Raw genomic sequence first — 57671 nt, forward strand, 5'->3', positions numbered from 1 at the left:
ATAGTCAGGAATCCATCATTTATATGATGATGTTTTATCTTGGCTCTATCACAAGATATCGCCCACACCTCTTTGATAGCTTGTTTTCAAATAAAGAACAATGGTTGGTGAGTGAATTTTTGAAAACACAACCTAAGCAATATCTATATTTATTAACAGCTCAAATTTTAGGACAACAAGTGACAAAGGCATACGCGATGTTCTAATTTATAGTGATTTTAATTACAAGCTGTTCTTTTCTTCCTGGACAGCTTAATTTCAATAAGCAATCACTAAATAAATTGCAAACACCTCAGATTATTTTAGAACTCTGATCTAAGCCGCTGTAGCGATTGTGATTTCCGCTTTTGGCACAGAGCAAACAAGATACTCGCTCTAAAGGTCCGCGATAAGCGATAAGCGATAAGCGATAAGCGATAAGCGATAAGCGAACATTAGCAGTACTGGAGTATCGTTCTCAAGGTGTCCCATCAATAAAAAATTATGAATCGGCATGGGGATAATCTAGATATTTCCTTGCCAGTTTGAGCACGCTAGTAAGGCTCCCCCCATGTAGCCAATGTATCAGAGGTCGGGTCAATACCTTTCTGAACATATAAATCTGAACCAATATCTTCTAATAGCCTGTTCCGCAGCGAATAATCAATCCGGCCAAGTAGGGATATATTGTCAATATGATCTGAACCACACTTGCAGTTTTCTTCATGAATAACACGCTTCCAATAGCCGTTATCATCGATTCGATAGTGCATCCCAAAGAAGCGCCCAATACCCATAATGCGCAAACCCGGATGATCAATACCATATTCAAATACACATACAATATTTACAGGCATTTTTACTATTCCCACGCCCTTCCCATATTTTGTACCCATACCATGGTAAACAAGCCCATCAAGTTCAATTGATATCTCATTATATTTTTCTAGCAGCTTGTTGATTTCTGGAAGAGTAAAACAAGGATCACTTGCACCATGATATAGGGCTCCCCCACATAGAATCTGAACTATTTGTGAAGTGATAATTGTCTGACAGTCTGGAGGCGGGGGAAGGTCCCTAGTCCAAAAGGGTCTATACATTGCGCTACTTGAAGGCATGTGCTTTTGAAGGTGACAAGCATACTCAGGTAACTCCAATGATCTCTTGAATGCCTCAAGCCCTTCATTCGAAAGATGTCGCATCTTCACCCATGGCATTGATAAAAGTTCACGATACACAGGATCCTCAGATGGGTCTGGAAATAGCCAGCCAGCACTATACCCCTCCGCAAATTTACGCAGGACTTCTGCTGGAGCGCTGATATGACAAATAATACAGTCTCCGTCTAATCCTTCCCGAACTAAAGGCCCAACCATGTACGCATCCTGTCGTACATACCTCGGAGCGCCATGATCTGTCGCAATTTCGGATAGATGAACAGCCTGAAGTTCGTATTGCCTTAGTAACTTCTGGCTTATTAGGTAAAGGTGGCCAATGTCTTCGGATGGAACAAACCAAGCATTCAGAGTACGCAGCCAAACAGGATCTTCAAAGCAATCCTCTACCAAATTAACCACATATTTAGAATCAAACTTATTACATGCAAACCAAGCAGCGACACGCGGATCTCCACTAGCATCAAGGAAAAAGGAACGAAAGCCATAATGCTGAAGGATTGCTTGGTTGGTTGCACTATCGCCGGTATCATTCCAGCCGCGTACTAAGTGTTGTAAGGCTTTCTTTGCATAATATGTCCATATAATCATCAGGTCGGGTATGCATCCATGACGCTGAAATGACGTAGGCATTGAGGGTGACCCATCTGAAGAGAGGTAATGATGAGTCTGTCCTCTGTAGAGAACTCCTGGCCCATATTGTTTAATAGTTAACTTGAGTTCTTCGAGCGTCTCGCAGTGACAATGTTCCATCCCACCTCCCCGTTCGTATTAATCAAGGGACTTATAGCCCCATTAATTAGTCCACGTTCCAACTTTTTAATGGACAAATAAATGCTTTCGACCCAAATTCAGTGTGCCATTACATTCATTCATCCTTAAGTTGAACGGTATCTATTCGTCTACCATCATCTTTTGATAGGTACAACCTCGTCTGATAGAAGCCTCTTGGATTGTCAATTTTGGGCCCAACTCAATCTGTAGCGCGTGCATTCTCAGACCAAAGAAATCAAAATGCTGAAGATCTGTCTTTAACTCGTCAATTAATACGGATTTATAAGCATTTGCATCAAATCCCTGGAACATTACTCCAGCATTATCCAATGCGGTAAAAACTCTTGAAACTGCAGAATTGAATATCGGCAATAAGTCCAAATACACTTGCTTTGTGGGATATCGATCTTTTTTTGTTTTTTCCCACACTTTTTCGAAGGCAAGACTATTTTCCAAAGAGACGAATCTGGCTAATGCATTTGCTTTACCCATTGGGTTTAAGTAGCCCGATATATAACGTGGATCTAAGCGACTGTACACATCTTCTAACTTTATCAGATGCATCATCGGAGGGGGGTTACCGCCTGTCGTTCGATGCCTAGCAATTAAATATTCAGCCCCAATTAGGCGCTCTGGCTCCCCATCCAACCAAATAGTCTGGAGAAAACTATGGAACAGAGGATGATCACGGTGATGAAGAGCATTTCGAATAGAAATTAGGAGACTTGTATCAGGATGTTCATGAAAGTCAAACATTGCCTGTGATACATCATATAACGTATGAAAACCCTCAAGAATTTGCTCGAATGCTCGATCAAGGTTGTGGATAGCCTCTTCGTGGTCGATTGCTGCCAATTCTCGATATTTAGAGAAGGCTTCCCCATAGAGTCGCATGTTGTTAGCAAAACGCCCAAGAGCATTAGTAATAATTGATACATCGCCCATATAAGCCCTCAGCCTAGGAGTGTTTATTAACTATTATTGTGAGCCTTTGATTGGATTGAACAATTCTATAGTGGTGCACTGAACTTAGCTATCAAATCAGAGCTGGGGAATGCCCGCTTTTGGCACTAAGCTGACAGTCGCCTATATAAACCCTGCAGAAGGTGAAACACTGCAAACTTAGGCGTCAATTTTCTGGGAGTGACTAGACCGCGCCACCAGAGGTAACGCGGAAAAACGCAACATTATCCTGGCTGCACTGTTTATGGTTTTGGCAAACCGTTGCGACTGGCAGCTGTTTCTGAAAGTCACCGGACCCGGCAGCAACGGCAAAAGCATTATGGCGGAAATCGCCACCATGCTGGCCTGTGCGGACAACGCCGTGTCAGCCTCCATCGAAACGTTGGAATCATCCCGTGAGCACGCGGCGGTGATTGGCTACTCGCTTATAAGGCTGCCCGACCAAAAGAAATGGAGCGGCGACGGCGCTGGCCTGAAGGCCATTACCGTGGGCGATGCGGTGTCAGTCGATCCGAAATACCGGGATGCCTACTCAACGCATATCCCGGCGGTGATACTGGCAGTGAATAACAATCCGATGCGCTTCACTGACCGCAGCGGCGGAGTATCACGCCGCCGGGTAATCCTGCACTTTCCTGAGATTATCCCACCAAACGAACGCGATCCCCAGCTGAAGGAAAAAATCAGCGGCGAGCTGGCCGTTATCTTACGTCAGCTGATGCAACAGTTCAGCCAGCCACAGGACGCCAGAGTATTGCTTAGGTCACAGCAGAACTCAGATGAAGCCATGCGCATCAAGTGCGACGCCGATCCAATGGTGGATTTCTGCGGCTACCTGTTCACCACACCGGAACCGAATGGGCTCTATATGGGAAATGCCAGCATCAGGCCGCTCCAGCCTTAGCGCTACCTCTACCACGCTTATCTGGCCTACATGGAGGCCAACGGTTACAAGAACCCACTCAGCATGAAGATGTTCGGCCTGTCACTTGAGAGCATCATGAGGGAGTAAGGGCATCACTACCTGAAGCGGCGCACAAAATCAGGAATGCAAACCAACCTCGATCTCACAGAAGAAAGCAGCAGCGACTGGTTGCCGAAGTGCGATGATCCCACAGCAGCATGACTAACCAGAACCGGCGAAAGCCGGTTTTTTTACGACCATACTTCACCAGCGGTGAAACATAACTCTCAATATTCACAGACCATTCACCATCTAATGCATTGTTATTATTTGCAAAAGACACAAGGTGAACAGTGTGAAGGATAAATTTAAAAAACTTTTTTCACGTAATATTAAATGATGATTTTCGTAGAAGGGATTTAAATGGAAGCAACAAAAAAATTCATCTTAGATGGTTTAGCGGACTTTGGTTTAAGCGATCTACCAGGAAGGCCTTACGACAGTGCGTTCGAACTTTTAGCATCCCCTCCAGTTAGAAAGCGCGTGATAATGATGGGATTCAATGGCTCCCTCGCAAACGCTCACATCACCAACGCGCAATCCATTGAGAAAGATTTCGAGTCCCCCACCATCTCTAATGTTCAGAACGGAATCGAGGGTGCCTGGGGAATAACTCACCTCGCGAAGCGGTTGCAACAAATCCCTGTAGGGCTTGGTTATGATTGGCAGGATGTCGTTTACACTAATGCTATTATGATGTGCTCCCAAAATGCAGCATCCATACAAAAGGAAGCATTGAAGCAGAATCTATCCGTTGAGCAACTGGTGAAAAACTCAATGGGCTTCTTCGAGAATGTAACGCTACAGCTTTGCAACCCAGAGGTGATTATCGCTTATAGCAATGGGCTGACCTCACTGTCCGCCGCCAGTTTGTTGCTCAAATATTTTGGAGAGGCAGGTACGTTGAAGTATTCCCATCCTAAAGGGTATTACACCACATACGCCTTTTATGCTAAATTCCACACCCACCGGGTTCCGGTTGTGTGCGTGCGGCATATGTCGAGGTTTAAACCTCATGAAGAGTATATTAAATCAGCTATTTCGCTGATGAGATAAGATGGCCCAATTTCGAGTTTTGACCTGTTACTTTCCTGAATTGGTATACGTTTAGGTATACGACGGAAACTTGAATTGAATAAAACATTTTATTTTCATAAGGTTATTTTGCTTTTTCAGACTCCGCCAGCCCACCAAAATTCTCCATCGATGATTACCAGAGTCATTCGATGAAGTCCTAAGAGCCCGTATGGCGCAAGCCTTACGGGCTTTTTTGTATCTGGACTCTTTCAAGGCGACTCGCATGAAAATCCCAAACCGACTCCAGCCTCTCGTCGATGATGGCCTGGTAGATGAAGTACTACAGAGACTAAGAAGCGGCAAAGAAGCTGACGTTTATACCGTGTTAACGGGCGGCAAAATCCAATGTGCCAAAGTGTACAAGGACGCCACGCAACGAAGTTTTAAGCAGGCCGTGCATTATCAGGAAGGACGTAAAGTCCGTAACAGCCGCAATTCACGTGCGATGCAAAAAGGGTCGAAATTCGGGCGTAAGCAGCAAGAAGAGACCTGGCAAAGCGCCGAAGTTGATGCGTTATTCCGCCTGGCAAATGCCGGCGTACGCGTCCCGCAGCCCTACATTTGCATCGACGGCGTATTGTTGATGGAGCTGGTCACAGATGCAGAAGGCTTGGTTGCGCCACGCCTGAGCGATGTGTTCCTCTCCGAAGAGAACGCAATGAAAGATTTCGATACGATGATCCGCAATATCGTGCGCATGCTGTGCGCCGGTATTGTTCATGGCGATCTGTCGGAATTCAACGTGCTGCAGGATGCCAACGGACCGGTCATTATCGACTTGCCGCAAGCTGTCGATGCCGCCGCAAACAACCATGCGGAATCAATGTTTGAGCGCGATGTGAATAACATCACCGCCTATTACGGGCAATACGCTCCGCAGATTTTGCAAACGCGCTATGCGAAAGAGATCTGGCAGTTATATGAAGACGGAAAGCTGACGCCAGAAACGCCGCTTACCGGTCTCTTCGTAGAAGAGTTGCATGAAGTGGATATGAATTCTCTGATGGATGAGATCATCGCCGCCGAAGATGAGTTCTACGATCGTCAGCGCGCCGCTAAAGAACGCGATGAAGAGTAGATGCGGCTCCACAGCTCGGGCAGGCTGGCAATAAACGCTTCGGCTATCGCATGTTTATTGCCCCCCGGATTCCATAACGTTACCAGCGTAACATTCAATCCCTGATTGCCAACTTCGGTGGGCAATAGTTGCACATTGCGCCACTGCTGAGCCTGAAAATGCATCGGCAGGAATCCCCAACCCGCACCACTTTCCAGCAAATGTTGCAGGATGGCGCGATCGTTAACGAACAGGGATTTGCCAGAAATTTGCAGGCGTCGGCTAATCTGTTCATCGTGGTGTGGATGCATAACCAACTGCGGAATCAGTGACAGATTGAGCAGCGTCACCGGCCGCGGCTGATCGCGAAACAGCGTGCGGGCGGCGAAAAAATTAAGTTCGATGGTGCCCAGCGCCTGCCATTCCATCTCATTTCCCAGCGTACGATGTTGCGCCTGGCAGATAGCAACATGCGCCGTCCCATTTTTGAGCGCCGCTTCAGCCTCTTCACGCGTAGCGCTCCATGCGTTAAAACGGATGTTCTTCTCAGCCATGTATTCAATTACAGCGTGAAGAAAAGCGTGCGGAACGAAAGGATCGTAAACCAGCACCAGTTCCTGCTCGACGGCAACAGGCAATGCACGCGCGTAGGATTCAAATGCCTGCGCCTGACGCAGAAAAAGATGCGCCTGACGATGCAGCTGTTGGCCTTTCTCATTCAGCAGCAACCTGCGCCCTTCCCGTAAGAAAAGCGTGTAACCCAACGCATCTTCAAGATAATCCAGCAAGTCACGCACCGTGGTGCGATCCTTCCCCAGCAACAGGGCAGCTTTCGAGACGCTGCCGGTTTCAGCAATCGTGGCAAAGGCTTCAATTTGCGAAAAAGAGTAGCGCAACGCGGTCATAGCAGACTCCATAATTTAGAGGGTTTTTCCCCCATTGAGTGATTTTATCAGGGGATTAACCATTCATATACTGTTGCTTATTCACTCCTCACGCGCAGAGAAAAAAATGCATAAACGTCTTTTACAACCGATCCTGTTGGCTGCATCGTTAAGCGCGATCGCCCTTTCCTTCTCCTCGCACTCCTTAGCGACGGAAACACAGAATTGCGGTGGCGTAATGCTGCAATCTTGCCCGCAGCCTTTTGATAAAAAGCTGCCGAATCCGCATCAGATGCTGAGCTGGAGCCAGGCCGATCGCGTGGTGGGATTCCGCAATGATTACCGCAACTACGCGGGCGATGTATTTCATCATGGCGATTCAACGCCATTGAAAGCCGCCAGCAAGCCGCTGACCGATGCTTCTTACACCTTTAACGGCGAACGCTATTCATTGTCCGATTACCTGAAACGGGAAAATGTCAGCGGCATGCTGGTGCTAAAGAACGGGAAAATTGCCTATAAATATCTCGGCGAAGGCAACACCGACCAGACATTATGGACGTCTCGTTCAGTGGGCAAATCGGTCGTTTCCACGCTGGTAGGCATTGCTATCAAGCAAGGTAAAATCCATTCACTTGACGATCGGGTGACGGATTACGAACCAGAACTCAAAGGCACCGCCTGGGATGGCGTCACGCTGAAACAATTGATCCAGCACACTTCCGGTGTCGCCTGGAACGAGGATTACACCAATCCCAACTCTGACTTTGCACATCTGACGCAGTGTGAAGCGCGCCCTGGCACCTACGATTGCGTGCGCAATATCATCAAACAGCTGCATCGAGCACATCCGGCGGGAGAATTCTGGTCGTACTCATCTGGCGGTGCATGGTTGCTCGGCGATGTGCTGGAGAAAGCCACCGGCATGTCAATAGCCTCCTGGCTGGAGCAATCCATCTGGAAGCCTTACGGCATGGCCAGCGATGGCGTATGGCATGCCTACACCAAAGGCCAGCACGACGTGGGCGCGCATGGCTTTAATGCCACGCTGGAAGATTGGGGCCGCTTCGGTTTGTTCATCATGAATGATGGTCGTTTGCCAAATGGTCAGCAGATGTTGCCCGATAACTGGCTGAATGATGCATCCAACTGGACGCAGGCGCGCAACTCGGTATCCGCCGCTCATCCTGAAGGCACTTATGGCTATCAATGGTGGAACAACGCGGTTGCTGCCAATGCGCAACATGTCGCTCCAACCGCCGATAAATCGTTGAAAAATTCCCTATGGGCGCTAGGAATTTATGGTCAGGTGATTATGGTGAACCGTGCTGAAAATCTGGTGATCGTGCAATGGTCAACCTGGCCGGAAGCGGAACCTAAGATGAATGCTCAGCCACTTGAAGCGGCGTTAATGTATAGCGCGATTGCGCAGCAGCTGGCAGATTAATGCTGCGGGGGCCACCGTTAAGGTGGCTCTCATCTCTTCCTGCAACAACCTAAAATGCTATCTGGTGTCGATTTAACCAACGAAACTAGACCTTTTTCATTCCTGGTTTATTCTTAAATCTTTCCATCCCGGCCTATGCCAGGATGAATACCTGAGACGACATATTTCATGAAAGAGGGAATTATGAAAAAGACCATTATTGCACTGTCAGCCATTCTGATGGCTTCTTCGGCTTTTGCCGCGACCACACATGCAACTGATGAGACTGTCGCTAACGCGCAGGCCGGTGCTAACACCGCTAAAGAAAAACTGCATCAGGCGCAGAACGAAGGTAAAGAGCAGCAACTCAAAGCCAAGCATGCCGCTGAAGGTAAAAGCGACAGCATGACCAGCAAAGCCAGCGAAGGTACGCAGAAAGCCTGGAACAAAACCAAAGAAGGTTCTGAGAAAGGTTGGGATGCCACCAAAGAAGGCACGCAGAAAGGCTGGAATAAAACCAAAGAAGGTGCCAGCGATCTGAAGAAGAAAGTGACTGAATAAACTATTAAAGTAGTTAATTATGTAAAAGGCTGTGAATTCAGCCTTTTACTTTTAAAGACAACATCTAGCTATAATTTATCTAACGAAAAATTGCGATACCGCATTAATGCATAGACATATCGTAATATTGTATCTAATTTCCAAGTACGCCCTAATTCTTCTGCAAGCGTTGTACCCAACGTCTTTTTATCATCCTCACCAAATTTGTTTACATAAGAATTAAGGATCTTCATTGCTGGTGAATCCGAAACTAAGCGAGCCAGTACGCGTTCAACACTGCTGTGTTGTAACATTGAATCGACTTTAGGATTGATAATAACCTGATCATCTTTTCTAAAGCAGAAACTTAATGCAACAAGGTCTTGAATAGCATTCCTATATTTATTTTCCTTAATGTAGTTATAATCCATGTTTTTATTGTCATATAAATACTTTGCTACCTCAGATGTTTTCTCAGGAGTTGTTGCTGCTAGGAAAAGAGACCCGCGTCTATTTTTAACACCTCGTTTCTCTAAATCAACCACACCAAATGCAGGCGATGCCAGTTCGCCATCATATATAACAACTGACTGTCCTATTACAGAGACTAGGCCTGTATATTGCAACCATGCCAAAAAGCGAGAATTGTATCCCTTCGGATAACTTCCATCTTTATTAAGATATGTGTTTTTTATTACTTCCTCATATTGCTTTATATTAACCCTTTTTAAGTCAGCATCTTCAACATGCTCAAGAAGGTTTAGATATACACTATGACTGTTAAAATGCTCCCTTAAAAATTCAGGCAACGAATTGATGCTATCTCTAGATAAAATATCACCCTTAGCGTTTCTGTCGATCAATACAAAGTACTGCAAATCCATAATAACATTAGCGAGAGTTCCCCTTGTGTAATTCAGTCGTTTTTGCAAAGCATCCACGCTAATTTTTTTGAATAAGTTTATTACATTTAATATTGATGATATCATCTTTGGCGAGTTTGACGGCATATACGACCAAGGTATTACTGGTAACGCATTACCTTTTAAATAATCTCTAAAAACATCCCAGTAAACTGATAACTTTTCGCCTGTTTTTATTATCATCCTATCTGATATCAAATTTAAAACCGTATCACTACCAAAATCTTTAGTTGTTTCATACTGGCTAACTGGTGAATTCTTAGCTACAAATCTAAGACAAGCATTTTGTTTTTCAGGCCTATCCAAATCTTCATCAAATAAATTAGATATTTGAAGTTGACTCACTAACATCTGATCTTGAGATATACCACCCTTCAGTTTTTTGAAAACATGAATGCACAATTTTTTCAACAGCCAAGGATATCCCTGAGCTTGCTGTATCAATCTGGTCCGCAATGGTTTTTTTAACTTAAATCCAGTAGTTAGTTCAAAGCCACTTATTAATTTCGAAGAATCTTTTAGTTCGAATTGCTCAAGTCTCTTTTCAACCCTATAATCTTTCAAATTATTCCACATGGAATATGCTGGGTTTTCATCTCCTAATGTAATACCAGTTCTCCAGGAAAAACCGACCACAATATTGCTTTGCAAAGCTGACACATCTAAACCAAATCTTTCAAATGCTTTAAATAACCCAAAAAGTTCCTCTTTCATAAAAACTTCTTCAAATTGATCAAAGAAGATAGTCAAAACTTTTTCATTATCTTCTAAATACCTCATACACTCTTTGAAGCTTTCTGAGCTAGTAATATCAGCAATATTTTCAATAATAAATTCTTTATTATATTTTATGAAGCCTTCATTAATTGCCATATTGAATGCTTTAACAACAGCTTCAGCCACAAACCTTCCGCCTCTTGCTGATCTAACATCTACTGATGCTAGAAAAAACTTATTTCTCCATTTTATATTTTTAAATCTTGATGAAAGCATTGCAATTAATGATGATTTACCATTCCCCGACCTGCCGACTAGTGAAAGAACTCGGCTTTTAAACTCTCCAATCCTAACACCATCTAGATAATCCCATATTTCTTTCTGAACGGTATCTCGGCCAACAAAATCCTTGGGCCTACAAGGTTTATAATCCATCAAATCATCAGCAAGTATAATATCGCTTACAATTTCCTTCTCATACGACTCAGATAGAATAATATTATTCTTTTTCAGCTCAGGTTGAGACAAATAAAAATAATCAGTAATTTCAAGCCCTTCAAAAAAACCTTGCTCCCTCATTATCTCACTTAACTTTGAGATTGATGGATGAGTTTTCATTTCATCTACTGCAAAAGGGACTAGACGTATAGGACTGCCGTTTTCAGATTCCTGAAGCAGCCAAGTCATTTCCACTTCAGGATGAACAAGAAGGGAAGCACTTGTATATTTTGCAGGGATTTTTTCAGATGGAAAATCTTCTACTTTTCCAGTTGCTAAAATTGACTTGAGAATTTCTTTCTTATCGAAAAAAGAATAATCAATTCTCTCATCCATTCTAAAGTCTTCAAGAGTTGATTGTGCATCTTTACCTAAGTCTGAAATAGAAAAAAGCGCTATCTTTTTGACTTTTGCTCTGAATGACTGAGAAAAAGCCAAGTCCACTATTGATGAGTCGATTTTTTGCTGCATGAACTTACACTCTACATAAAGCTTCTCATTCGAAGGCGTATGCGTAGCTTGAATATCAATTTCCATTCCAGACTTTCTAACTTCCATTCCATCAATTCTGAAAGATTGCCGACGTAAAATATCTGCGCAAAAACTTTCAAAAAACTTTCCTTTCATTGTAGAGGAGTAATTCTTGGGGACACATACAATTAAATCTTTGTTCAGTGGTAAGGGTCTACTCATAAACACTCCTTTTAAATTAATTAAAACTTCCGTTTTTAATAAAAATAAACAATTACAAAGCTAATTAAAAAAACCTTCTAATGAAGGTAAAAAAAGCGAGAACGACATCAAGTCACATATTGATACACATTTAATTCCAATGTCAAGCTTAGGAAGGAAAAAATAGAACCACTCCCACACAAAGAAAAAAACACCAACATAAAACAATATGGCAATATAATAATCCTTAAAACCCTAAATTTTCAGAACCCAAACCCACCACGTGGAATTTCACTGACGCCTTAACGTAAACATTCCATCAGCAGTTCCCTTATAAAACCATTACCATCTAACTCCATTCTAAGTGCGTCAGATAAAAACGAAAAACCCCGCTTAAAAACCATCTCGTATAAACGAGATCAAATTACCGAACATAAAGAATCGACAACCAAATTTACCACAAATTTACTGTCCTTCTTTGAGATGAATTTAAGACACTTAATGACAAGAGAAATATACCACCTAAATAAGATGGCGATTTTTTATCAGATTAGAATAAAGCATTCTGATTACTCGAATTTACAACACACTTACGGAACGCAATCACAGCTATTTGATATAATTATGAAGAAAAATATCTTTATTTTACGTTTCCTCAACTTTGCATCTTCAGCGCTATCCCCTTAGACTTTACGCAATACTCCATTAACCACTAAAGCTCATGTCTGACACCTTTACCCGCCAGCCGCTGCCCTTACCCAACGGTCACAACAAAGTGCTGTTGCACTCCTGCTGCGCGCCCTGCTCGGGCGAAGTGATGGAAGCGATGCTGGCTTCCGGCATCGATTACACCATCTTCTTCTACAATCCCAACATTCATCCGCTGAAAGAGTACGAGCTGCGTAAAGAGGAGAACATCCGTTTTGCCGAGCAGTTTGGCGTGCCCTTTGTTGATGCCGATTACGACAAAGATAACTGGTTTGAGCGGGCACGCGGCATGGAGTGGGAACCGGAACGTGGCGTGCGCTGCACCATGTGTTTCGACATGCGCTTTGAACGCACCGCGCTGTATGCACATGAAAACGGCTTCCCGGTGATCACCAGTTCACTCGGTATTTCGCGCTGGAAGAATATGCAGCAGATCAACGACTGCGGCGTGCGTGCGGCGGCGCACTATCCCGATATGCTTTATTGGGAATTTAACTGGCGTAAAGGTGGCGGCTCTTCACGCATGATTGAGATCAGCAAGCGTGAACGTTTTTATCAGCAAGAGTATTGCGGCTGCATCTATTCACTGCGCGACAGCAATCGCCATCGCGTAGCCAGCGGCCGCGAGCGCATTGAGATCGGCGTGCAGTATTACCAGCCAGACGAAGAGTAAAGAAAAGGGCAGGAAATCCTGCCCTTTTTCGTTAACGAAACACCAGCGTTAACACCACGATGACGACCATCATCAGTATCAGGTGAAACACCACCTTATTGAGATTGCGGTTACGCATTTCGCCTCCATGTGTTTAAAACCACTGACCAAAACGCTTGATGTAGAGCATTTTCATGCCCTGCGCGACCACGCAATAACCGAGCAGCGTCGCCACCAGCCATGGGAAGTAAGACCACGGCAGCGGCACCAATCCCACCATCGCACCCAGCGGTGAGAACGGCAGCAGAATGCCGGCAATCATCACACACGCAGTGGTCAGCAGCACCGGCAGCGCTGCACGACTCTGGATAAACGGAATCTTTTGCGTGCGCAGCATGTGCACCACCAGCGTCTGCGACAGCAAGCCTTCAATAAACCAGCCGGACTGGAACAGTGACTGCATTTCTGGCGTATTCGCCGCGAACACGTACCACATCAGTGCGAAGGTGGTGATATCGAAAATCGACGACGTTGGCCCAATCCACAGCATAAAGCGTTTGATATTACGCGCGTCCCATTTACGCGGTTTGCGCAGGAACTCGCGGTCCATTTTGTCCCATGGCAGCGCCAACTGGGACAGATCGTACATCAGGTTCTGAATAAGCAGATGTATCGCCAGCATCGGCAAGAACGGAATAAAGGCGCTCGCCACCAACACCGAGAACACGTTGCCGAAGTTAGAGCTGGCGGTCATGTTCAGGTACTTAATGATGTTGCCGAAGGTTTCGCGTCCCTTCATTACGCCCTCTTCCAGCACCATCAAATCTTTTTCCAGCAGGATGATATCGGAGGACTCTTTGGCGATATCCGCCGCGCTATCAACGGAAATCCCGACATCGGCATCACGCAGTGCCGGCGCATCATTAATCCCGTCGCCGAGGAAGCCAACGGTGTGGCCTTGCTGCTGCAGCGCGCGCAGAATGCGTGATTTCTGCAACGGCGTGAGTTTAGCGAATACTGAACTCTGCGCGGCGGCTTCTGCCAGCTGCTCGTCGCTCATCAGGGCAATCTGGTCGCCGGTGATGATGGCGCCGCTATCGATGCCAACCTGCTGGCAAATGCGCGCGGTGACCACTGGATTATCGCCGGTCAGCACTTTGACGCTGACGCCATTGTCGCGCAGCGCGCTGATGGCTTTGGCGGCGCTCTCTTTCGGTGGATCGAGGAAAGTCAGCAGCCCTTCAACCGTTAATCCTTGCTCATCCGCCACGCTCAGCGGCTGTTGTAAACCCGGCTCCGCCAGCACGCGGCTCGCCACCAGCAGCACGCGGAAACCCTGCTCATTGTATTGATGTGCCAACGCCAGCAGTTCTGCCCGACGCGTTTCGTTCAGCGGCTGCACCAGTTTGCCTTCACGCTCGGCAGTCGCGATGCTCAGCATCTCTTCCACCGCGCCTTTGCAGATCAACATCTGTTGATTGAGACGACGATCGCGCACCACCACCGAAACGCGACGGCGAATGAAATCAAACGGCAGCTCATCCACTTTGATATAGGTATCGCCTACCGCCTCGCTGACGCGGTTTTTGCCGTACTGCAAAATGGCGCGATCCATCAGATTCAGCGTACCGCTTTGATAATGGCTGTTGAGCCAGCTCAGCATCAGCACGCGAGAATTCTCCACGCCGGCACAATCCAGATGATGCTCCAGAATAATGTTGTCCTGCGTCAGCGTGCCGGTTTTGTCGGTGCAGAGAATATCCATCGCGCCGAGGTTTTGAATCGCATTCAGACGCTTGACGATCACTTTACGCCGCGACATGGCGATGGCGCCTTTCGCCAGGTTAGAGCTGACAATCATCGGCAACATTTCAGGCGTTAAGCCTACCGCCACCGCCAGCGCAAACAGTGACGCGTCAAGCCAGTCACCTTTGGTCAAACCATTAATCAGCAAAACCACCGGCACCATCACCAGCATGAAGCGGATCAGCAGCCAGCTCACGCTGTTTACCCCGCGATCAAAGGCGGTTTGTGAGCGGTTACCAACAATCGATTTCGCCAGGCTGCCGAAGTAGGTTTCGCTGCCTGTCGCCACCACTACCGCTTTCGCGCTACCGCTGGACACGTTAGTGCCCATCAGGCAAACGCTGCCGAGTTCCAGTAGCGATGTGCCCTGCTCGCTGGCACCGCTGCTTTTACTGGTGACGTGGCCGGTGACGTCATATTTTTCAACCGGTAAGGATTCGCCGGTCAAAATCGCCTGGCTGATAAACAGATCGCGTGAATCCAGTAGACGCACATCGGCTGGCACCAAATCTCCCGCCGACAGATAGATGATGTCACCCGGCACCAGCGTGGCGATATCGACTTCCTGTTTGAGCGGCGCTTGCTGCGCTGACTCACGACGCAGCACCGTTGCGGTGGTGCGCACCATTGATTTCAGCGCCTGCGCCGCTTTATTAGTGCGGAACTCCTGCCAGAAGCGCAGCAAACCGCTGAGCGTTACCATCGTCACAATGATGATGACACCGGTCAGGTCGGTCTCCTCGCCGTTGCGCAGCGGCAGCCAGAAATCAGTGAAAAAGCTCACCAACGCCAGCGCCATCAGGACATAGATAAACGGATTGTTGAACGCCTGTAGCAACTGCAATAACGCCGGTGGCGCTTTGTCGTGCTCAACCTGATTGCGGCCATACACGCCTAAACGTGCCTCGGCTTCACGTTCACTCAGGCCAAGCGCATCGCTGCGTAGACGCACCAGCGTTTCATCGGCAGTGAAACCGGCTTCATCTTCAATTAGGTAACGAGGTGTTTTTTGACGCGGCTGGCGCGTGGTATTCCAGGCCTTTTTTTCCTGGTTGAGTTTCATGTCAGTCATAGTGACATTCCTCTTTATTACGGCAATAAAAATCCCTGCGTGCGTGGCACACAAATTAAATTAACGGCAATGCGTTTTTTAAATTAAAAATAACCTGTCGGGAATTTCCATATCACCTCCCGGAAATTAAAGACGAAAAGAGTCGCTCGAAAAATAACGAGTAATAAATAAAGACGAAGGTAAACACCACGCAATCTGTCTAATGCGCAGCGCAAATCAGCACGCTGGGGTTCAGCGCGCGTATCGAGGCGGAGGGAAAAGTGTGTTAAAAATCATGTGCATGATGATATCCCCACGGGCTTTGGCCCGTTACAGTGTCGTTTTAAGGGAACAATCATCAGAAAAGGGAGGATTGCTGCCCGCCAGGGTGGCAAGCAGCGACAAAAAAGTTCGCGCGTCAGCTTGCCTTGTGATGCCAACTAAAAGGGTGACTGTCCAACTGAACTCTCCTGCTTTGAAATTGCGGCCATTATATTCCCGGAAGGAACGAAGTAAAGTTAATTATTGGTTAATCACAGATCATTTATATTTCGTTGCAGTTGAGTTGATATAAGAATTATTGGTCGCCATGAATGGCGACCCTACGAAGGCCACACAGCTTTCAACCCTTATAACTGAACCACCCGACTTAGATCATTAATGCATATGCATAGCCTTAAATTGACTATTCTTCACTGCTGCGCTCTCGTAAACTCGCGTTACTTTTTTTAGGCAAGGAAACAACATGAAAAAAATTATTCCATCACTGCTGGCGTTATCGCTGGTAGCCGCCTTCTCTGTTCAGGCAGCGACGCCGAAAGATACGCTGGTTATTGCCCAGTCCACCGACGATGCCGATAGCTTCGATCCCGCGCAGGGCTTTGAGCTCACAACAGTGCAAGCATTCACTAACATTTATCAGCGCCTGGTTCAGTCCGATCCGACCAATCCCACCGATTTAAAACCAACGCTGGCGACCTCCTGGCAAGCGGGCAGCGATAATCGCAGCCTGACGTTTGAACTGCGCAAAGGCGCTCAGTTCGCCAGCGGCAATCCGTTGCGTCCGGAAGATGTGATCTTCTCGCTGGGTCGCGTGGTGAAACTCAACCTCGATCCCTCCTTTATTCTTACCCAACTTGGCTGGAATAAAGATAACGTCGATACCTTCCTGAAGAAGGTTGATGACAACCACGTACAGATCAGCTGGAGCGCCAACGTCAGCCCGGCCTATGTACTCAGCCTACTCTCTGCGCCAGTCTCTTCGATTGTTGATGAGAAAACCGCGCAGGCCAACGCGAAGAACGGTGACTTCGGCCACGCGTGGCTCGGCACCCACTCTGCCGGTAGCGGCCCGTATCAGATTCGTAAAGTGGTGCTGCATGAAGCGATTCTGCTGAGCGCCAACCCAACATCACCGGCGGGCGCACCGAAGCTGAAAAATATCCTGATCAAAAACGTCCCGGAACCGGCTGCGCGTCGTCTGCTGCTGGAACAGGGCGATGTGGATATCGCGCGTAACCTCGGCGCGGATCAAATCGCCTCGCTGAAAGGTAAAGCGGGTGTGAAGACCGAAGCGATTCCGATGGCATCGCTCTATTACATCCAGTTCAACATTGGTGAAAATCCGGTGCTGAAGAACCCGGCGCTGTGGGAAGCGGCTCGTTACCTGTTCGACTATAAAGGTATCGCTAACGACCTGCTGAAAGGCCAGTTCGACGTGCATCAGACCTTCCTGCCGAAAGGTTTCCTCGGCGCAATCAACGACACGCCTTATACCTACGATCCTGAGAAAGCCAAAGCGATTCTGAAGAAAGCCGGTCTGACTAACGTCAGCTTTAAGCTCTCCACCAGCAATCAGCCGCCTTACCTCGATATCGCGCAGGCGCTGCAGGGCAGCTTTGCTAAAGGCGGCGTGAAGGTTGAAGTGCAGCCTGGCCTGAGCTCTGAAGTCTCTACCCGCGTGAAAGCGCACAAATACGAAGCCACCCTGAATGCCTGGGGCGCAGACTATTTCGATCCTAATACCAACGCTGCGTCCTTCGCTTACAACCCGGAAGATGGTAGCAAAACCGTGGCTTACCGTTCTGACTGGCATATCCCAGAGCTGAACAAGCAAACGCTGGCCGCCACCGCCGAGAGCGATAACAACAAGCGTGTCGAACTTTATCAGGCGATGCAGCGTGAAGTGCTGAAGAACTCGCCGTACGTGATTGGCTTGCAGGCGAAAAACCTGATTGCGCTGCGCGACAATCTGCAAGGCTATGTGCAGGGCATCAACCCGGACATGGTCTATTACTCGCAGGTTTCTAAGTAATGGCAGTGTCAGCTTCACAGGCCGGGTTCGCCCGGCCAATCTGGCAACGTTTTAGCCACATTGTCACCAGCCTGCTTTCGCTGCTGGTGACGTTGGTCGGTTTGTTAGCGTTCACTTTTATGCTGTCGCACCTGTCGCCTGTCGATCCGGTGCAACAGATCGCCGGCGATCACGCCAGCGAAGCCACCTACGCGCAGGTGCGCCACGATCTCGGCCTCGATCAGCCGGTGCTGGTGCAGTTCTGGCGCTATATCAGCCATCTGGCGCGCGGCGATCTCGGCTTATCGCACCTAACCAATCAACCGGTCAGCGCCGACCTGATGCGTACCTTCCCCGCCACCATTGAGCTGGCGACCTGCGCGATGATTTTTGCTGCAGTGTTCGGCATTGCCCTAGCGCTGCTGGCGGCGTGGAAACCGGGCAGCATCATCGATAACGTGGCGCGCTTTGTGTCGCTGCTTGGCTACTCGGTGCCGGTGTTCTGGCTCGGCCTGCTGGGTTTGCTGCTGTTTTACGCCGTGCTGCACTGGTCCGCCGGACCGGGCCAGCTCGATGACATCTGGATCTACACGCTGGAGCCGAAAACCGGCTTTGTGCTGATTGATAGCTGGATGTCCGGCGATCCCGAGATGTTCCGCAATGCGATTGCCCATTTGTGGCTGCCGGTAGTGATTCTCGGCCTGCTGGCGATGGCGGGCATTACGCGCCTGCTGCGCGCGGCGCTGCTGGAAGAGAGCAGCAAAGAGTACGTGGTACTGGCGCGCGCTAAAGGTGCCAGCCGTGGCCGCATTTTGCTGCGTCATATTTTCCCCAACGTGCTGGGCACGCTGATTACCGTTATCGCCCTCTCCTACGCCACGCTGCTGGAAGGTTCGGTATTGACCGAAACGGTATTTGCCTGGCCGGGCGTTGGTCGCTACATGACCAACGCGCTGTTTTCCTCTGATGTACCGGCGATTCTCGGCTCGACCTTGCTGATTGGCAGCTGCTTTATTCTGCTCAACGCACTGGCCGATGCCCTGACCTGGTTAACCGATCCGAGAACCCGATGACTCAACAACTCTCTGAACTGGAAACGCTGCGTCCGCGCCGCCGCCGCGCGCGCGTGACCTCGCTCACCATCGGCCTGACGCTGGTGCTGATTGTGGTGGCGATGGCGCTGTTCGCGCCGTTGCTGGCGCCCTTTGATCCCAATGCGCAGATCATTTCACAGCGTTTGCAGGCGCCGTCGCCGCTGCACTGGTTCGGCACCGATGGCTTTGGCCGCGATCTACTGTCACGCGTGATTTACGGCGCGCGCCCAACGCTGCTGCTGGTGTCGCTGATTCTGGTGCTGACCATTCCGGTTGGCCTGCTGGTCGGCATCACCGCCGGTTACGTGGGCGGCTGGACCGAGCGCGTGTTGATGCGCATTACCGATATTTTCCTGTCGCTGCCGAATCTGGTGATCGCGCTGGCGCTGGTCGCCATGCTCGGCCCCGGCTTGATGAATGGCGCATTGGCGCTGGCGCTTACCAGCTGGCCGCCGTTTGCCCGTCAGGCGCGGGCGGAAACGCTGGCGCTGCGCCGCAGTGATTACCTCGCCGCCGCGCGCATGCAGGGCATCACCGGATTGCGCCTGATGTTTGGTCATATTCTGCCGCTGTGTATGCCAACGGCGGTGGTACGCGCCGCGCTGAGCCTCGGCGGAATCATTCTTTCAGCCGCTGGCCTCGGCTTCCTCGGCATGGGCGTGCAACCGCCTACCGCTGAATGGGGATCGATGGTGGCAGAAGGCAGTAAAGTGATCTTCGACCAATGGTGGGTTGCCGCCGCACCCGGCGGTGCGATTCTGTTCGCCAGCCTGGCGTTTAACCTGACAGGCGATGGCCTGCGTGACCGACTGGATACTCGTCATGCCAAATGATCTGTTAATTGATGTACAAGGCCTGACGATTCGCAGCGATGATGCGCTGCTGGTCGATAACATCGGCTTTCAAATTGGCCGCGAACGCGTGGCGCTGGTGGGTGAATCCGGTTCCGGTAAATCGCTCACCGCGCGCACGCTGATGGGCTTGCTGTCGCCTTCGCTGCATTTGCAGGCCGAGCGTTTGCAGATTGTTGGCACCGATGCGCTGAGCCTGCGCGAACGCGACTGGATCCAGCTGCGCGGTAGCAAAGTGGCGATGGTGATGCAGGATCCGAAATATGCGCTTAATCCCACGCGCACTATTGGCTGGCAGGTGGAAGAACCGCTGGTGCTGCACCACAAACTGAGCCGCGCCGAGCGTAAAGAGAAAGTGTGCGAGATGCTGGATGCGGTTGGCTTGCCCGATCCGGGTCAGCTGATGAAGCGCTATCCGCATCAACTCTCTGGCGGCATGGGTCAACGAGTGATGCTGGCGATCGCCCTGATCACCGATCCTGTATTACTGATCGCCGATGAACCGACCTCAGCGCTCGATCACGCAATGCGCGATCAGGTGCTGGCGCTGATTCGTCGTCTGGTGGAGCAGCGCAACATGGGTTTGCTGCTGATCAGCCACGATCTGCAGCAGGTTTCCGAACACTGCGAGCGCGTGATGGTGATGTATCAGGGCCGCGTGCTGGATACCTTGCCGGCGTCCGAGCTCTCCAACGCCAGCCATCCTTATACCAGCACGTTGTGGGCCTGTCGTCCGAGTAAAGCCACGCACGGCGAGCGCTTGCCGGTGCTGGATCGCGCAGCGCTGGAGAAGAATTATGATTGAGTTATCGAACCTCAGCGTTTCACACAAGCAAGGTTACGAGTTACGCACCGTGGTGCACGATGTGTCGCTGCAGGTCGCGGCCGGTGAGTGTTTTGGTCTGGTTGGCCCGTCCGGCTGCGGCAAGTCGTCGCTGCTGTGGGTGCTGGCGGGATTGAATCCGCACTGGAGCGGCAGCATGTCGCTGGCGGGCACCGCCGTGCAGCCCGGCAAAGCCTTCACCGGCCAGTTGCGTCGCGATGTGCAGATGGTGTTTCAGGATCCCTACGCTTCACTGCATCCGCGTCATCGCCTGCGTCGCACGCTGGCGGAACCGCTGAAAATGCTCAAGCGTGATAATATCGATGACCGCATTAATGCCGGCTTCCGCCATGTCGGGCTGGATCCAGCGCTGGCAGATCGCTATCCGCATCAGCTTTCAGGTGGTCAGCGCCAGCGCGTGGCAATTGTGCGCGCCCTGCTGCTGGAACCAAAGATCCTGCTGCTGGATGAGCCGACCTCGGCGCTGGACATGTCGGTGCAAGCCGAGATCCTCAACCTGCTCAACGATCTGAAGCAGAAAGATGGGTTAACCATGGTGCTGGTCAGCCACGATCCGGATGTGATCGATCACATGTGCGATCGCGCGGCGCGCATGGCGCAGGGCCGCAGCGTGGAACAACATTCAACAACAAGGAACACCGTATGACGGTTAAGTTACGTCCGCTGGAGCGGGAAGATTTACGCTTTGTGCATCAACTCGATAACAACGCCAGCGTGATGCGCTACTGGTTTGAGGAGCCGTACGAAGCCTTCGTCGAGCTTTCTGACCTGTATGACAAACACATCCACGATCAAACCGAGCGTCGCTTTGTGGTCGAGCATGATGGGCACAAAGCCGGCTTGGTGGAGTTGGTCGAGATTAATCACGTGCATCGCCGCGCTGAGTTTCAGATCATTATCGATCCCTCACATCAGGGCAAAGGCTTAGCCACGAAAGCGGCAAAGTTAGCGATGGATTACGGCTTTTCGGTGCTGAATCTCTACAAACTCTATCTGATTGTCGATGAAGAGAATAAGAAGGCGGTGCATATCTACACCAAGCTGGGTTTTGAGGTGGAAGGCGTACTGAAGCACGAATTTTTCATCAACGGCGAATACCGCAACACCATCCGCATGTGCATCTTCCAGCAGCAACATCTGGCGCAGCATAAAAGCGCCAATGCGATGGTGAAGCCCACCGCGCAGTAAACGTTGTCTATGCATTCATGTGCACCAGGTCGCCATAAATGGCGACCCTACAGCTGTTTGCCGAGGTTTTCGTAGGGTGCGCATTCATGCGCACCTTCATACATAAGCATTTATTGCTCAAGTGAGCGGCATTACGCCATAAATGGCGGCGTAATTATCCGCGCGCGCCTACGACGTTCAGCTTCGGCTGCGGATGTTCAGGTTTGAGATCGTACATACCGCCATAAAAGGGATCGACCAGCAGCCAGCCGGGGAAGCCCAACAGCGGAATATTGCCCAGCAAATACCACAGATTAGCATTGGCCTCGATCGGCAAGGTTAGCGGCACGTAGCCCGGACTCTCCAGCATCACCTGATAGTGCTTCTTACCAAAATAATTCCCGGTCGATTTCGCCAGCTCAACGGTTTGCGGCGTATAACCCTGTGCCACCGCGCGGCCGGTCTCATCCTGCACGGTGAAACGCGCGCCTTGTGGCAAGGAGTCGATTTTTACCGGTTGCGTTTCAGTGCCGACAATAGTGGCGCAGCCGCTCAGCAGCAGCGCACAGGCAGGAAAAAGAGGTCGCAGGTTCATAGCAGGTCCGCTTTAGCATCAGATAGGACAGTGTAAACTGCCCTTCTGTGCTTAATCGCGCTATCACTGATGATTTTCTGCGCTTTATTGCGGTTGACAACAAGCAGCAATCGCCGCGATATCCTGCGGCGTGGTGCGGCAGCAGCCGCCAATTAGACGTGCGCCAGCCTGCTGCCATTCGGCGAACTTGTCGTGCAGCGTGCAACCCGATGGCGCCGAATGCCAGGTTTTGCTGCTGGCGTCGTACTGCTCGCCGGAGTTCGGATAGACCAGCAGCGGTTTGTCACACAGCGCCTGTAAGCTGCGCAGAGCGGGCGTCACGCTCTCCAGCGCCACGCAGTTGATGCCAATCGCCACCACTTGCGGTGCCGCATTTACCAGCTCCGCCACTTTGCTCAGCGGCGTACCGTCGCTGATGTGTTCGGCATCGCGCAGGGTAAAGGAGAACCATGCGCTGCTGGCAGGGAATTCGGCCAGTAAACTCACCAGCGCCTGCGCTTCAGCGAAGGACGGCAGCGTTTCGCAGGCCAGCAGATCGACGCCCGCTTCTAGCAACGCCTTCACGCGCGGACGGTGGAACGCTTTCATCTCCTCTTCCGGCAGCGCGTAATCACCACGATACTCCGCGCCATTGGCCAAAAACGCGCCATATGGCCCGACGGATCCGGCCACCAGCAATGGCGCGGTGCTGCCCGAGGATGCGCGATAGTCGTCTCGCGCGCGCTGTGCCAGCTGTACGCTCTGGGTGATCAGTGCCAGCGCCTGCGCTTCATCTAATCCGCGCGCAGCAAAACCCTGCGGCGTGGCCTGATAGCTGGCGGTGATCGCCACATGCGCGCCAGCGGCAAAGTAATCGTGATGCACCTGATAAATCAGCTCAGGATTTTCTACCAGCACTTTGGCCGACCACAACGCATCGGCCAGATTGCAGCCGCGCGCTTCCAGCTCGGTCGCCAGCGCACCATCGAGAATCAGCGTGTCAGTTTGGGTTAGTGCCTGCGCGATGGGATTACGCGACATCGTTGGCCTCCTCAGCCTTAAGGGATGACTTGCGTCGTTGCGTGACATGGTATGCGGCATAACAGAACAGCACAAACGGAATGCCGCACCACAGCGCAATGCGCTGCGACGGATCGAACGCCAGTCCGACGCACGCCAGCAGGCAAAGCAGGAAACCCAGAATCGGCGTCAACGGATAGAGCGGCGCGCGATACGCCAGCTGTTGCAAGCTGCCGCCCGCCTGCAGATGGCGACGACGGAACACATAGTGCGAGGCGCAGATGCTGAGCCACACCGCCACCACAGCAAAACCGGAAATCGCCGACAGCGCCACAAACACCGTGTCCGGCGCAATCACGCTGGAGAACAGCGCCAGCAGGCCGCCAATCATGCTTACGGTCAGCGCCAGCACCGGAATGCCGCGACGATTAACGCGCGCAAAACAGCGCGGCAGCGTCTTCTCATTGGCCAGCGACCACAACATGCGGCCAGAAGCGTACAGGCCGGAGTTGGCGGCGGAGAGGATGGCGGTAAGGATCACGAAGTTGAAGATATCCGCCGCATACGGGATGCCGATCTTTTCAAATACCAGCACAAACGGGCTTTTGACGATCCCAGCCTGATCCATCGGGATCAGCGCCGCCAGCACGAATACCGTACCGATAAAGAAGATGATCAACCGTGCCACGGTGGTGCGGATCGCCAGCGGCAGCGCTTTTTGCGGCTGCTCAGTTTCACCGGCGGCGATACCAATCAATTCCGTGCCCGAGAAAGCGAAGTTGACCGCCACCATGGTCATCAGAATCGGCAGCGTGCCGTGTGGTAGCCAGCCGGAAGCGGTGAGATTGTGCAATCCCGGCGCGGCGCTGCCGTCTTTCATCGGGATAAAACCAAAGATCGCGCCTGCGCCGAGAATGATAAAGGCGATGATGGTGATCACTTTGATGATGGAGAACCAGAATTCACCTTCGGCAAAGAAGCGCGTTGAGACGATATTCAGCAGATAAATAGCGATGCAGAACACCAGACACCACGTCCACACCGGCACGCTCGGGAACCAATACTGCATGCAGAATCCGGCGGCGGTCAGGCTGGAACCCAGTGCCACCGTCCAGGTGAGCCAGTAAAGCCAGGCGACGGTATAACCGGTGGCCGGGCTGAGATAGCGTGCGGCATAGACGTGGAACGCGCCGGTTTCCGGCATCGCAACAGCTAATTCGCCGAGACAGACCATCACCAGCCACACCACCAGCGCACCAATCAGATAGGCCAGCAAGGTACCGGCTGCGCCGGTGGTGGAGATGATGTAGCCGGTATTGAAGAACAGTCCGGTTCCGATCACACCGCCAAGCGACAGCATCACCAGATGCCGTACTTTCATGGTGCGCTTAAAATTTTCCTGCGGAGGCGTATCCTGAGTTTGCATCATATTTATCCGTATGGACGTCTGAACATCTATATGGACACAGGGTTATACGCGTCAGCGTGCGGATTTGCAACGGGGCAGAAGGTAAGGATTAAGTGAGGATTTGCGGCCCCGCGTTGACGGGGCGCAAGATCAGGCGCCGAATACGCCTTGCAGATAACGCTCAAGCGCAACGCGCGAGCTGAAGCCGTGCGGAATACCGTAATGCTCCTGCGAATCGCCCATTAAATAGAGTGGGAATTGTGTGTAGTGATCGCAGGTTTTCATCTCTGAGGCCGGTTCAGCAAAGCTCTGGCTTTTCTCTTTCAGCGTCGGGTGAATGATTAAGGCGGTCCGTCCCATACGCGCTTCGCGATTGACGTACACATAGTTATCGCCGCGACGATAACCGTAAATTTTTGGCGTTTGGGTATCCATTTCGAAGCCCACTTTCTCAAGTACGCGCGCTACCTCATCTGGTCGTAAATACATGCTTGCTCCTCTCTTCTCACAGCCCCGCAACCTTACAGCAGCAGGATGGCATGGGCATTCGGAATTTTCCCTAAAGCCTGGCACATCCCTGCGTTTAATCACGCTTCGTCTACACTGAGTATTACGTTTTAAATCAAAGGGAGCTAAAAAATGTTTAATCGAAGCGCAAAAAACGATGACATTGATATTAATCAGGATGTAAACGAACTGGCCGATTCGCTAGAGGCGTTACTCAAATCTTATGGCAGTGAAGCTAAAGATGAGGTTGATAGCGCACGCAGCCAGGCGCAGGCGCTGCTGAAGCAGACGCGTGCCAAATTGAGCGGCGGACAGAGTCGCGTATCGCAAGCGGCGCGTGACGCCGGTACTCAGGTTGATGCCTATGTACACGACAAGCCGTGGCACGGCGTCGGCGTGGGTGCGGCAATCGGTTTAGTGCTAGGTGCGCTGCTGGTGTCTTCACGCCGATAAGCCTGTAAGTAGACTCAATAAGCCTCGCTGATGCGGGGCTTTTTTGTGGGCGCGAGATAGTACGCGCTTTCCCTCTCCCGCAAGTGGGAGAGGGCTGGGATGAGGTCCAGATCGCACAAAATCCAACCAACCTTCCCACCTCATTCCCTTTACAAAAAATTTTTCCGGCCTGGAAGGCGCATGATCTCTGGGCTTAGCGATTATCCGAAGATCAAAATAACAAAACCCTATATCTGGTGGGCTTGACCCTTTTAATCACTACATCTAGTATTCAACCCATCAACCAGCTACCAAATGTCGTCAAGGACGAAGTTCGATGCAAACAGGAATTTGCTTCGTATCTCGCAATCTGACCGCAATCAAAGGGAAATACGAATCATGCGCATTATTATTTACACCAAAGACAACTGTGTCCAGTGCAATGCGACAAAAAATGCCATGGACCGCAAAGGTATCGACTATCAGCTGATCAACCTTGATACCCAACCAGAAGCCATCGACAACCTCAAATCTCTCGGCTATCGCCAGGTGCCGGTGGTGATGACGCAAGACGATCACTGGAGTGGCTTCCGTCCCGACAAAATTGCCAGCCTGCGCCAGCTCGCGGCCGTCGGGGGATAAGCCATGTTTCCACTGGTCTATTTCTCTAGCCAGTCGGAAAACACGCACCGATTCATCACGCGTCTTGGGCTGCCTGCCCGCCGTATTCCGGTTGACGGCACGCAGCGCCTGCATATCGAACAGCCCTACATTTTAGTGGTGCCGAGCTACGGCGGCGGCAGTTCGCGCGGAGCCGTACCGAGACAAGTGATTCAATTCCTCAATGATGATGCCAACCGACGCGGGATTCGCGGGGTGATTGCTGCCGGTAACCGCAACTTCGGTGAAGGTTATTGCCTGGCGGGCGACATCATTGCGCAGAAATGTCAGGTTCCCTATCTCTACCGCTTTGAGCTGATGGGAACCCCCGACGATATCGCTAATGTAAAAGCGGGAGTGACCCAATTTTGGCAACGACAGACACCCTAAACAGCTCGCTAACGGATTACCACGCGCTTAACGCGATGCTGAACCTGTATGACGCCGATGGCCGCATCCAGTTCAGCAAAGATCACGAAGCGACGCGCCAGTTCTTCCTGCAGCATGTGCAACCCAATACCGTGCAGTTTGCCTCTGCGGGCGAACGTCTGCGCTATCTGGTGGCCGAAGGCTACTACGAAGCTGAAGTGCTAAATCAGTACGATTTCGCTTTCCTGTGCCAGCTGCACGATGAAGCCGATGCGGCGGGTTTCGCTTTCCACACCTTCCTCGGTGCGTGGAAGTTTTACACCAGCTACACGCTGAAAACCTTCGACGGCAAACGCTATCTGGAAACCTTCGAACAACGCGCCTGCATGGTGGCGCTGACGCTGGCACGCGGCAATGAAACCTTAGCGCGCGAGCTGCTGGCAGAAATGCTGAGCGGTCGCTTCCAGCCGGCTACGCCAACCTTCCTTAACTGCGGTAAGCAGCAGCGCGGCGAGCTGGTCTCCTGCTTCCTGCTGCGCATCGAAGACAATATGGAATCGATTGGTCGCGCGGTGAACTCGGCGTTGCAGCTGTCGAAACGCGGCGGCGGCGTAGCGTTCCTGCTCTCCAACCTGCGTGAATCAGGTGCGCCGATTAAGCGCATTGAGAACCAGTCATCGGGCGTGATTCCGGTGATGAAGATGCTGGAAGATGCGTTTTCGTACGCTAACCAGCTTGGTGCGCGTCAGGGCGCAGGCGCGGTATGGCTGAATGCGCATCACCCGGATATTTTCCGTTTCCTGGATACCAAACGCGAAAACGCCGACGAGAAGATCCGCATCAAAACGCTGTCGCTTGGCGTGGTGATCCCGGATATCACCTTCCAGCTGGCGAAAGAGAATCGCGATATGGCGCTGTTCTCGCCGTACGATGTTGAGCGCATCTACGGCAAAGCCTTTGGTGATATCAGCATCAGCGAACATTACGACGAGATGCTGGCTGACGATCGCATCACCAAAACTTATATCAAGCCGCGCGATTTCTTCCAGACGCTGGCGGAGATTCAGTTTGAATCGGGCTATCCGTACATCATGTTCGAAGACAGCGTGAACCGCAGCAACCCGATTGCCGGCCGCATCAACATGAGTAATCTCTGTTCCGAGATCTTGCAGGTCAACAGCGCCAGCGAGTTCTATGACGATCTCAGCTACCGTCGCGTCGGCAAAGATATCTCCTGCAACCTCGGCTCGCTCAACATTGCCCATGCCATGGATTCACGCAATCTGGCGCAAACCGTGGAAACTGCCGTGCGTGCGCTGACCGCAGTTTCCGAGATGAGTGAGATCAATTCGGTGCCGTCGGTGGCGGAAGGCAATCGCCGCTCGCACGCGATTGGCCTCGGCCAGATGAACCTGCACGGTTATCTGGCGCGCGAAGGCATGGCGTACGGTTCAGAAGAAGCGCTGGATTTCACCAATCTTTACTTCTATTGCGTCACCTATCACGCCGTGCGCACCTCGAATCTGCTGGCGCAGGAGCATCAGAAGAGTTTTGACGGTTTCGCCGACTCGAAATACGCCAGCGGTCAATATTTCGATAAGTACACCGAACAAGCGTGGCAACCGCGCACCGCGCGTGTGGAAAAACTGTTCGCTGATGCCGGACTTGCTCTGCCAACGCAGGCCGACTGGCAAGCGCTGCGTGCAGCGGTGATGCAGCATGGGCTGTACAACCAGAATCTGCAGGCGATTCCGCCAACCGGTTCGATCTCGTACATCAACCATGCGACCTCCAGCATTCACCCGATTGTGTCGCGCATTGAGATTCGTAAAGAGGGCAAAACTGGCCGCGTCTATTATCCGGCTCCGTTTATGACCAACGACAATCTCGACCTTTATCAGGATGCGTACTCGATTGGGCCGGAAGCGATTATTGATACCTACGCCGAAGCCACGCAGCACGTCGATCAAGGCTTGTCGCTGACGCTGTTCTTCCGCGACGACGTCACCACGCGCGATATCAACAAAGCGCAGATCTACGCGTGGAAGAAAGGCATCAAAACGCTCTATTACATTCGTCTGCGCCAGATGGCGCTTCAAGGCACCGAGGTGCAGGGCTGCGTCTCCTGCTCACTGTGATGAAAACTATGCAACTAAAACAAATTCAAGCGATTAACTGGAACCGCATCCAGGACGAGAAAGACCTCGAGGTGTGGAACCGACTTACCAGCAACTTCTGGCTGCCGGAAAAAGTGCCGCTCTCCAACGATCTGCCGGCGTGGCAGTCGCTGGACCACCAGCAACAGCAGCTGACCATTCGAGTGTTTACCGGTTTGACGCTGCTCGACACCATCCAGAACGTGATTGGCGCGCCGGGTCTGATGGAAGATGCGATTACACCGCATGAAGAAGCCGTGCTGTCGAACGTCTCCTTTATGGAAGCGGTGCATGCGCGTTCGTACAGTTCGATTTTCTCCACGCTGTGTAACACCGCAGATGTCGATGCGGCGTATCGCTGGAGTGAAGAGAATGAAGCGCTGCAAAACAAGGCGAAGATTGTGCTGGAGCACTATCGCGCCGAGGATCCGCTGAAGAAGAAAATCGCCAGCGTGTTCCTTGAATCGTTCCTGTTCTACTCCGGTTTTTGGCTGCCGATGTATTGGTCAAGCCGTGGCAAGCTGACCAACACCGCTGACCTGATTCGTCTGATCATTCGTGACGAAGCGGTTCACGGTTACTACATCGGCTATAAGTACCAAAAAGCGCTGGAAAATGTTGATGCTGGTCGCCGTGAAGAGTTGCAACAGTTCGCGATTGATTTGCTGCTGGCGCTGTACGAAAACGAAGTGGTGTATACCGAAGCGTTGTACGGCGAAGTCGGCTGGGCGGAAGAGGTGAAAACCTTCCTGCACTACAACGCCAATAAAGCGCTGATGAACCTCGGCTACGAAGCGCTGTTCCCGGCGGAACTGACCGCAGTGAACCCGGCGATCTTGTCCGCGCTGTCGCCTAACGCCGATGAAAACCACGACTTCTTCTCGGGTTCAGGCTCTTCCTATGTCATGGGCAAAGCAGTAGAAACCGAAGACGAAGACTGGAATTTTTAACATTAAAACCCGGTGCGCATTAATGCGCACCTTACATCGTAGGGTCGCCATTGATGGCGACCTGGATTCCAGGTTTATTTCCATCGCCTCGTCATAATTGACATTTAAATATCCCTAAACCGCCATTCTCTATTTTCCCTCACAACATCTTTTTTCACGCCATTGACACCATTTCCGCCATGAAATAGTGATAAACCCCACTCTCCTTCATAAAAAATTAATCTACGCGCATCCCTTGTGAGCACTGGCGATTTTAGCCATTGACCGCTGCGTGCGCCACCGAATATCGCCATTCAGGGTTGTCAGATAATTTCACTATGCTAGGGTATAGGGCGCTTAAATTTAATCAGGACCACAACAAGAAATAGTTAAACATTTAACCGGGAAATTAATTACTGCATGGCAATTAAACTCGAAGTAAAGAATTTATATAAGGTATTTGGGGATAATCCCGAAAAGGCATTTAAGCTGATCGATAAAGGCGAAAGCAAAGAGAGTATTCTGGCAAAAACCGGTCTCTCTGTTGGCGTCAAAAATGCCAGTCTGGCCATTGAAGAAGGCGAGATCTTCGTCATCATGGGGCTTTCAGGTTCAGGTAAGTCCACCATGGTTCGCCTTCTCAATCGTCTGATCGAGCCCACGCGCGGCCAGGTAATCATAGACGGTGTCGATATTGCCAAAATATCGGAATCGGAACTGCGTGAAGTACGCAGAAATAAGATCAGCATGGTATTCCAATCCTTCGCATTAATGCCGCACATGACGGTGCTAAATAACGCTGCTTTTGGCATGGAATTAGCTGGCATCGCTTTGGCGGAACGTCAGGAAAAAGCGCTGGAAGCATTGCGTCAGGTTGGTCTGGATAATTACGCTCACTCTTATCCCGATGAACTTTCTGGCGGCATGCGTCAACGCGTTGGATTAGCCCGCGCATTGGCGATTAATCCTGATATTTTATTAATGGATGAAGCCTTCTCAGCACTTGATCCGCTGATTCGTACCGAAATGCAGGATGAACTGGTAAAACTGCAGGCGAAACATCAGCGTACCATCGTATTTATTTCTCACGACCTCGATGAAGCGATGCGTATTGGCGACCGTATTGCCATTATGCAGGGCGGCGAAGTGGTGCAGGTCGGCACGCCGGATGAAATCCTCAATAATCCTGCCAACGATTATGTACGCACCTTCTTCCGCGGCGTCGATATCAGTCACGTGTTTAGCGCCAAAGATATTGCGCGTCGCAGCGCAGGTTCACTCATCCGTAAAGCCGCCGGTTTTGGTCCGCGTTCCGCCATCAAGCTGCTGCAGGATGAAGATCGCGAATATGGCTATGTGCTGGAGAAACAGAAGTTTGTTGGTGTGGTCTCCACCGATTCACTGAAAGCCGCGCTGGCGGCCGGTGAAGGGCTGGATAGCGCGCTGCTCGACACGCCGTTAGCGGTTCCTGCCGATACCTCCCTGAATGATCTGCTATCGCATGTGGCACAAGCGCCCTGCGCCGTGCCGGTCGTCAGCGAGGAGAATCAGTACGTCGGTATCATTTCGAAAAGCATGCTGTTGCGTGCTTTAGACCGTGAAGGAGCCTAATCATGAGTGAACAAACAGCGAATCCGTGGGAAAGCGCCAGCCAGACCACCCAGCAACCTGCCACAACCGATAGTAGCGCCGCTGCCAGCAGCAGCGATCCCTGGGCGAGCGGCGGTGCCGCGCCTGCGGATAATAGCGCCGATGCATGGGGCGATCCGTCAGCCGCCAGCAGCGGTGGCCACGATGCCGCCAGCAATGCTGCCAGCAGCAGCAGCGACTGGCTGAGCAGCGCGCCCGCTCCCGCGCCAGAACATTTCAACATCATGGATCCGTTCCATAAAACCTGGATTCCACTCGATAGCTGGGTAACCGAAGGCATCGATTGGGTGGTGAGCCATTTCCGTCCGGTGTTTCAGGGCATTCGCGTGCCGGTGGATTACATCCTCAGCGCGTTCCAGCAGTTACTGCTCGGCATGCCCGCGCCGGTGGCGATTGTGGTGTTTGCGCTGATCGCCTGGCAGATTGCCAGCCCGGCGATGGGCATTGCCACGCTGCTCTCGCTGATTGCCATCGGCGCAATTGGTGCCTGGTCGCAGGCGATGGTAACGCTGGCGCTGGTGCTGACCGCCCTGCTGTTCTGCATCATCATCGGCTTGCCGCTCGGCATCTGGCTGGCGCGCAGTGAACGTGCCGCGCGCATTATTCGTCCGCTGCTGGATGCGATGCAGACCACGCCCGCCTTCGTTTATCTGGTGCCGATCGTGATGCTGTTTGGTATCGGCAACGTGCCGGGCGTGGTGGTGACCATTATCTTTGCGCTGCCACCGATTGTGCGCCTCACCATTCTTGGCATTAAGCAGGTGCCAGCCGATCTGATTGAAGCGAGTGAATCCTTCGGAGCCAGCCCGCGTCAGATGCTGTTCAAAGTGCAGCTGCCGCTGGCGATGCCGACCATCATGGCTGGCGTAAACCAGACGCTGATGCTGGCGCTGTCGATGGTGGTGATCGCCTCGATGATCGCGGTTGGCGGTCTCGGTCAGATGGTGCTGCGCGGCATTGGTCGCCTGGATATGGGCCTCGCCACCGTCGGCGGCGTGGGCATCGTGATTCTCGCTATCATCCTCGATCGCTTGACCCAGTCGATGGGGCGCGACAGCCGCAGCCGTGGCAGCCGCCACTGGTACAGCACTGGCCCGCTCGGTCTGCTGATGCGCCCTTTCAGTAAAAAAGCCTGATTTCAATGGGCGGTCCGCTGCGGCCGCCCGTCTCCGACGTAACACGTAAAATAAGGAATGACTATGCGCAAGACAGCTCTCATCGCTGCCGTCCTGACGACGTTCGCCGCGACGCACGTGTCCGCCGCCGACCTGCCCGGTAAAGGCATCACCGTTAAACCGACTCAAAGCACCATCTCTGAAGAGACCTTCCAGACGCTGCTGGTGAGCCGCGCGCTGGAGAAACTCGGCTATACCGTTGAGAAGCCAAGCGAGATTGATTACAACGTGGCATACACCACTATCGCAGCCGGTGATGCCACCTTTATTGCCACTAACTGGAAACCGCTGCACGACGATATGTATAAAGCAGCGGGCGGCGATGCCAAGTTTTATCGCCAGGGCACTTACGTCGGTGGCGCTGCGCAGGGTTACCTGATCGATAAGAAAACCGCCGAGCAGTATCACATCACCAATATCGAGCAGCTAAAAGATCCAAAAATCGCCGAGCTGTTTGATACCAATGGCGATGGCAAAGCGGATTTGACCGGCTGTACGCCAGGCTGGGGCTGTGAAGCGGTGATTAATCACCAGATTGATGCCTACAAGCTGAGCAATACCGTAGAGCACAATCAGGGCAACTACTCAGCGATGATCGCCGATACCATCACGCGCTTTAAGCAGGGCAAACCGGTGTTCTATTACACCTGGACACCGTATTGGGTCAGCGATGTGCTGAAGCCGGGTAAAGATGTGGTATGGCTGCAGGTGCCGTTCTCTTCACTGCCAGGCGAGCAGAGCAAAGTTGATACCAAGCTGGCGAACGGTGCTAACTACGGTTTCCCGGTGAACACCATGCACATTGTCGCCAACAAAGCCTGGACCGAGAAAAATCCGGCTGCGGCAAAACTGTTTGCTGAGATGAAGCTGCCAATTGGCGACATCAACGCCGAGAATGCAGCGATGCATGCAGGCCACGCTTCTGAAGCCGATATCAATGGCCACGTTGATGGCTGGATCAAAGGTCACCAGGCGGAATTCGATAAGTGGATTCAGGACGCACTGGCGGCAGCGAAGTAACGCGTTTACATTAGCGTTGGTATTGTGGCGGCGCGATTTATCGCGCCGTTTTTCGTGCGATAAATGCACTAAAATCACTCAGCGCAATAAATTGCGCAGCTACGGCAAGTTTCTTCCTTACCCTTTCTCATCCCCCGATAAGCGAAGCGTGCGCTATAGCGCACTGGTACGTCCTGTTAATTAACACACCATTGAAATAATTTTTTCGGTTACTATTACCCACAAATGATTATCTCTGTTCTCCTCGCGCAATGAACGCTTCCTGATTAGCGATCGAATTCCATCATTTTTGCTGGTATCGCTTCCGCGCGGATGTTGTTAAGAGCATGTTAATCAACACCTTGATTTTAGTGGACAAGCTGCGTGCTAAAAGTGTTTAGAAATCGTAAAGATGAGACCAAACCGCTGAGCGATACTGTTCATTGATGATTGGCTTTGTTATGGTTAGCAGCGCAGTTATTCACCAGAGTTATTTTTTCTCGCGAAATTATTTATCAGTAAAAAGGTTTCCCGGGATCAATTGATGACATCGGCTGCCTGCATGATCAGGCGGGATGTCAGGGCGAAATGCCCTGGGTTAAGGAACAACCTGGAATGTCAGATGTTGACAATGTGATCGTACTAACAATCACCTGCGGAAATTGTGACTACGCTTAATCTGTCACCATCATTACTATACCAGTTGCAACTAAGAGGTTTTTTTTAAAATGGAAAGTTCGTTTACTCCCATTGAACAGATGCTAAACATCCGTGCTAACCGCCATAAAGATTTTCCGCTGCAGGAGATCATTCTGACCCGCTTGTGCATGCATATGCAGGGAAAACTGCTGGATAATCGCAACAAAATGTTGAAGGCGCAGGGAATTAACGAGACCTTATTCATGGCGCTGATTACCCTTGATGCGCAGGAAAATCAGAGCATTCAGCCTTCAGAACTGAGTTCTGCCCTCGGCTCTTCACGCACCAATGCCACGCGCATTGCCGATGAGCTGGAGAAGCGCGGCTGGATCGAACGCCGTGAAAGCGAGAACGATCGTCGCTGCCTGCATCTGCATTTGACCGAAAAAGGTAATGAGTTCCTGCGCCAGCTGCTGCCACCGCAGCATCAGAGCCTGCAATACTTGTGGTCTTCGCTCTCCACTAACGAGCAGGATCAGCTGGAATCAATTACCCGTAAGTTACTTAACCGTCTCGATAAAATGGACGAAGATCAGGTTATCGCTTCCCTGTCGCGCTAATAGCAAGAAGTGCGACACAATCACCTTCCGAAATCGCTATTTTAATCCCCTTTTGTCCGGCCAGCGCTCAAGCGCTGGCTTTTTCGACTCGGGCAACCGTGTTGAAGGATCAGCACATCCCGACTAAATGGAAAACGTGGAGAACGACATGAGTGCGACAGCGGAAGCTCAAAGCCCGCAACAGCCAGCGAATAAAAAGAAGAAGCGCAAAGGTGTGCTGATCCTGCTGGCTATCGTGTTTGTAATTATTGGTGTTTCGTATCTGGCTTACTGGTATTTGGTGCTGCGTCACTTCCAGGAAACCGATGATGCCTATGTGGCAGGTAACCAGGTGCAGGTGATGGCGCAGGTTTCCGGCAGCGTAAACAAAGTGTGGTTTGATAACACCGACGTGGTGAAGAAAGGCGATGTTCTGGTGTCGCTGGATAAAACCGATGCCGAGCAGGCGTTTGAGAAAGCGCAGACCGCTTTGGCCACCAGCGTGCGTCAAACCCACCAGCTGATGATCAATGGTAAGCAGTATCAAGCCACCATCAAGTTGCAGCAAACCGCGTTAGAACAGGCCGAAGCTGACCTGAAACGCCGCGAGCCGCTGGGCGCGTCTAATCTGATTGGTCGCGAAGAACTGCAACACTCGCGTGATGCCGTGGCAACCGCCAAAGCACAGCTGGATGTGGCAGTGCAGCAATACAACGCTAATCAGGCGATGATTCTGAATACCGCGCTGGAAAACCAGCCGGCGGTACAGCAGAGTGCGGCTGAATTGCGCGATGCCTGGCTGGCGCTGCAGCGTACCGAGATTCGTAGCCCGATTGATGGCTTCATTTCACGTCGTAGCGTGCAGGTTGGCTCACAAATCTCCACCACCACGCCGCTGCTGGCGGTGGTGCCATCCACCAATCTGTGGATCGACGCGAACTTCAAAGAGACGCAGCTTGCCGGTGTGCGTATCGGTCAATCGGCCACGGTGATCAGCGATATCTACGGCGATGACGTGGAGTATCACGGCAAAGTGGTAGGTCTGGATATGGGTACCGGCAGCGCCTTCTCGCTGCTGCCTGCACAGAACGCCACCGGTAACTGGATCAAAGTGGTTCAGCGTCTGCCGGTGCGTATCGAGCTGGATCCAAAACAAGTGGCGGAACATCCGCTGCGTATCGGCCTTTCCACGCTGGTAAAAGTGGACACGCAGAACAAAGATGGCGCCACGCTGGCCAGTGCCGCGCGTTCGCAAGCCGCGTATGAAAGTAATGCGTTGGCAATCGACCTCGCGCCGGTTAACCAGCTGATTACTGACATCGTTCGTGCCAACGCTGACTAACGCCGCGGGAGGCTGTTATGGCACAAAAACCGCTTGAAGGTGCGCCGTTAGTCCTGATGACCATCGCCCTGTCGCTGGCGACGTTTATGCAGGTACTCGACTCCACCATCGCTAACGTGGCGATTCCGACCATCGCCGGTAACCTCGGTGCCTCGAATTCACAGGGCACATGGGTAATTACCTCTTTCGGGGTGGCAAACGCCATCTCGATTCCGATTACCGGTTGGCTGGCGAAGCGCATCGGTGAAGTGAAGCTGTTTACCTGGGCGACCATTCTGTTTGTGTTGGCGTCCTGGGCGTGCGGCATGTCCGAAAGCCTCGAGATGCTGATCTTCTTCCGTATCATTCAGGGCGTGGTTGCCGGTCCGCTGATTCCACTGTCGCAGAGCTTGCTGCTAAACAACTATCCGCCAGCGAAACGCAGCGTGGCGCTCTCGCTGTGGGCGATGACGGTGATTGTCGCGCCGATCTGCGGCCCGATTTTGGGCGGCTGGATCAGTGATAACTATCATTGGGGCTGGATCTTCTTCATCAACGTACCGATTGGTTTGGTGGTGGTGTTGCTGACGCTGCAAACGCTGCGCGGACGTGAAACCAAAACCGAAATCCGCCCGATCGATATGGTGGGCTTAGTGCTGCTGGTGGTGGGCATTGGCTCGCTGCAGGTGATGCTGGATCGTGGTAAAGAGCTCGACTGGTTTAGCTCCACCGAAATCATTGTGCTGATGGTGGTCGCCGTGGTGGCGCTATTGGTGTTGCTGGTGTGGGAGCTCACCGACGACCATCCGATAGTCGATCTGTCGTTGTTCAAGATGCGCAACTTCACCATCGGCTGTTTATCGATAAGCCTCGCCTATATGCTCTACTTCGGCTCGATAGTTTTACTGCCGCAGCTGTTACAGGAGGTATATGGCTACACCGCCACCTGGGCCGGATTGGCGTCGGCACCGGTGGGGATTCTGCCGGTAATCCTGTCGCCGATCATTGGGCGCTTCGCGCACAAGCTGGATATGCGTAAGCTGGTGACCTTCAGCTTCATCATGTATGCCGTCTGTTTCTACTGGCGTGCCTACACGTTTGAGCCGGGGATGGATTTTGGTGCATCGGCGTGGCCACAGTTTATTCAGGGCTTTGCGGTAGCGTGCTTCTTTATGCCACTTACCACCATTACGCTTTCAGGCTTACCGCCAGAACGTATGGCGGCGGCATCGAGCCTGTCGAACTTCGTGCGTACGCTGGCGGGTTCCATCGGTACCTCGATCACTACCACTATGTGGAGTAACCGTGAATCGATGCATCACAGCTATCTGTCGGAGTCGGTGAATCCGTACAACGTCAATTCACAGCAGATGTATGACCAGCTGGAAAGTCTGGGCATGACCCAGCAGCAGGCCTCGGCGTATATCGCGCAGCAAATTACCAATCAGGGGCTGATTATCTCGGCGAATGAGATTTTCTGGGCATCGGCGGGTGTGTTCTTGATCTTGCTGGTGCTGGTGTGGTTTGCGCGTCCACCATTCGGTGCGGGCAGTGGTGGCGGCGGCGCTCACTAAGCGACACAAATAAAAACGGGCCTTGCGGCCCGTTTTTTTATGCGTTCTGACGCCACCATTCGGCAAGCAGAATACCGGTCGCCACGGACACGTTGAGGCTTTCAACGTTGCCGGTGCCACCAATCGACAGGCTGAGATCGCCCTGCTGGAAAGCGCTGTCTGACAGACCTTCTCTCTCCTGACCCAACACCAGCACCATTTTGGCGGGCAGCTCGGCTTTCGCCAGCGGTGTGCCTTCGTGGCTTGAGGTGGTAACGATGGTGTAACCCGCTTTACGGAACGCTTCCAGACCATCGGCAAAGCTTTCGCCGCTGATTGCCTGTACGTGCTCAGCACCACCTTCGGCGGTACGTACTGCCGCACCCGATTCCAGCAGCGAAGCATCATTCACCAGCAAACCTTTCACACCGAAGTGCGCGCAGCTACGCATAATGCCGCCAAGGTTGTGCGGGTTGCTGACATCTTCCAGCGCCAGCACGCAATCTTTGGTCGGTGCCTTTGTCAGCCACTCGGTAACCGGCATGCCCATGCGTTTTTTAATGATGAAGCACACGCCACCGTGATGTTCAGTTCCTGAGGCTTTGGTCAGCTCAGCATCTTCAACCACGTGATAGGCTTTGCGGTTGGCCGCCAGCCAGCGCAGGGTTTCGCGGAAACGCGGTGTTACGCTCTGAATAAACCAGGCGCGCACGATGCTTTCCGGACGGCTCAGGAACAGCGCCTGACAGGCATTTTCACCGTAGACGCGCGTCTCTTCCTGACGCTGACGGCGAATCTGCTCTGGATCGATCACCGGCTTGTTCGCGGCCTCATCCAGTTGGCTGTCATCGGCAACCGGTGGACGAGAAACGGTGCGCCACGGCGAATCACCGAAGCTGCGGTTGTCGTCACCACGATCGTCACGACGTCCAAAGCTGCGGCCGCGTTCGGTATTGCTCGCACCGCGCGGTGCCGAACTGCGTGCGCCGCTACGGCCACCTTCTTCATTATTACGTGCACTGCTGCGAGGACCAGAACGACGATTATCTTCCTGGCGCGCAGCAGGACGGCCGCCTTTGCCGGTACGGGGATTCGGCTTTTGACCGCCATCCTCATCACGTACGTACATCACTTTTACCTTGCCGCTTTTGCCTTTAAATTCGTCGTTCATCTGTTCCTCCAGCATTGAGAGCGCGAAGATTACCTGATGTGTCGGTGCTTAGCTATCAACTATTGAACCTATTGGGCAATCCAGATTGAGCATAGCACTCAACCTTTTCATAATGTCCGGCAATCATCAGATTTACAGGTCCGGGTTGAGGTAAATATGAATACAGTTTGTGCCTCCTGTCAGGCAACCAACCGCGTGCCCGAGTCGCGCATTGCCGATGGAGCAAAATGCGGTCGTTGCGGCGGTGAGCTGTTCAACGGTGAAATCGCCAACGCGACGGCCGCCACGCTGGATAAATATCTGCAAGACGATCTGCCGGTGGTGATCGACTTCTGGGCACCGTGGTGCGGTCCATGCGTTAACTTCGCACCGGTGTTTAAAGATGTCGCAGACGAGCGCCGCGGCAAGGTACGCTTCGTGAAAGTGAATACCGAAGCCGAACCTGCGTTGAGCTCGCGTTTTCGCATTCGCAGCATCCCTACGATTATGCTGTTCAAGAACGGCGAGATGGTCGACATGCTGAATGGCGCAATGCCGAAAGCGCCCTTCAACGAGTGGCTCGACGAATCGTTGTAAATCGCTGATGGCCAGCCGCGTGCTGGCCTTCCTTATTACCTTTCCCGGCTAATTCCATTACACTGGCGTTTTTTATCCTGCCTGCGAACCTATGTTAGAAAATGCCGTTCTGCGCTTACGTGCGCAACGTTTAGCGCGCGCCACGCGCCCGTTTCTTGCGCGTGGTAATCGTGTCATACGTTGCCAGCGCTGCCTGCTGCCGCAGAAAAACTGTCTGTGCGCCACCATCCAACCACAGCAAGCGCACAGTCGCTTTTGCCTGGTGATGTTCGATACCGAGCCGATGAAGCCGAGTAATACCGGAAGATTAATCGCTGATGTTCTGCCGGACACCGAGGCATTTGGCTGGTCACGCACCGAGCCAGATCCCGCGCTGCTGGCTGCGGTGAAGAATGAGCTTTATCAGCCGCTGGTGGTTTTCCCTGCGTCTTACGCCGATGCCGATCGTGAAGTGCTCACCAGCCCGCCGCTCACCGGTAAGCCGCCGCTGTTTATTATGCTCGACGGCACCTGGACTGAAGCGCGCAAGATGTTCCGCAAAAGCCCGTGGCTGGATGCGTTGCCGGTGATGTCGCTGAACGTTTCTGCGCCTTCGCGCTACACGCTGCGCGAAGCCCACGGCGAAGGCCAGCACTGCACCGCCGAAGTGGCTGCCGCGCTGCTGGAACAGGCGGGCGACCTCGCCGCCGCCGCCGAGTTACAGCACTATTTCGCACGCTTCCGTCATGCTTATCTGGCGGGAAAACCACATCATCCGATTCATGCTCTGGAAGAAGCATTAAGTAGCGGAATCTGAAGCTGGCTCTCAGCCTGCGATCGGCGAATCGGCAAGCGCGGTAAAAAGCGTTTACAATCATGCCAATCTTGATAGCAGGAGCGGATGATGAGCCAACGCGGACTGGAAGCGCTGTTACGACCTAAATCAATCGCGGTAATCGGTGCATCAATCACACCGGGCCGCGCCGGCTACTTTATGATGCGTAACCTACTGGCCGGTGGATTTAGTGGTCCGGTTTTGCCGGTGACGCCGAAGTATAAGGCAGTGAGCGGCGTGCTGGCCTGGCCCGATATCGCCAGCCTGCCCTTCGCACCCGATCTCGCCATCATCTGTACCCACGCCAAACGTAATCTCGACCTGCTGCAGCAACTGGGTGAAAAAGGCTGTAAGGCCTGCATTATTCTCTCGGCCCCGTCCAGCCAGTTGGAAGAGCTGAAAGCCTGCGCTAGTCAGTGGCAAATTCGCCTGCTCGGGCCCAACAGCTTAGGTTTGCTGGCGCCGTGGCAAGGGTTGAATGCCAGCTTCTCGCCGGTGCCGATTGCTAAAGGTCGCATTGCTTTTATTTCGCAATCCGCAGCGGTCTCTAACACCATCCTCGATTGGGCGCAGCAGCGTAATCTCGGTTTCTCCTGGTTTATCGCGTTAGGCGATAGCCTGGATATCGACGTTGATGATCTACTGGATTTTCTCGCGCGTGACGGCAAAACCAGCGCTATTCTGCTCTACCTCGAACACCTCAGCGATGCGCGCCGCTTTGTTTCCGCTTCGCGCAGCGCCTCACGCAACAAACCGATTTTGGTGATAAAAAGTGGTCGCAGCCATCAGGCGCAGGCGATGCTTGGCACCCATAGCGGGCTGGATGCCGCCTGGGATGCGGCGATTCAGCGCGCCGGTTTGCTGCGCGTGCAGGATACGCACGAGCTGTTCACGGCGGTTGAGTCGCTGAGCCATATGCGTCCACTGCGCGGCGATCGCCTGATGATCATCAGCAACGGCGCGGCACCGGCGGCGCTGGCATTGGATGAACTGTATGCACGCAACGGTAAGCTGGCGACACTGAGTGATGAAACGTTGCAAGCGCTGGCCGCACTGCTGCCGGAAGGTGTTGGGCGCGGTAATCCGCTCGATTTGAAAGATGACGCGACACCTGCGCGCTATGTCGCCTGTATTGAACGGCTGCTGGATAGCCATGAACTCGATGCACTGATGATCATTCATGCGCCAAGCGCCGTTTCGCCCTCCAGCGAAACCGCCGAGCAGATTATCGCTGCGGTTGCCAAACATCCGCGCGGCAAGCAGGTCACGCTGCTGACTAACTGGTGCGGCGAATACTCCTCGCAGAGTGCGCGGCGTGCTTTTACTCAGGCCGGCATTCCCACCTGGCGCACGCCGGAAGGCACCGTCATCGCGTTCATGCATCAGGTGGAATATCGCCGCAACCAGAAGCAACTGCGCGAGACGCCCGCGCTGCCGATCGGTTTGACGCAGAACAGCGCGCAGGCACATCAGCTGATTCAAGAGGCGCTGGATAAAGGCATCACCACGCTGGATACCCATGAAGTGCAGCCGGTGTTGCAGGCTTACGGCCTGGCGACACTGCCCACCTGGATTGCCAGCGACAGCATCGCTGCTGCCAGCATTGCCGATCAGATTGGTTATCCGGTAGCGCTCAAGCTACGTTCACCGGATATTCCGCATAAGTCCGAGGTACAAGGCGTAATGCTGTATCTGCGTAGCGCCGCAGAAGTGGAACAAGCGGCTGAAGCCATTTTCGATCGTGTGCGCGAAACCCATCCACAGGCGAATATTGATGGCCTGCTGGTGCAGTGTATGGCGAACCGCGCCGGGGCACAGGAGTTACGCGTGGTGGTCGAGCAGGATCCGCTGTTTGGTCCCATTATCCTGCTGGGTGAAGGCGGCGTGGAGTGGCAGCCAGACAAGCAAGCTGCCGTGGCTTTGCCACCGCTGAATATGACGCTGGCGCGCTATCTGGTGATTCAGGCAATGAAAAGCGGCAAAGTTCGCAGCCGTAGCGCGATGCGACCGCTGGATATTACCGGGCTGAGCCAGCTGTTAGTGCAGGTTTCCAACCTGATAGTCGATTGTCCGGAAATTCAGCGACTGGATATTCATCCGCTGCTGGCATCGGCCGATGAATTCACGCTGCTGGATGTCACGCTGCAGCTGGCGCCTTTCAACGGTGACAACGAAGCGCGCCTGGCGATACGTCCTTATCCGCACCATCTTGAAGAGCAGGTTCAACTGAAAGATGGGCAATATTGCCTGTTCCGCCCCATCCTGCCGGAAGACGAACCGCAGCTGCGCGCCTTTATCGCTCAGGTAACTAAAGAAGATCTCTACTATCGTTACTTCAGTGAAATCAATGAGTTTACCCATGAAGATTTGGCGAACATGACGCAAATCGATTATGACCGTGAAATGGCGATTGTCGCGGTGCGCCAGCACAATGGCGTCGATGAGATCATTGGCGTAACGCGCGCGATCTCCGATGCCGATAATATCGATGCTGAATTCTCGGTGCTGGTGCGATCTGACCTGAAAGGCTTGGGCATGGGCAGACGCTTGCTGGAGAAGATGATTCGCTATACGCGCGATCATGGCCTGCAACAATTGAACGGTATCACCATGCCAAACAATAGCGGCATGATTACGCTGGCGCGAAAACTCAATTTTCGCGTGAATATTCAACTGGATGATGGCATTGTCAGCCTGAATTTGCCGCTTGGTGATGTCATCAGCTAACCTGTACAGAAAGGTAAAAGTCCTCCTCTACAGGCCGGTTGATGGTATTATTTACCGTTAGGATCATGATTTGATGGCAAAAGGCCATGCAATGAACAGAGAAGAAGTGCACTGTGATGTTGTCTAAATTTAAACGTAATAAACACCAACAACACCTCGCACAGCTGCCTAAACTGTCACAATCCGTGTCGGATCTGACGACGCTTTACTCGCCTGCCGAGTTTCGCGAAACCTTGCTGACGAAAATTGCCGCAGCAGAAAAGCGCATCTGTATCACCGCGCTGTATCTTGAAAATGATGACGGCGGGCGGGGAATAATGCAGGCGCTGTACGCAGCGCGTCAGGCACGTCCGGAGCTGGATGTCTGCATTCTTGTTGACTGGCATCGTGCGCAGCGTGGTCGCATTGGCGCCGCCCGCGGTGTGACCAATGCTGACTGGTATTGCGAAATGGCGGATCAGCATCCGGATATCGCTATTCCGGTTTACGGCATTCCAGTTAACACCCGTGAAGCGCTCGGCGTGCTGCATCTAAAAGGGTTTATCATTGATGATACGCTGCTCTACAGCGGCGCGAGCCTGAACGATGTCTATCTACATCAGCATGATAAATACCGTTATGACCGCTATCAGCTGATCCGCAATCCACAGCTTACCGATACCATGTATGCGTGGATCTGCGAAAATCTCAAAGAATCCGATGCGGTTAACCGCCTCGATAAAACTGAGCGCCCTTCCAGCCCGGAAATTAAGAACGAAACGCGTCAATTCCGTCAGGAACTGCGCAGCTTTAACTATCAGTTTACCGGCAATGCAGATAATGAATCACTTGCCGTCACGCCACTGGTTGGCCTGGGCAAACGCAGTCTACTGAATAAAACCATTTTCCATTTGATGCCTTGCGCCGAGCGCAAGCTGACGTTGTGCACGCCCTATTTCAACCTGCCAGCTATTCTGGTGCGTAACCTGATTCATTTACTGCGTCAGGGCAAAGAGGTTGAGATCATCATTGGCGACAAAACCGCTAATGACTTCTACATCCCGCCAGAACAGCCGTTTAAGATTATCGGCGCGCTGCCTTATCTTTATGAGATCAACCTGCGTCGCTTCCTTAGCCGTTTGCAGTATTACGTCAATAACGGTCAGCTGACGGTACGCTTGTGGAAAGATGGCGAGAACAGTTATCACCTGAAAGGCATTTGGGTAGATGACGAATGGATGATGATCACCGGTAATAATCTCAATCCGCGCGCGTGGCGACTGGATCTGGAGAATGCGGTCCTGATTCACGATCCGCTGAATCAATTGGCCGAACAGCGTGAAAAAGAGCTGGCGCTGATTCGTGAGCATACTTCCGTGGTGCAGCATTTTCGCGAGCTGGAAAGTATCTCGGATTATCCAGCGAAGGTGCGCAAGCTGATTCGTCGCCTGCGCCGTATCCGCATCGATCGTTTGATTAGCCGTCTGCTTTAGCCGATGCGTGCGCTCATCCTCTACGTGGTTTTGCTGTGTAGTGGATGTGCGCATGTCGCCCAGGATAACTGGACTGGCAAAGATAAAGCACAACACTACTTCTCTTCCGCTGTTCTGGCTGCCGCTGGTAGCGAAATTTCCCAGCATCAGAATCACAGCCACGGGCAGAATTTGCGTTTCGGCTTTCTGTTTTCGTTAAGTTTTGGTGTGGGGAAAGAATTATATGACAGCCGCTCGGCAGGGAGCGGCTGGAGTTGGAAAGATCTTAGCTGGGATGTCGCCGGTGCCGCCAGCGGTATCGCGCTGTGGAATCTCAGTCAGTAGCTACAGCGCAATCCCCTTTCCTTTACGATGCAGCATCAGCGATACCAGGAATGCTAAAGCGCCCATTGCCGAAACATACCAGAAGAAGCTGGTTTCAATACCTTCCCTTTTCAGCAGCAAGGCTACGTATTCTGCCGAACCACCAAAAATAGCATTCGCCACCGCATAGGAAAGCCCAACGCCCAACGCCCGGACTTCTGGCGGGAACATCTCGGCTTTCAGGATTCCACTGATCGCGGTGTAGAAACTGGTGATGATCAGCGCCAACATGATCAAAGCGAATGCCAGCCAACTGCTCTGCACATTTTGCAGCAGGATCAGAATCGGAACCGTGCAGATTGCTGCACCGGCACCGAAAATCATCATTGAGGCTCGACGACCGATTTTATCTGACAGTGCGCCAACAATTGGCTGAATCAACATAAACACCAATAAGCAACCGGTCATTAATCCACTGGCACTGCGCGCATCCATCCCGGCGGTGTTCACCAGATATTTTTGCATGTAGGTCGTGAAGGTATAGAAGCTCAGCGAACCGCCTGCGGTAAAGCCCAGCACCATTAGAAACGCACGGGTGTGATTGCGCAGTAATCCCGTAATACTGCCGGCATCACGATGTTCGCGATGTTTTTTCTCTGAGGTTTCGTTGAGTGAACGACGCAACCACAAAGCCACGACAGCCAGCGCCGCCCCGAGGAAAAATGGGATACGCCAGCCCCAACTGCGGAGTTCTTCATCGCTAAGAATCTGCTGCAAGACGACGACGGTCAGCACCGCCAATAGTTGGCCGCCAATGAGCGTCACATACTGGAATGAGGCATAAAATCCTTTTCGTCCTTCCAATGCTACTTCGCTCATATAAGTGGCGCTGGTACCGTATTCCCCACCAACCGATAATCCCTGAAACATACGCGCCAGCAATAAAATCACGGGTGCGGCCAGGCCTATTTCGCCGTAGCCCGGTAGGCAAGCGATCACTAATGATCCCAGACACATCATGCACACTGAGATCAGCATTGATGCTTTGCGGCCATGACGATCAGCGATGTAGCCAAATAGCCATCCACCGATCGGACGCATTAGAAAACCAGCAGCGAAGACGCCGGCAGTTTGCAGCAATTGGGTGGTGGTATCACCGCTTGGGAAGAAGACGTGGGCAAAATAGAGTGAGAAGAAGGAGTAGACGTAGAAATCAAACCATTCGACTAAATTGCCGGAAGAAGCACCAACAATCGCCCAGATGCGCTTTTTACTGTCGGCTGCCGTTTCAGATAGTGCCACTTTTTGTTGTTGTGAGTCAGTCATGCTTACCTCTTTTCCTTGCGAAGAATTAACGCCAAAGGATTCAGTAAAGCATCTATTAACTGGTTGCGGGAATTGTCTCTATTCCTGGATTACAAAATGTGACTACCAGGGAGTTTTTAGTGCAACTTTTTGCTGATTTTCATGCAAATTCAGTTAACTACTGGATTTTATAAGCTATGTACAAACGTAAAAAAGCCCCGAACTCTCGTTCGGGGCTTCTTCACTTATTTGATGCCTGGCAGTTCCCTACTCTCGCATGGGGAGACCCCACACTACCATCGGCGCTACGGCGTTTCACTTCTGAGTTCGGCATGGGGTCAGGTGGGACCACCGCGCTAAAGCCGCCAGGCAAATTCTGCTGCAAAAACGAATAACATTCGCTTCCGCTAAATCTTTAATCCGTAAAACAAGCTGAAAATATCCGGTCTCTCAGACCAAAACGCCTCTGGCGTTGTAAGGTTAAGCCTCACGGGTCATTAGTACCGGTTAGCTCAACGCATCGCTGCGCTTACACATCCGGCCTATCAACGTCGTAGTCTTCAACGTCCCTTCAGGACTCTCAAGGAGTCAGGGAGAACTCATCTCGGGGCAAGTTTCGTGCTTAGATGCTTTCAGCACTTATCTTTTCCGCACTTAGCTACCGGGCAATGCCATTGGCATGACAACCCGAACACCAGTGGTGCGTTCACTCCGGTCCTCTCGTACTAGGAGCAACCCCCCTCAATTCTCCAGCGCCCACGGCAGATAGGGACCGAACTGTCTCACGACGTTCTAAACCCAGCTCGCGTACCACTTTAAACGGCGAACAGCCGTACCCTTGGGACCTACTTCAGCCCCAGGATGTGATGAGCCGACATCGAGGTGCCAAACACCGCCGTCGATATGAACTCTTGGGCGGTATCAGCCTGTTATCCCCGGAGTACCTTTTATCCGTTGAGCGATGGCCCTTCCATTCAGAACCACCGGATCACTATGACCTGCTTTCGCACCTGCTCGAGCCGTCACTCTCGCAGTCAAGCTGGCTTATGCCATTGCACTAACCTCCTGATGTCCGACCAGGATTAGCCAACCTTCGTGCTCCTCCGTTACTCTTTGGGAGGAGACCGCCCCAGTCAAACTACCCACCAGACACTGTCCGCAGCCCGGATCACGGGCCTACGTTAGAACATCAAACATTAAAGGGTGGTATTTCAAGGTTGGCTCCACGCAGACTGGCGTCCACGCTTCAAAGCCTCCCACCTATCCTACACATCAAGGCTCAATGTTCAGTGTCAAGCTATAGTAAAGGTTCACGGGGTCTTTCCGTCTTGCCGCGGGTACACTGCATCTTCACAGCGATTTCAATTTCACTGAGTCTCGGGTGGAGACAGCCTGGCCATCATTACGCCATTCGTGCAGGTCGGAACTTACCCGACAAGGAATTTCGCTACCTTAGGACCGTTATAGTTACGGCCGCCGTTTACCGGGGCTTCGATCAAGAGCTTCTCCTTGCGGATAACCCCATCAATTAACCTTCCGGCACCGGGCAGGCGTCACACCGTATACGTCCACTTTCGTGTTTGCACAGTGCTGTGTTTTTAATAAACAGTTGCAGCCAGCTGGTATCTTCGACTGGCTTCGGCTCGGGGAGCAAGTCCCTCTACCTACGCGCCAGCGTGCCTTCTCCCGAAGTTACGGCACCATTTTGCCTAGTTCCTTCACCCGAGTTCTCTCAAGCGCCTTGGTATTCTCTACCTGACCACCTGTGTCGGTTTGGGGTACGATTTCGTGTTACCTGGAGCTTAGAGGCTTTTCCTGGAAGCAGGGCATCAGTTACTTCACCACCGTAGTGGCTCGTCATCACGCCTCAGCCTTAAGACACCCCGGATTTACCAAAGATGTCAGCCTACACGCTTAAACCGGGACAACCGTCGCCCGGATAACCTAGCCTTCTCCGTCCCCCCTTCGCAGTAACACCAAGTGCAGGAATATTAACCTGCTTCCCATCGACTACGCTTTTCAGCCTCGCCTTAGGGGTCGACTCACCCTGCTCCGATTAACGTTGAACAGGAACCCTTGGTCTTCCGGCGAGCGGGCTTTTCACCCGCTTTATCGTTACTTATGTCAGCATTCGCACTTCTGATACCTCCAGCACCCCTCACAGGACACCTTCAACGGCTTACAGAACGCTCCCCTACCCAACAACACATAGTGTCGCTGCCGCAGCTTCGGTGCATGGTTTAGCCCCGTTACATCTTCCGCGCAGGCCGACTCGACCAGTGAGCTATTACGCTTTCTTTAAATGATGGCTGCTTCTAAGCCAACATCCTGGCTGTCTGTGCCTTCCCACATCGTTTCCCACTTAACCATGACTTTGGGACCTTAGCTGGCGGTCTGGGTTGTTTCCCTCTTCACGACGGACGTTAGCACCCGCCGTGTGTCTCCCGTGATAACATTCTTCGGTATTCGCAGTTTGCATCGGGTTGGTAAGCCGGGATGGCCCCCTAGCCGAAACAGTGCTCTACCCCCGAAGATGAGTTCACGAGGCGCTACCTAAATAGCTTTCGGGGAGAACCAGCTATCTCCCGGTTTGATTGGCCTTTCACCCCCAGCCACAAGTCATCCGCTAATTTTTCAACATTAGTCGGTTCGGTCCTCCAGTTAGTGTTACCCAACCTTCAACCTGCCCATGGCTAGATCACCGGGTTTCGGGTCTATACCCTGCAACTTAACGCCCAGTTAAGACTCGGTTTCCCTGCGGCTCCCCTATACGGTTAACCTTGCTACAGAATATAAGTCGCTGACCCATTATACAAAAGGTACGCAGTCACCCTGATAAATCAAGGCTCCCACTGCTTGTACGTACACGGTTTCAGGTTCTGTTTCACTCCCCTCGCCGGGGTTCTTTTCGCCTTTCCCTCACGGTACTGGTTCACTATCGGTCAGTCAGGAGTATTTAGCCTTGGAGGATGGTCCCCCCATATTCAGACAGGATACCACGTGTCCCGCCCTACTCTTCGAACTCACAGTATGTGCACTTTCGTGTACGGGGCTATCACCCGGTATCGCGCGACTTTCCAGACGCTTCCACTAACGCACAAACTGATTCAGGTTCTGGGCTGTTCCCCGTTCGCTCGCCGCTACTGGGGGAATCTCGGTTGATTTCTTTTCCTCTGGGTACTTAGATGTTTCAGTTCCCCAGGTTCGCCTCGCAACACTATGTATTCATGTTGCGATGATGCACTGAGTGCACCGGGTTTCCCCATTCGGACATCGTCGGCTGTAGCGGTTCATATCACCTTACCGACGCTTTACGCAGATTAGCACGTCCTTCATCGCCTCTGACTGCCAGGGCATCCACCGTGTACGCTTAGTCGCTTAACCTCACAACCCACAGGCGTTTTGCAACGCTGCAGACTGCAAGCATTTGAGAGACTCGAACATGTTGTTATTCATTTCTTATTACGGAGAAATGAACCAACACGTCGTTTCAATTTTCAGCTTGTTCCGGATTGTTAAAGAGCAATAACTTCGCAATGTACCCGAGGATACATTCTGAAGTTAGTTATCAACGTGGGGTCGTTGATGGTGGAGCTAAGCGGGATCGAACCGCTGACCTCCTGCGTGCAAGGCAGGCGCTCTCCCAGCTGAGCTATAGCCCCATAGAGTTTTGCAAAACGCGTGCTTACCAGGAGAATTCTTTCAGGTTCGAGGCGTGTCGATACGAAGCATACTCAAGTATGCGAGCTATCGGCACAACGTGGAAACTGGAAGAATTTGGTAGGCCTGAGTGGACTTGAACCACCGACCTCACCCTTATCAGGGGTGCGCTCTAACCACCTGAGCTACAAGCCTGCAGGCGTTTTACGCTCTTCTTTAATTTCATCAGACAATCTGTGTGAGCACTGCGCGGGAAGGTATCTTCAGGTAAGGAGGTGATCCAACCGCAGGTTCCCCTACGGTTACCTTGTTACGACTTCACCCCAGTCATGAATCACAAAGTGGTAAGCGCCCTCCCGAAGGTTAAGCTACCTACTTCTTTTGCAACCCACTCCCATGGTGTGACGGGCGGTGTGTACAAGGCCCGGGAACGTATTCACCGTAGCATTCTGATCTACGATTACTAGCGATTCCGACTTCACGGAGTCGAGTTGCAGACTCCGATCCGGACTACGACGCACTTTATGAGGTCCGCTTGCTCTCGCGAGGTCGCTTCTCTTTGTATGCGCCATTGTAGCACGTGTGTAGCCCTACTCGTAAGGGCCATGATGACTTGACGTCATCCCCACCTTCCTCCAGTTTATCACTGGCAGTCTCCTTTGAGTTCCCGGCCGAACCGCTGGCAACAAAGGATAAGGGTTGCGCTCGTTGCGGGACTTAACCCAACATTTCACAACACGAGCTGACGACAGCCATGCAGCACCTGTCTCAGAGTTCCCGAAGGCACCAAAGCATCTCTGCTAAGTTCTCTGGATGTCAAGAGTAGGTAAGGTTCTTCGCGTTGCATCGAATTAAACCACATGCTCCACCGCTTGTGCGGGCCCCCGTCAATTCATTTGAGTTTTAACCTTGCGGCCGTACTCCCCAGGCGGTCGACTTAACGCGTTAGCTCCGGAAGCCACTCCTCAAGGGAACAACCTCCAAGTCGACATCGTTTACGGCGTGGACTACCAGGGTATCTAATCCTGTTTGCTCCCCACGCTTTCGCACCTGAGCGTCAGTCTTTGTCCAGGGGGCCGCCTTCGCCACCGGTATTCCTCCAGATCTCTACGCATTTCACCGCTACACCTGGAATTCTACCCCCCTCTACAAGACTCTAGCCTGCCAGTTTCGAATGCAGTTCCCAGGTTAAGCCCGGGGATTTCACATCCGACTTGACAGACCGCCTGCGTGCGCTTTACGCCCAGTAATTCCGATTAACGCTTGCACCCTCCGTATTACCGCGGCTGCTGGCACGGAGTTAGCCGGTGCTTCTTCTGCGGGTAACGTCAATCGGTGAAGTTATTAACTCCACCGCCTTCCTCCCCGCTGAAAGTACTTTACAACCCGAAGGCCTTCTTCATACACGCGGCATGGCTGCATCAGGCTTGCGCCCATTGTGCAATATTCCCCACTGCTGCCTCCCGTAGGAGTCTGGACCGTGTCTCAGTTCCAGTGTGGCTGGTCATCCTCTCAGACCAGCTAGGGATCGTCGCCTAGGTGAGCCATTACCCCACCTACTAGCTAATCCCATCTGGGCACATCCGATGGTGTGAGGCCCGAAGGTCCCCCACTTTGGTCTTGCGACGTTATGCGGTATTAGCTACCGTTTCCAGTAGTTATCCCCCTCCATCGGGCAGTTTCCCAGACATTACTCACCCGTCCGCCACTCGTCACCCGAGAGCAAGCTCTCTGTGCTACCGTTCGACTTGCATGTGTTAGGCCTGCCGCCAGCGTTCAATCTGAGCCATGATCAAACTCTTCAATTTAAGTTTGATTTGCTGAAACACGTTCAGCGATGCTCATCTGTAAAACGTCATAATGAATTTCATTATGTGTTCACTCGTGAGGCTTTGATATTTTTTACGTCCGGAGACGCTGATATCAATCCTGCGAGTGCCCACACAGATTGTCTGATAAATTGTTAAAGAGCGTTGCGAGCAGCGACTGAACCGTCTGTCGCGAGGTGGCGTATACTACGCTACTCTCCTTCGGAGTCAAACACTTTTTTCAGCGTTTTCATCCGGCGGGATGAATTTCTTCACTCCCTGCTGAGCCGTCTGCGTTGCCGCTTTGCCGTCTCAGTGGTGGCGCATTATAGGGAGTTCCTTTCGGCTGACAAGTGCTAATTTGAAGTTTTCGCGCAACCGCTCACTTTCCAGGCAATACGTTGCAAAAAGCAGCTGATTCTTGTGATAAGGCCAAAAAAAACGGGCCCGCAGGCCCGTTTTAATCGGAAGTGATTACTGATGAGCAACAATCACATCATCTTTTACATCCATTTCGATGGTTTTTCCCGGAACCAAGGCACCAGAAAGAATCTGCTGTGCCAGCGGATTTTCAATCTGCTGCTGGATAGCACGTTTCAATGGACGCGCACCATAAACCGGGTCATAGCCATTCTCGCCGAGCAGTTTGAGCGCCTCATCGGAGATATGCAGCTGATAGCCGCGCTCCTCAAGACGTTTATACAAACGTTGCAACTGAATCTGCGCAATGGAAGCAATGTGTTTTTCGCCCAATGGGTGGAACACCACCATGTCATCGATACGGTTGATAAACTCTGGGCGGAAATGCTGCCCCACAACCGTCATCACCACCTCTTTCATTTCCGCATAATCCAGAGAACCGAAACGTTCCTGAATAAGATCGGAGCCAAGGTTGGAAGTCATGATCACCACGGTATTGCGGAAATCGACTGTACGCCCCTGTCCATCGGTTAAGCGACCATCATCCAGCACCTGCAACAGGATATTGAAGACATCAGGATGCGCCTTCTCCACCTCATCCAGCAAAATTACCGAATAAGGACGACGACGCACCGCTTCAGTCAGATATCCACCCTCTTCATAGCCGACATATCCCGGAGGCGCACCCACCAGCCGCGATACCGAGTGTTTTTCCATAAACTCGGACATATCAATACGCACCATCGCGTCATCGCTGTCGAACAGGAAGTTAGCCAGCGCTTTACACAATTCGGTTTTACCGACACCCGTTGGTCCAAGGAACAGGAAGGAACCAATTGGACGATTCGGATCCGACAAGCCGGCGCGGCTACGACGAATCGCATTCGAAACCGCTTCTACCGCTTCGTTCTGACCGATAACCCGTGAGTGCAGCTCTTGCTCCATACGCAGCAACTTATCACGCTCACCTTCCATCATGCGTGCGACAGGAATCCCGGTCCAACGCGCCAGCACATCGGCAATCTCCACATCCGTTACGCGATTACGTAACAGCTTCATGGTTTTGCCTTCAGACTGCGTAGCAATGGCTAACTGTTTCTCAAGTTCCGGAATTTTTCCGTACTGCAGTTCAGACATCTGACCCAGGTCGCCAACACGACGTGCTTGCTCCATTGTCAGGCGCGCTTGTTCCAGCTCTGCTTTGATGTTCTGCGTGCCAGTTAAAGAGGCTTTTTCTGCTTTCCACTCTTCTTCCAGCTCAGCATATTCACGCTCTTTCTGGTCAAGTTCGCTTTCCAGCATTTCCAGACGCTTCAAGCTGGCATCATCAGACTCTTTCTTCAGCGCCTGCTGCTCCAGTTTTAACTGGATGATACGGCGCTCAAGGCGATCAAGTGATTCTGGCTTCGAATCCATCTGTAAACGAATACTTGAAGCTGCTTCGTCTATCAGGTCGATGGCCTTATCCGGCAGTTGGCGATCAGAGATATAACGGTGCGATAAAGTCGCCGCAGCCACAATCGCCGGATCGGTGATCTGCACATGGTGGTGCAGTTCATAGCGTTCTTTCAGTCCGCGCAGAATGGCGATGGTATCTTCCACACTCGGCTCAGCAACAAAGACTTTCTGGAAACGACGTTCCAGCGCCGCATCTTTCTCAATGAACTGACGATACTCATTCAGCGTGGTTGCGCCGACACAGTGCAACTCACCGCGCGCCAATGCTGGTTTCAGCATGTTGCCCGCATCCATTGCACCATCGGCTTTACCGGCGCCAACCATGGTATGCAGTTCGTCGATAAACAGAATGACGTTGCCTTCCTGCTTCGCCAGGTCGCTAAGCACGCCTTTGAGGCGCTCTTCAAATTCACCACGATATTTGGCGCCCGCCACCAGCGAACCCATATCCAGCGCCAGCACGCGACGGCCTTTCAGCCCTTCCGGCACTTCACCATTGATGATGCGCTGCGCTAAACCTTCGGCGATAGCCGTTTTACCGACGCCAGGTTCACCAATCAGCACTGGGTTATTTTTGGTACGACGCTGCAACACCTGAATGGTGCGGCGGATTTCTTCATCACGACCAATCACCGGATCCAGCTTTCCGAGTTCGGCACGCTCTGTAAGGTCGATGGTGTATTTTTTTAATGCCTGACGCTGATCTTCAGCCCCTTGATCGTTCACGCTGTCTCCTCCCCGTATTTGCTCGATGGCCTTAGAGAGTTTTTCCGACGTCGCGCCAGCTGATTTCAAAAGATCAGCCAGCGAACCACGTGAATCGAGGGCCGCCAATACAAATAATTCAGATGATATAAAGTTGTCGCCGCGCTTTTGCGCCAGCTTGTCGCACAAGTTGAGTACCCGAATCAGATCGGCTGATGGCTGTACATCGCCATCGGTCCCTTCAACCTGCGGTAGCCGATTAATCGCTTGTTCAATGCTGGTACGCAGGCCAGCCACGTCGGCACCCGCTGCGCTGAGCAACGGACGCACCGATCCGCCTTCCTGATTGAGCAATGCGCTCATCAAATGAAGGGGTTCAATGAATTGATTGTCATGTCCCAGAGCAAGGGACTGTGCATCGGCAAGTGCCAGTTGAAATTTATTAGTAAGACGATCCAGACGCATAATTCCTCCCATTACAGGTCAAAATGCTACTGGAGATTAAATGAGGTCATCCCTCAAATTTTTCAAGGTTAATGACCTGAGTTGTGAGCAAAAAATACGCTAACTGGACCGTCTTGTGGCGTAAGGTTATCTCAGCCAAATCAAAGTTGCCATACGCCCGGTGATTCCGTCGCGTCGGTAGGAGAAAAAATCATCGCGCTCCTGGAAGGTACAACGCGTAGAACCACTGATGGAATGTACGCCGGCCGCTTGTAACCGCTGACGAGCCAGCAGCCAAATATCGGCGAAGTATTTGTTACCTACCGGGCGGAAAGCTTCTTCCGCTTTTGAATCATGCGCCATAAACGCCGTTCTGACTTCCGGACCAACTTCAAATGCCTGTGGCCCAATTGCCGGACCAAGCCATGCATGAATGTCATGTGGCGAGCAGTGAAACTGTGACAACGTCTGTTCCAGCACGCCATTACAGAGACCACGCCAACCCGAGTGCGCTGCAGCGACTTCACTACCATCCTTGCTACAAAACAGCACCGGCAAACAATCCGCCGTCATTACTGCGCAAACAACCCCGCTTTCACGGGTGATGGCGGCATCTGCGCGCGGTAGAGGATCGCTGGCGGGTAAACGCGCAACCACTTGGCCATGAATCTGATCCAGCCATTGCGGCATTGCAGGTAGCGCCAGTTGCTCAACTAGATGTTGACGATTCTGAGCAACATGCGCTTCAGCGTCGCCAACGTGCCCACCAAGATTCAATGAATCCCAGGGGGCAGCGCTGACGCCGCCGTATCGCGTGGTGGAACATGCCCGAACATGCTGCGGCGCAGGCCAATCCGGGATGATCCATTCACTCATAGCCAATCCATCTGATCGCGGAACTCAAGGGTATCGGCTTTCAGCGCATCAATTAAATCGACCATATCCTGCGGCAACGGCGCGTGCCATTCCATCTCAATACCGGTAATGGGGTGATAGAGACGTAACATCGTGGCATGCAGCGCCTGGCGATCAAAACCACGTAGCGTAGTGATGAAAGCTTCAGATGCACCTTTTGGCGGACGTGGACGACCACCGTACAGCGGATCGCCCACCAGCGGATGGTTGATATGCGCCATATGCACACGAATCTGATGCGTACGACCGGTTTCGAGCCGTAAACGCAAACGCGTATGGGCACGGAAGTGCTCCATGATGCGATAGTGCGTGGTGGCCGGTTTACCCATCGGATGCACCGCCATGTGTGTGCGTTTGGTTGAGTGGCGCGCCATTGGCTGATCCACAGTACCGCCTGCGGTCATGGTGCCGATCGCTACAGCTTCATATTCACGCGTGATTTCGCGCAGCTGCAGCGTTTCAACCAGGTGAGTTTGTGCAGGAACAGTTTTCGCTACCACCATCAAGCCGGTGGTATCTTTATCCAGACGATGAACAATCCCTGCGCGAGGCACGTCAGCAATCGGTGGATAGTGATAAAGCAGTGCGTTAAGCACCGTGCCATCAGGATTACCGGCGCCTGGATGCACCACCAAACCGCGAGGTTTGTTGATAACCAGAATGTCGTCATCTTCATAGACGATGTTCAGTGGGATGTTTTGCGCTTCCCAGCGTTGCTCTTCTTCGATCTCAGCATCAATCGAGACATGCTCACCGCCAAAAACTTTTTCTTTTGGTTTATCGATGATAGTGCCGTTGACGCTGACTCGGCGCTCAAGAATCCATTCTTTTATGCGAGAACGTGAATAATCAGGGAACAATTCTGCCAAAGTCTGATCTAAGCGTTGTCCAAGTTGTGCTTCGGACACCGTTGCGGTGAGTTGAACTTGTTGTGCCATATACAGCTTCTTCGTTAACGTTGGGTTTTCACGGCGATGCCGTTTAATATAATGTGCTATCGTACCTGGTCATAACTGGGAGCTATACGGACAGCTTCTGCTACAACACTTTGAGGATAATCATTTCGTCATGACGCGTATGAAACATCTGGTGGCTGCTGCCACACTGAGCCTGAGCCTGGCGCTTGTGGGTTGTTCTGGCTCATCAGATCCAGTCCCGGACAGCCCGCCGTCTGAAATTTACGCCACGGCCCAGCAAAAGCTGCAGGACGGTAACTTTAAAGCGGCGATTAAGCAACTGGAAGCACTGGATAACCGCTATCCATTTGGTCCTTACTCGCAGCAAGTACAGCTGGATTTGATCTACGCGTATTACAAAAATGCCGATCTGCCACTGGCGCAAGCCGCTATATCTCGCTTTATGCGTCTCAATCCAACCCATCCGAATATCGACTATGTCATCTATATGAAAGGTCTGACGGATATGGCGCTGGATGATTCTGCACTGCAGGGCTTCTTCGGTATCGATCGTTCCGATCGTGATCCGACGCACGCTCGTGATGCTTTCCGTGACTTCTCGCAATTACTGCGCGGTTATCCAAACAGCCAATATGCTGCGGATGCGCAGAAACGTTTGGCATTCCTGAAAGAGCGCCTGGCGAAGTATGAACTCTCGGTGGCGCAATTCTATACCAAGCGCGGTGCCTATGTCGCTGTTGTTAACCGCGTGGAAACCATGATGAAGGATTATCCGGATACTGAGGCGACGCATGAAGCGCTGCCGTTGATGGAAAATGCTTACCGCCAGCTGCAGTTGACGGCTGAAGCTGACAAAGTAGCAAAAATCAT

At 52.1% G+C, this 57671-nt stretch carries 43 protein-coding genes, 2 tRNA genes, 3 rRNA genes and 1 pseudogene (2 of these 49 running past the window's edge); 30 read left to right on the forward strand and 19 right to left on the reverse strand.

Annotation, left to right across the window (positions count from 1 at the left end):
- Nucleotides 1–206: the 3' portion of a YaaC family protein gene (locus NR302_RS14445; RefSeq protein WP_097096367.1), read on the forward strand. The gene continues 970 nt to the left of window position 1, outside the view; 206 of the gene's 1176 nt are visible here — the last part of the coding sequence; the start codon falls outside the window, past its left edge; the stop codon is at nucleotides 204–206.
- Between the two features lie 327 nt (nucleotides 207–533).
- Here NR302_RS14445 and NR302_RS14450 read toward each other — a convergent pair whose 3' ends face one another.
- Together NR302_RS14450 and NR302_RS14455 are read right to left on the reverse strand one after the other, a co-directional pair.
- Nucleotides 534–1907: an FRG domain-containing protein gene (locus NR302_RS14450; RefSeq protein ID WP_258143784.1), complete on the reverse strand. Its 1374-nt coding sequence runs from the start codon at nucleotides 1905–1907 to the stop codon at nucleotides 534–536.
- A gap of 141 nt (nucleotides 1908–2048) precedes the next feature.
- The gene (locus tag NR302_RS14455) at nucleotides 2049–2873 is read right to left on the reverse strand and encodes a hypothetical protein (protein ID WP_258143785.1); all 825 of its coding nucleotides are present in this window, start codon (nucleotides 2871–2873) and stop codon (nucleotides 2049–2051) included.
- A 151-nt stretch (nucleotides 2874–3024) separates the two neighbouring features.
- On the opposite strand from NR302_RS14455, the pseudogene NR302_RS14460 reads away from it, so the two are divergent.
- The 3 genes and pseudogenes from NR302_RS14460 to NR302_RS14470 all read left to right on the forward strand — a co-directional run.
- Nucleotides 3025–4017 (forward strand): annotated as a pseudogene (locus NR302_RS14460) (primase-like DNA-binding domain-containing protein); the annotation flags it as partial.
- A gap of 201 nt (nucleotides 4018–4218) precedes the next feature.
- Nucleotides 4219–4911, forward strand: a complete 693-nt coding sequence (locus NR302_RS14465; protein WP_258143786.1) for a hypothetical protein — start codon at nucleotides 4219–4221, stop codon at nucleotides 4909–4911.
- A 244-nt stretch (nucleotides 4912–5155) separates the two neighbouring features.
- Entirely contained in the window at nucleotides 5156–6010 is an 855-nt protein-coding gene (locus tag NR302_RS14470; protein ID WP_036647485.1) for a PA4780 family RIO1-like protein kinase, read from the forward strand.
- On the opposite strand, the gene NR302_RS14475 is transcribed toward NR302_RS14470, so the two are convergent.
- A complete protein-coding gene (locus tag NR302_RS14475; protein WP_258143787.1) occupies nucleotides 5977–6894 on the reverse strand; it encodes a LysR family transcriptional regulator in 918 nt (305 codons plus the stop codon). The two genes, NR302_RS14470 and NR302_RS14475, sit on opposite strands and share 34 nt — an antisense overlap.
- 106 nt (nucleotides 6895–7000) lie before the next feature.
- On the opposite strand from NR302_RS14475, the gene NR302_RS14480 reads away from it, so the two are divergent.
- Complete coding sequence (locus tag NR302_RS14480) at nucleotides 7001–8320, forward strand: serine hydrolase (RefSeq protein WP_258143788.1); 1320 nt, start codon at nucleotides 7001–7003, stop codon at nucleotides 8318–8320.
- Between the two features lie 183 nt (nucleotides 8321–8503).
- Complete coding sequence (locus tag NR302_RS14485) at nucleotides 8504–8860, forward strand: hypothetical protein (RefSeq protein ID WP_008101580.1); 357 nt, start codon at nucleotides 8504–8506, stop codon at nucleotides 8858–8860.
- 68 nt (nucleotides 8861–8928) lie between these two features.
- Here NR302_RS14485 and NR302_RS14490 read toward each other — a convergent pair whose 3' ends face one another.
- The gene (locus NR302_RS14490) at nucleotides 8929–11670 is read right to left on the reverse strand and encodes a restriction endonuclease (RefSeq protein ID WP_008101582.1); all 2742 of its coding nucleotides are present in this window, start codon (nucleotides 11668–11670) and stop codon (nucleotides 8929–8931) included.
- A gap of 700 nt (nucleotides 11671–12370) precedes the next feature.
- Here NR302_RS14490 and NR302_RS14495 point away from each other — a divergent pair.
- Nucleotides 12371–13030 (forward strand): epoxyqueuosine reductase QueH, encoded by a 660-nt coding sequence (locus tag NR302_RS14495; RefSeq protein WP_008101584.1) that lies wholly within the window; start codon nucleotides 12371–12373, stop codon nucleotides 13028–13030.
- Nucleotides 13031–13163: 133 nt separating this feature from the next.
- On the opposite strand, the gene mgtA is transcribed toward NR302_RS14495, so the two are convergent.
- A complete protein-coding gene (gene mgtA / locus NR302_RS14500) occupies nucleotides 13164–15887 on the reverse strand; it encodes a magnesium-translocating P-type ATPase (protein ID WP_258143789.1) in 2724 nt (907 codons plus the stop codon).
- 724 nt (nucleotides 15888–16611) lie between these two features.
- On the opposite strand from mgtA, the gene NR302_RS14505 reads away from it, so the two are divergent.
- The 6 genes from NR302_RS14505 to speG are packed head-to-tail and all read left to right on the forward strand — an operon-like array spanning nucleotide 16612 to nucleotide 22136.
- A complete protein-coding gene (locus tag NR302_RS14505) occupies nucleotides 16612–18180 on the forward strand; it encodes an ABC transporter substrate-binding protein (protein ID WP_008101588.1) in 1569 nt (522 codons plus the stop codon).
- Nucleotides 18180–19232, forward strand: a complete 1053-nt coding sequence (locus tag NR302_RS14510; RefSeq protein ID WP_258143790.1) for an ABC transporter permease — start codon at nucleotides 18180–18182, stop codon at nucleotides 19230–19232. Before NR302_RS14505 ends, NR302_RS14510 begins: the two co-directional genes overlap by 1 nt.
- Nucleotides 19229–20086: an ABC transporter permease gene (locus NR302_RS14515; RefSeq protein WP_258143791.1), complete on the forward strand. Its 858-nt coding sequence runs from the start codon at nucleotides 19229–19231 to the stop codon at nucleotides 20084–20086. Before NR302_RS14510 ends, NR302_RS14515 begins: the two co-directional genes overlap by 4 nt.
- A complete protein-coding gene (locus NR302_RS14520; protein WP_258143792.1) occupies nucleotides 20076–20909 on the forward strand; it encodes an ABC transporter ATP-binding protein in 834 nt (277 codons plus the stop codon). The genes NR302_RS14515 and NR302_RS14520 overlap by 11 nt, the downstream gene beginning before the upstream one ends.
- Nucleotides 20902–21594, forward strand: coding sequence for an ABC transporter ATP-binding protein (locus NR302_RS14525; RefSeq protein WP_258143793.1), 693 nt, complete (start codon nucleotides 20902–20904; stop codon nucleotides 21592–21594). The genes NR302_RS14520 and NR302_RS14525 overlap by 8 nt, the downstream gene beginning before the upstream one ends.
- Complete coding sequence (gene speG / locus NR302_RS14530) at nucleotides 21591–22136, forward strand: spermidine N1-acetyltransferase (protein WP_008101618.1); 546 nt, start codon at nucleotides 21591–21593, stop codon at nucleotides 22134–22136. The genes NR302_RS14525 and speG overlap by 4 nt, the downstream gene beginning before the upstream one ends.
- Nucleotides 22137–22290: 154 nt before the next feature.
- On the opposite strand, the gene NR302_RS14535 is transcribed toward speG, so the two are convergent.
- The 4 genes from NR302_RS14535 to NR302_RS14550 form a co-directional block, all read right to left on the reverse strand.
- Nucleotides 22291–22710: a hypothetical protein gene (locus tag NR302_RS14535; RefSeq protein ID WP_008101619.1), complete on the reverse strand. Its 420-nt coding sequence runs from the start codon at nucleotides 22708–22710 to the stop codon at nucleotides 22291–22293.
- 84 nt (nucleotides 22711–22794) lie between these two features.
- Entirely contained in the window at nucleotides 22795–23730 is a 936-nt protein-coding gene (gene mmuM, locus NR302_RS14540; protein ID WP_258143794.1) for a homocysteine S-methyltransferase, read from the reverse strand.
- Nucleotides 23720–25135, reverse strand: coding sequence for an S-methylmethionine permease (gene mmuP, locus NR302_RS14545; protein ID WP_101763440.1), 1416 nt, complete (start codon nucleotides 25133–25135; stop codon nucleotides 23720–23722). Before mmuP ends, mmuM begins: the two co-directional genes overlap by 11 nt.
- 132 nt (nucleotides 25136–25267) lie before the next feature.
- Entirely contained in the window at nucleotides 25268–25606 is a 339-nt protein-coding gene (locus tag NR302_RS14550; protein WP_154155573.1) for a DUF2002 family protein, read from the reverse strand.
- Between the two features lie 150 nt (nucleotides 25607–25756).
- Here NR302_RS14550 and NR302_RS14555 point away from each other — a divergent pair, with 150 nt between their 5' ends.
- The 11 genes from NR302_RS14555 to emrB all read left to right on the forward strand — a co-directional run bounded on the left by NR302_RS14555 (nucleotide 25757) and on the right by emrB (nucleotide 38127).
- A complete protein-coding gene (locus NR302_RS14555) occupies nucleotides 25757–26077 on the forward strand; it encodes a DUF883 family protein (RefSeq protein WP_064739626.1) in 321 nt (106 codons plus the stop codon).
- A gap of 378 nt (nucleotides 26078–26455) precedes the next feature.
- Entirely contained in the window at nucleotides 26456–26698 is a 243-nt protein-coding gene (gene nrdH / locus NR302_RS14560; protein ID WP_008101624.1) for a glutaredoxin-like protein NrdH, read from the forward strand.
- A gap of 3 nt (nucleotides 26699–26701) precedes the next feature.
- Nucleotides 26702–27106 carry a class Ib ribonucleoside-diphosphate reductase assembly flavoprotein NrdI gene (gene nrdI, locus NR302_RS14565; RefSeq protein ID WP_007886412.1) on the forward strand — a complete coding sequence of 135 codons (405 nt, stop codon included), beginning with the start codon at nucleotides 26702–26704 and terminating at the stop codon, nucleotides 27104–27106.
- Complete coding sequence (nrdE, locus tag NR302_RS14570; protein ID WP_374990628.1) at nucleotides 27085–29223, forward strand: class 1b ribonucleoside-diphosphate reductase subunit alpha; 2139 nt, start codon at nucleotides 27085–27087, stop codon at nucleotides 29221–29223. The genes nrdI and nrdE overlap by 22 nt, the downstream gene beginning before the upstream one ends.
- Nucleotides 29224–29231: 8 nt before the next feature.
- A complete protein-coding gene (gene nrdF, locus NR302_RS14575; RefSeq protein WP_036647504.1) occupies nucleotides 29232–30191 on the forward strand; it encodes a class 1b ribonucleoside-diphosphate reductase subunit beta in 960 nt (319 codons plus the stop codon).
- 399 nt (nucleotides 30192–30590) lie between these two features.
- Nucleotides 30591–31781: a glycine betaine/L-proline ABC transporter ATP-binding protein ProV gene (gene proV / locus NR302_RS14580; protein WP_061718054.1), complete on the forward strand. Its 1191-nt coding sequence runs from the start codon at nucleotides 30591–30593 to the stop codon at nucleotides 31779–31781.
- A gap of 2 nt (nucleotides 31782–31783) precedes the next feature.
- On the forward strand, nucleotides 31784–32956 hold the full coding sequence (proW, locus tag NR302_RS14585) for a glycine betaine/L-proline ABC transporter permease ProW (RefSeq protein ID WP_258143795.1): 1173 nt from the start codon (nucleotides 31784–31786) through the stop codon (nucleotides 32954–32956).
- Between the two features lie 63 nt (nucleotides 32957–33019).
- Nucleotides 33020–34015 (forward strand): glycine betaine/L-proline ABC transporter substrate-binding protein ProX, encoded by a 996-nt coding sequence (gene proX / locus NR302_RS14590; protein WP_258143796.1) that lies wholly within the window; start codon nucleotides 33020–33022, stop codon nucleotides 34013–34015.
- A gap of 707 nt (nucleotides 34016–34722) precedes the next feature.
- Nucleotides 34723–35253, forward strand: a complete 531-nt coding sequence (mprA, locus tag NR302_RS14595) for a transcriptional repressor MprA (protein ID WP_008101638.1) — start codon at nucleotides 34723–34725, stop codon at nucleotides 35251–35253.
- Nucleotides 35254–35401: 148 nt separating this feature from the next.
- Nucleotides 35402–36574 (forward strand): multidrug efflux MFS transporter periplasmic adaptor subunit EmrA, encoded by a 1173-nt coding sequence (emrA, locus tag NR302_RS14600; protein ID WP_008101640.1) that lies wholly within the window; start codon nucleotides 35402–35404, stop codon nucleotides 36572–36574.
- A gap of 17 nt (nucleotides 36575–36591) precedes the next feature.
- On the forward strand, nucleotides 36592–38127 hold the full coding sequence (gene emrB / locus NR302_RS14605; RefSeq protein ID WP_061723537.1) for a multidrug efflux MFS transporter permease subunit EmrB: 1536 nt from the start codon (nucleotides 36592–36594) through the stop codon (nucleotides 38125–38127).
- Nucleotides 38128–38164: 37 nt separating this feature from the next.
- Here the strand turns inward: emrB and NR302_RS14610 are convergent, their stop codons facing one another.
- Complete coding sequence (locus NR302_RS14610) at nucleotides 38165–39277, reverse strand: tRNA/rRNA methyltransferase (RefSeq protein WP_258143797.1); 1113 nt, start codon at nucleotides 39275–39277, stop codon at nucleotides 38165–38167.
- Between the two features lie 156 nt (nucleotides 39278–39433).
- Between NR302_RS14610 and trxC the strand changes: the two genes are divergently transcribed.
- The 5 genes from trxC to NR302_RS14640 all read left to right on the forward strand — a co-directional run bounded on the left by trxC (nucleotide 39434) and on the right by NR302_RS14640 (nucleotide 45190).
- A complete protein-coding gene (gene trxC / locus NR302_RS14615) occupies nucleotides 39434–39853 on the forward strand; it encodes a thioredoxin TrxC (RefSeq protein WP_008101648.1) in 420 nt (139 codons plus the stop codon).
- A gap of 91 nt (nucleotides 39854–39944) precedes the next feature.
- Nucleotides 39945–40649: a tRNA-uridine aminocarboxypropyltransferase gene (locus NR302_RS14620; RefSeq protein WP_258143798.1), complete on the forward strand. Its 705-nt coding sequence runs from the start codon at nucleotides 39945–39947 to the stop codon at nucleotides 40647–40649.
- 87 nt (nucleotides 40650–40736) lie between these two features.
- Nucleotides 40737–43394 (forward strand): bifunctional acetate--CoA ligase family protein/GNAT family N-acetyltransferase, encoded by a 2658-nt coding sequence (locus NR302_RS14625; protein ID WP_258145202.1) that lies wholly within the window; start codon nucleotides 40737–40739, stop codon nucleotides 43392–43394.
- Nucleotides 43395–43510: 116 nt separating this feature from the next.
- A complete protein-coding gene (gene pssA / locus NR302_RS14635; protein ID WP_154190564.1) occupies nucleotides 43511–44866 on the forward strand; it encodes a CDP-diacylglycerol--serine O-phosphatidyltransferase in 1356 nt (451 codons plus the stop codon).
- A 3-nt stretch (nucleotides 44867–44869) separates the two neighbouring features.
- A complete protein-coding gene (locus NR302_RS14640; RefSeq protein WP_154155557.1) occupies nucleotides 44870–45190 on the forward strand; it encodes a YfiM family lipoprotein in 321 nt (106 codons plus the stop codon).
- On the opposite strand, the gene NR302_RS14645 is transcribed toward NR302_RS14640, so the two are convergent.
- The 9 genes from NR302_RS14645 to rluD form a co-directional block, all read right to left on the reverse strand.
- A complete protein-coding gene (locus NR302_RS14645) occupies nucleotides 45191–46495 on the reverse strand; it encodes an MFS family transporter (RefSeq protein WP_008101659.1) in 1305 nt (434 codons plus the stop codon). It lies immediately after the preceding gene.
- A gap of 233 nt (nucleotides 46496–46728) precedes the next feature.
- Nucleotides 46729–46844, reverse strand: a 5S ribosomal RNA gene (rrf, locus tag NR302_RS14650).
- A gap of 106 nt (nucleotides 46845–46950) precedes the next feature.
- Nucleotides 46951–49858 (reverse strand): 23S ribosomal RNA (locus NR302_RS14655).
- Nucleotides 49859–50060: 202 nt separating this feature from the next.
- A tRNA-Ala gene (locus tag NR302_RS14660) sits at nucleotides 50061–50136 on the reverse strand.
- Nucleotides 50137–50252: 116 nt separating this feature from the next.
- Nucleotides 50253–50329 (reverse strand) — tRNA-Ile (locus NR302_RS14665).
- A 73-nt stretch (nucleotides 50330–50402) separates the two neighbouring features.
- Nucleotides 50403–51942, reverse strand: a 16S ribosomal RNA gene (locus NR302_RS14670).
- The 16S, 23S and 5S rRNA genes sit together here with 2 tRNA genes alongside, the layout of an rRNA operon.
- A 474-nt stretch (nucleotides 51943–52416) precedes the next feature.
- Nucleotides 52417–54990, reverse strand: a complete 2574-nt coding sequence (gene clpB, locus NR302_RS14675; RefSeq protein ID WP_258143799.1) for an ATP-dependent chaperone ClpB — start codon at nucleotides 54988–54990, stop codon at nucleotides 52417–52419.
- A gap of 126 nt (nucleotides 54991–55116) precedes the next feature.
- A complete protein-coding gene (gene yfiH, locus NR302_RS14680) occupies nucleotides 55117–55845 on the reverse strand; it encodes a purine nucleoside phosphorylase YfiH (RefSeq protein ID WP_258143800.1) in 729 nt (242 codons plus the stop codon).
- Nucleotides 55842–56822 (reverse strand): 23S rRNA pseudouridine(1911/1915/1917) synthase RluD, encoded by a 981-nt coding sequence (rluD, locus tag NR302_RS14685; protein ID WP_008109013.1) that lies wholly within the window; start codon nucleotides 56820–56822, stop codon nucleotides 55842–55844. Before rluD ends, yfiH begins: the two co-directional genes overlap by 4 nt.
- 130 nt (nucleotides 56823–56952) lie before the next feature.
- Between rluD and bamD the strand changes: the two genes are divergently transcribed.
- Nucleotides 56953–57671: the 5' portion of an outer membrane protein assembly factor BamD gene (gene bamD, locus NR302_RS14690; protein ID WP_008109011.1), read on the forward strand. It continues 22 nt past the right edge of the window; 719 of the gene's 741 nt are visible here — the first part of the coding sequence; the start codon lies at nucleotides 56953–56955; its stop codon lies beyond the right edge, outside the window.

The sequence above is a fragment of the Pantoea sp. SOD02 genome (assembly GCF_024707505.1).
GTDB classification, from domain to species: domain Bacteria; phylum Pseudomonadota; class Gammaproteobacteria; order Enterobacterales; family Enterobacteriaceae; genus Pantoea; species Pantoea symbiotica.

Bases quoted from the DNA above. Each gene is read 5' to 3' on its own strand.
- nrdF (WP_036647504.1), top strand. From the start codon at position 29,232: ATGCAACTAAAACAAATTCAAGCGATTAACTGGAACCGCATCCAGGAC.
- NR302_RS14490 (WP_008101582.1), bottom strand. From the start codon at position 11,670: ATGAGTAGACCCTTACCACTGAACAAAGATTTAATTGTATGTGTCCCC.
- mprA (WP_008101638.1), top strand. From the start codon at position 34,723: ATGGAAAGTTCGTTTACTCCCATTGAACAGATGCTAAACATCCGTGCT.
- proX (WP_258143796.1), top strand. From the start codon at position 33,020: ATGCGCAAGACAGCTCTCATCGCTGCCGTCCTGACGACGTTCGCCGCG.
- emrA (WP_008101640.1), top strand. From the start codon at position 35,402: ATGAGTGCGACAGCGGAAGCTCAAAGCCCGCAACAGCCAGCGAATAAA.
- mmuM (WP_258143794.1), bottom strand. From the start codon at position 23,730: ATGTCGCGTAATCCCATCGCGCAGGCACTAACCCAAACTGACACGCTG.
- NR302_RS14525 (WP_258143793.1), top strand. From the start codon at position 20,902: ATGATTGAGTTATCGAACCTCAGCGTTTCACACAAGCAAGGTTACGAG.
- NR302_RS14640 (WP_154155557.1), top strand. From the start codon at position 44,870: ATGCGTGCGCTCATCCTCTACGTGGTTTTGCTGTGTAGTGGATGTGCG.
- NR302_RS14450 (WP_258143784.1), bottom strand. From the start codon at position 1,907: ATGGAACATTGTCACTGCGAGACGCTCGAAGAACTCAAGTTAACTATT.
- yfiH (WP_258143800.1), bottom strand. From the start codon at position 55,845: ATGAGTGAATGGATCATCCCGGATTGGCCTGCGCCGCAGCATGTTCGG.
- NR302_RS14465 (WP_258143786.1), top strand. From the start codon at position 4,219: ATGGAAGCAACAAAAAAATTCATCTTAGATGGTTTAGCGGACTTTGGT.
- speG (WP_008101618.1), top strand. From the start codon at position 21,591: ATGACGGTTAAGTTACGTCCGCTGGAGCGGGAAGATTTACGCTTTGTG.
- rluD (WP_008109013.1), bottom strand. From the start codon at position 56,822: ATGGCACAACAAGTTCAACTCACCGCAACGGTGTCCGAAGCACAACTT.
- NR302_RS14505 (WP_008101588.1), top strand. From the start codon at position 16,612: ATGAAAAAAATTATTCCATCACTGCTGGCGTTATCGCTGGTAGCCGCC.
- NR302_RS14610 (WP_258143797.1), bottom strand. From the start codon at position 39,277: ATGAACGACGAATTTAAAGGCAAAAGCGGCAAGGTAAAAGTGATGTAC.
- proV (WP_061718054.1), top strand. From the start codon at position 30,591: ATGGCAATTAAACTCGAAGTAAAGAATTTATATAAGGTATTTGGGGAT.
- mmuP (WP_101763440.1), bottom strand. From the start codon at position 25,135: ATGCAAACTCAGGATACGCCTCCGCAGGAAAATTTTAAGCGCACCATG.
- NR302_RS14645 (WP_008101659.1), bottom strand. From the start codon at position 46,495: ATGACTGACTCACAACAACAAAAAGTGGCACTATCTGAAACGGCAGCC.
- clpB (WP_258143799.1), bottom strand. From the start codon at position 54,990: ATGCGTCTGGATCGTCTTACTAATAAATTTCAACTGGCACTTGCCGAT.
- mgtA (WP_258143789.1), bottom strand. From the start codon at position 15,887: ATGACTGACATGAAACTCAACCAGGAAAAAAAGGCCTGGAATACCACG.
- NR302_RS14620 (WP_258143798.1), top strand. From the start codon at position 39,945: ATGTTAGAAAATGCCGTTCTGCGCTTACGTGCGCAACGTTTAGCGCGC.
- NR302_RS14475 (WP_258143787.1), bottom strand. From the start codon at position 6,894: ATGACCGCGTTGCGCTACTCTTTTTCGCAAATTGAAGCCTTTGCCACG.
- NR302_RS14485 (WP_008101580.1), top strand. From the start codon at position 8,504: ATGAAAAAGACCATTATTGCACTGTCAGCCATTCTGATGGCTTCTTCG.
- NR302_RS14510 (WP_258143790.1), top strand. From the start codon at position 18,180: ATGGCAGTGTCAGCTTCACAGGCCGGGTTCGCCCGGCCAATCTGGCAA.
- nrdI (WP_007886412.1), top strand. From the start codon at position 26,702: ATGTTTCCACTGGTCTATTTCTCTAGCCAGTCGGAAAACACGCACCGA.
- trxC (WP_008101648.1), top strand. From the start codon at position 39,434: ATGAATACAGTTTGTGCCTCCTGTCAGGCAACCAACCGCGTGCCCGAG.
- NR302_RS14625 (WP_258145202.1), top strand. From the start codon at position 40,737: ATGAGCCAACGCGGACTGGAAGCGCTGTTACGACCTAAATCAATCGCG.
- NR302_RS14520 (WP_258143792.1), top strand. From the start codon at position 20,076: ATGCCAAATGATCTGTTAATTGATGTACAAGGCCTGACGATTCGCAGC.
- nrdH (WP_008101624.1), top strand. From the start codon at position 26,456: ATGCGCATTATTATTTACACCAAAGACAACTGTGTCCAGTGCAATGCG.
- proW (WP_258143795.1), top strand. From the start codon at position 31,784: ATGAGTGAACAAACAGCGAATCCGTGGGAAAGCGCCAGCCAGACCACC.
- emrB (WP_061723537.1), top strand. From the start codon at position 36,592: ATGGCACAAAAACCGCTTGAAGGTGCGCCGTTAGTCCTGATGACCATC.
- NR302_RS14515 (WP_258143791.1), top strand. From the start codon at position 19,229: ATGACTCAACAACTCTCTGAACTGGAAACGCTGCGTCCGCGCCGCCGC.
- NR302_RS14470 (WP_036647485.1), top strand. From the start codon at position 5,156: ATGAAAATCCCAAACCGACTCCAGCCTCTCGTCGATGATGGCCTGGTA.
- NR302_RS14495 (WP_008101584.1), top strand. From the start codon at position 12,371: ATGTCTGACACCTTTACCCGCCAGCCGCTGCCCTTACCCAACGGTCAC.
- NR302_RS14555 (WP_064739626.1), top strand. From the start codon at position 25,757: ATGTTTAATCGAAGCGCAAAAAACGATGACATTGATATTAATCAGGAT.
- NR302_RS14455 (WP_258143785.1), bottom strand. From the start codon at position 2,873: ATGGGCGATGTATCAATTATTACTAATGCTCTTGGGCGTTTTGCTAAC.
- NR302_RS14535 (WP_008101619.1), bottom strand. From the start codon at position 22,710: ATGAACCTGCGACCTCTTTTTCCTGCCTGTGCGCTGCTGCTGAGCGGC.
- NR302_RS14480 (WP_258143788.1), top strand. From the start codon at position 7,001: ATGCATAAACGTCTTTTACAACCGATCCTGTTGGCTGCATCGTTAAGC.
- NR302_RS14550 (WP_154155573.1), bottom strand. From the start codon at position 25,606: ATGTATTTACGACCAGATGAGGTAGCGCGCGTACTTGAGAAAGTGGGC.
- pssA (WP_154190564.1), top strand. From the start codon at position 43,511: ATGTTGTCTAAATTTAAACGTAATAAACACCAACAACACCTCGCACAG.